A 48,035-nucleotide genomic window follows, 5' to 3' on the forward strand; every position below is an offset into this window, starting at 1 on the left:
ACCCTGGACCGCGCGACGCCCTTGCCCACAGAATCGACGATGCCGACGATCTCGTGACCCGGAATGAGCGGCAGTTTTGGATGATGCAAATCCCCATCAATGACGTGCAGATCGGTGCGGCAGACAGCGCATGCCTCGACCTTGAGCCTGATCTCGCCCGTCCCAGGCGTGGGATCGGGCCCGTCGACCAGCCTCAAGGGGGCGCCGACCCTTTCGAGCACCATCGCTTTCATGACGCGCTCCATACGCTGCGGGCAAAATGCCCGGACCACCCGATCCGCCTGTTTCGTCAAGCCAGTTCGGCCCGACCGTTGACCTTGCCTTCGGTCGTAACCTTGCCGTTGTGCGGCAGCCAGACCGACAGGACCGGCGATCCCGGCTAGCCTATGGATCGACAGTGAATTCGGCCCACATGCCGGCTCCATAGTGACCCGGTACGTTGCAGATAAGCAGGTATTTTCCAGCCTTCAGATCCACGGTCAATGTGCCTGATTTGCCAGGATCGAGCTCTGAAACCTCGCCCTTGTCGCCGGCTTTGTCTTCGTCGACCCGGTTCTCGGCATCAACATAGGGAAGCGGCTTGCTGGGATCGGCAAGGTACATCACGATCATTTCGTGGACGGTGTCCTTGGAGTCATTCTTCACACTGAATGTGACCTCCCCGGCCTTCGCCGTTCCGGGGGAAGCCTTGATACCCATGGTGGCCTTGGAGAGATCGATCCCGGGCGTCGCATAGGCGAGCCCCATGGGCATTTGCACGCTTGCCCCCTGGTCCCACAAAGAGACCTGGACAATCGAAGCCGCCCGGGTCGCGCCGGCGCTGCCGATCATAAGCGTTGCGGCGGCAAGCCCAAGCGTGGCTCTCCTCGATATGGTGTTCATGACTTTTCTCCTTGGGATAGCAGCAGAAGCGCTCCCTATCCGAGCCATCATCTTGCTCGCGGCGCCACCCGCGATCCTTGCGCCAGATCAAACCGATCGGCGCTGAGCCCGGTCGGCGGTCCCTATGTGGCTGTCAGCCAGTTGTCAGGTTGAATTGGCTATCCCGCACCAATGACGGTCCCATACCGCCGTCTGGCCGAACCGGTCGAATCCACCCCTCAAGGCGCAACATCCGCGCCCAACCCTCGAATGGAGCCATTATGTATCGCACACTCGTCCTCGCCGCTCTCGCCGGCATGATTGCAGGACCGGCGCTCGCGGCTGGCGGCAGCTGCAGCACCGCGCCGAAATCACAGTTCAAGCCCAAGGCAACGCTCGAGGCACAATTGACCGGCGAAGGTCTCACCGTCCGCCAGATCAAGGTCGAGAAGGGTTGCTACGAAGTCTACGCAGTCGACAAGGCCGGCAAGAAAGTGAATCTCGCCTACAATGCCGAGACCCTTGAAAAGCTCGACAATGCCGAAGCCGGCGAAAACTGATCGGAACCCTTCAATAGCGGCGGACGCGCAACCATCGCTGGAGATGGTGCGCGTCTGGGACCGAGTTGTGCGAGGCTTTCACTGGGCGCTGGTGCTCAGCTTCGTTACAGCCTGGCTCACCTCCCATTCTTCGGAGGAGGTCCACCATTGGGCTGGCTACACCGCTGGCGGGCTGGTCGTGACGCGGCTCGCGTGGGGTGTCCTTGGCACACCCTATGCGCGCTTCTCGCAATTCGTGCGTGACCCGGAAACGGTGCTGCGCTACCTCTGGGCGTTGCTGCACGGTCGCGAAGCCCGCTACATCGGCCACAACCCTGCCGGCGGCGCAATGATACTCATGCTGATCGCGGCGATGGGCTCAACCGCACTGACCGGTTGGATGATGACGACGGACGCCTATTTCGGCGTGTCGTGGGTCGAAACGACGCACAGCCTCAGCGCGCACGGCCTGCTTCTGCTGGTCCTTTTCCATATAGGCGGCGTCGTGCTGGCTAGCTTTCGCCATCGCGAAAACCTGGTACGGGCCATGATCACGGGGCGAAAACGCAAGGCCGAGCCGGCGGACATTGCCTGACGACCCATCGACCGACCAAATCCGATTTGCGCCCTGGACGATTTCGGGGCGCAAGTCGGTAGCTCCCTGTTCGACATGGTCCTCGACGCACGCGATGCGACAAGGGCGGCACGGACGAGACCAGGCATTGGTGCGGCGACCCAGAACCGGAACACCAACGGCACTCTTTCATCCAGAAGACGCTTATTGACCCGCATCAAAGCCGTTGGTGCTGGATTCCTGTCTATTGCCTCCCATCAGAGCCTTCAGCTTAGGGAGAGCGTCATGACTACGACTGATATCAACGTCCCGGTTCGGACAGTCGCCGCTGCGGCGCCGACGAAACTTCGTCTAGGCGCCCTCACCGCACTGGTGATCGGTTCTATGGTCGGCTCCGGCGTGTTCAGCCTTCCGCAGAATATGGCTGCAGGGGCCGGCCCCCTTGCCATACTGATCGGCTGGGCGATCACAGCCGTGGGCATGCTGGCACTGGTCTTCGTCTATCAATCGCTAGCCACCCGCAAGCCCGAGCTGGACTCGGGGCCCTACGCCTACGCCAAGGCCGGCTTCGGCCCCTTCATCGGCTTCAACAGCGCCTGGGGCTACTGGATCAGCGCTTGGGTCGGCAACGTCTCCTACGCGGTGATCGTGTTCAGCGCCTTGTCCTATTTCTTTCCCGCCTTCGGTGATGGAAACACATGGCAGGCGGTGCTTGGCGCATCGATCCTGCTTTGGCTGATCCACGTCCTGGTTCTCGCCGGTATCCGGCAGGCAGCGGTCGTGAACCTCATCGTCACGGTGGCAAAGATCGCTCCCATCGTCCTGTTCATCGGGGTTGTCGTGGCTGCCTTCAAACTGCAAGTCTGGTCGCTGGACTTCACCGGTCTGGGCAACGCCAGTCTCGGGTCGATCACCGCACAGGTGAGGAGCACGATGCTGGTGACCCTGTGGGTGTTCATCGGCATCGAAGGCGCCAGCGTCTTTTCCGGCCGTGCGGAACGTCGCAAGGACATCGCCACGGCAACTGTTCTCGGCTTCTTCACCTGCCTTGCGCTCTACGCCCTGGTGTCGTTGCTGTCGCTCGGCATCCTCAGCCAACCCGAACTCGCCGCGCTGAAGAATCCGTCTATGGCGGGCGTGCTGGAAGCGGTTGTCGGACCCTGGGGTGCCATCCTGATCAACCTCGCCCTTGTGGTATCGGTGATTGGCGCCTTCCTGAGCTGGACGCTGCTCGCGGCAGAAATTCCACATGTCGCCGCCAAGGACGGGACAATGCCGAAATTCTTCGGCCGTGAAAGCGACCGCGGTGTGCCGGCGACCTCGCTTCTGATCACCAACCTCCTTGTCCAGGCTTTCCTGGTGATCACGCTGTTCGCGCAAAGCACCTATCAGGCATTGTTCTATATCGCTTCGGCCGCAATCCTTGTTCCCTACATATTTTCCGGAGCTTACGCTGCCAAACTCGCGCTGACCGGCGAGAGCTACGAGGGCGGCGAGCAACGCACTGGCCCGCTTTTCGCGGGGTTGGTGGCAACGGTCTACGGCCTCTGGCTCGTCTATGCGGCAGGGCCGGCCTACCTGTTCATGTGCGCGATCCTCTATGCCCCAGGCATCATCTTCTACGTCTGGGCGCGCCGTGAAACCAATCAGCGCGTGTTTCATACCGCCGAGGCCGCCCTCGCCGGAACCCTCATCGCGGTCGCCATCCTCGCCGTCTACGAGATGTGGACCGGCGCTGTCAGTCCGCTGTGAGAGGCGCGCTGTGCGAGGATTGACGCGATGACAGGCCTGGGTGTCCATTCCGAAGTCGGCCGGCTGCGCGAGGTGATGGTCCACCGTCCGGACCTCAGCCTGCGCAGGCTGACGCCGGACAACTGCAAGGCGCTGCTCTTCGACGACGTGCTGTGGGTCAAGCGGGCGCGCCAGGAGCATGACGTCTTCGTCGATACCTTGCGAGAACGCGGTGTGCTGGCGCATTCCTTCGGGGAACTCCTGGCTGAGACAATGAGCCTGAGCAAGGCCCGGGACTGGCTCCTCGACCGCCGGATTCATCCCGGCGTCGTCGGGCTGGACATGGTCGGCGAACTGCGGGGATGGCTCAACGAGATGCCATCGGAGCAACTGTCGTCCTGCCTTGTCGGCGGCATTGCCAGGGCAGAGCTTCCTTTCCAACCCAAGGGCCTGACCGGAAGGACGCTCGCTCCTCAGGATTTCGTACTGCCGCCGCTGCCGAACCAGCTTTTCACGCGTGACAGCTCCTGCTGGATCTACGGGTCGGTCTCGGTCAATTCCATGTACTGGCCTGCAAGGCGCCCGGAGGCGGCCAATGTCGAAGCCGTGTACCGCTTCCATCCCCGCTTCCGCGACAGCGGGATACCCTTTGTTTCGCCGGATCTGGGAACAGGAACCAGCCTGGAAGGCGGCGACGTCATGCCGATCGGTGGTGGAGCGGTTCTCGTCGGCATGGGCGAGCGCACCACGCCGCAAGCCGTCAGCGATCTCGCGCGCAGCCTGTTTGCCGCCGGCGAGGCGACGCGTGTGATTGCCGCGCTTATGCCGAGGGACCGAAGTTTCATGCATCTCGACACCGTTTTCACCTTCTGCGATCGCGACCTTGTCACGTTGTATCCGCCGGTGGTCGACCGGTTGCGCACTTTCTCACTGCGGCCTGGCGATGGAGAGACGGCCGTCGAGGTCACCGATGAGGCAAAGCCGTTCACGACGGTGGTCGCGGAAGCCCTTGGTCTGAAGTCGCTGCGCATCATCGCCACCGGCGGCGACCGCTACGAGGCCGAACGCGAGCAATGGGATGATGGCAACAACGTCGTTGCGGTCGAGCCCGGCGTGGTCATCGGCTACGACCGCAACGTCTACACCAACACACTGCTGCGCCGGGCCGGGATTGAAGTGATCACGGTCGAAGGCGCCGAACTCAGCCGCGGCCGAGGCGGCGGGCACTGCATGACCTGCCCGATTGTGCGCGACCCGGCCTGAACCGAAAGGAATTCCCATGTCGATCAATCTTCATGGCCGCTCTGTCCTGACCTTGGACGATCTCACGGCCGATGAGATCCGTTTCCTGCTGAAGCTTGCAGCCGACCTGAAGGCAGCCAAGCTTGCCGGCCACGAAATCCCGCGTCTTGTCAGGAAGAACATCGCGTTGATCTTCGAGAAGGATTCGACGCGCACGCGGACCGGGTTCGAGGTGGCGGCCTATGACCAGGGCGCTCATGTTACCTATTTCGGCCCCACCGGCAGCCATATCGGCCACAAGGAATCGATGAAGGATACTGCTCGCGTGCTCGGCCGGATGTACGACGCGATCGAATACCGAGGCTTTGGCCAGCATCAGGCGGAACTGCTTGCCGCGCATGCCGGCGTGCCCGTCTACAACGGCCTCACCGATGAAGCGCATCCGACGCAGATTCTCGCGGACTTCATGACCATGCGCGAATTCACCCACAAGCATCTTTCTGACATGACCGTCGCCTTCGTTGGCGAAGGGCGCGACAATGTCGCGCTGTCGCTGGCGCTTGGCGCTGCCAAGGTCGGCATCGACATGCGCATAGCCTCGCCGAGGGAGTTATGGCCGGACGAGGCATTCTGCGCCCATGTCCGAGAGCTGGCGGCACAAAGCGGCGGCCGCTTCCGGCTCGACGAGGACGTGACGAGTTGCGCCCAGGATGCTGATTTCATCTACACCGATGTGTGGATGTCGATGGGCGAGGACAAATCGGGCTGGGCCGAGCGCATTCGTCTTCTGACACCATATCGGGTCACCGGCGAGGTGATGGCTGCCGCCGGCAATCCCCACGTCAAATTCATGCATTGCCTGCCGGCATTCCACGACACCGATACCGAGATCGGCGCGTTCATCGCAAAGGAGTACGGCATCAACTGCATGGAGGTCACCGACGACGTGTTCGAGTCGGGTGCATCGATTGTCTTCGACCAGGCCGAAAACCGGATGCACACGATCAAGGCGCTGCTCGTCGCCACGATCGGCAACTGAGATGCTTGTCGTTGTTGCGCTCGGCGGAAACGCATTGCTGCGTCGTGGAGAACCGATGACAGCCGACAACCAGCGCGCCAACATCGTGCGTGCCGCTTCGGTGCTCGCGGCACTCGTCGACGAAGGGCACTCGATTGTCGTCACGCACGGCAATGGGCCCCAGGTGGGACTTCTGGCCCTGCAGGCAGCGGCCACTTCGGACGGTGCCACATTTCCGCTCGACGTGCTTGGCGCCGAGAGTGCCGGCATGATCGGTTATGTGATCGAGCAGGAACTCGGCAACCTCCTCAAGGAGAGGCTTTTCGCCACCCTGCTGACGCAGGTGAAGGTGGATCCGCGGGATCAGGCTTTCGCTCACCCGACGAAGCCCATCGGCCCGGTCTACGACAAGGCAACCGCAAACAGGCTTGCCAGCGAGCGCGGCTGGCAGATCGGGCCCGATGGCGACAAATGGCGCCGTGTCGTGGCCTCGCCCAAGCCGCTGGAGATTCTGGAAGCGTCCGTGATTTCGTTCTTGGTCGAACGCGGTGTGATCGTCATCTGCACCGGCGGCGGCGGAGTTCCGGTGATAGCTAGGGATGACGGCAGTCTTTGCGGCGTGGAGGCCGTCATCGACAAGGATCTGGCAAGCTCGCTTCTCGCTCGCGCGTTGAAGGCCGACATGCTGCTCATGCTGACGGATGTCGACGCCGTCTATGTCGGCTATGGAACAGCATCCGCGCATGCGCTTCGGCGCGTGACCGCCAGGGAGATTTCGGGGCGGAATTTTCCAGCCGGCTCCATGGGACCGAAGGTCGGTGCAGCCATCGAATTCGCTGAAGAAACGGGCAAACCCGCGGCGATCGGCAAACTCGATGACGCCGTCGCAATCGTAAGAGGGGAACGCGGCACCTGGGTCGCGCCCGGCGCTTTAGCCACCGAAGCTGGACGATCCTAGGCGACCGCCGCGATGGCGACCACATAGTTCTTGCCGTAGGCCTTGGCGCATTTCGGGCATGTTGTGTAGAAGAAATAGACCTCGCGCCCCTCTGCGTTTCGATGACGCGCAATTTCCCGCATTTCTTCGTCCCACGTCCTCGCCTGGCTGTATGGCCCCTCGAACAATTTGGTCACATAGTCGCCGCTCAGCGTGGTCATCTCTTCGCCGGCGACAGGTTTCGAGACGGCAAACAGGTGCTCGCTGCTCCAGGGCGAGACATCCCTGCTGAGAACGATGAACTGATCGGGATCGGAAGCACCGGCGTCCTCGATGTGTCTGTTGACGCGCGCGAAGACGCTGCCCATGTTCACCGGGATATGCATGACGCTGCGCGTCGTGGCTTTGACAAACCGTTTGTCCCTGAAGTGCAGTTCCTGCCCCTCCCAGCCCTCCGGATTGAATCTGGCGCAGCAGCCAGTCGTGTTGACGCTGGCGTCGTATCGAGGCGTTGCATTCGTCTGCATGGCCGTTCTCCGTTTGAACAACCATCTGACGGGCAAGGACACCAGCCTTCCTTGATCGGAGTCAAACGCCCCTTGGTCCTGATCGAGACGCATCAAAGCGGCCGCGCTTGTTCCTCGACGACCTTCAACCGGACCACCGAGACCGAGCAAAGAGCCTGCGCGACCACTTTGGTCGAAACGCTGCCGAGGTGGCGGCGGATTGCCGAGGATGCCCGGGCGCCAACGACGATGTGGCCGACATCATTGTGCTCGGCATAGTCGAGGATCGCATCAGCGGGGCTCACCGCTTCGAGCACATGGTAACTGATGCGGTCTTCCGGCAGATGAAGTGGGTGAGCCCAATCCTTCAGCGCTACCAGCCGTTTCAAGTAGACCGGGCGCCCGGATTCGTCGGCCGCCCGCGTCTCGCCGATGATCTCGGTCCTCAGGACCGTTACGCAGGCCAGCCAGGAATCCTCGCGCGAGGCAAGCACTCGAGCGGTTTCATTGAGGACCTCGCCCGCCAGCGCATCGCTGCCATTGGCCAGATCGACCGCGGCGAGCACGATTGACGGTCCGGCCTGCTTCCTCGACAAGGTCGGTTTGCCGACAAGCGATCTTTCATCCGTCTTGCGAAACAGCTTGGCGATCGCGGCCCATACCCCCTTGTCCTGGGGTTTGCGCCTGGCGACCACCACCTGGTCGGGGTTCCTCAGGTCTGACAGAAGATGTGCCGCCTCGACATATCGTCGAGACCTGTCGACTTCCATGCATCTCAGGATGACGGCTTCCAGCCAGCGCGGAATGGCTTCGTCGATATCTCTCGGCGACCTTGGAGCGTGGTAGAGCCTGCGCTTCATCCCCGCCAGAGTCGCCGGCCGCCCGAACGGCTCCTCGCCCGTTGCCAGTTGATAGAGGATGCATCCCAGTGCGAACAAGTCGCTTGCAGGATCGGACCGCTCGCCGAGCACCTGTTCAGGTGAAATATAGGCGGCCGTGCCCATCGGCACCGAGCTTTCCGCACCGAGGAGATCGGGAAGCTCCGCGTGCCGAGCGAGCCCGAAGTCGAGAAGCACCGCCCCGCGCTCGGCGAGGATGACATTCTCGGGTTTGAGATCGAGATGGACGACCTTCTGCCGGTGCAGGGCAGCCAGTGCCGTCGCGATCTCCGTGCCGATCCTTGCTACCTCGTCCACGGGGAGCGGCGCGTCGCCGACGACATCAGCCAGGCCGGTGCCGGCCACGAACTCCATGGCAAGATAGGGCACCCGCGACAAGCTGCCGGCTGCCGCAAAACGCGGCACATGCGGGCCTGACAGGCGTTTGAGGATCAGTTCTTCCGCCTCGAAACCGAGGATGACTGAAACATCCCCGCCCGGGTCGAGAAACGGTATCTTCAGCACAAGCGGGAAATCGTATCGCGGGTTGGTCGCCCGCCAGAGCGATGCCATGCCGCCGGCAGGCAGCTTTTCCGCCAGCTCGAAACCATCGATGACTGCCCCTGCCTCAAACCGTTGCATGGGTATCCTCTCCTCAACGGCCGATCTTCAAACGCATGCCAAGCCAGCCGGGCAGACCGGCGGCCTGGATCTTGCGTGCCGTTTCTTCATGATCATAGGGGACACGAACCATCGTGACCTCGTGGCGTTGTGTGTCGACAAGAACAAAGCACGCCGCCGGGTTGCCATCGCGGGGTTGACCAACAGCGCCGGCAATTACCAGATGCCGCCCCAGCGCGGACAGGGGCGCCGCAACGTTGTCCAGCGGCTGAAAATGCATCGGTCGACGCCCCGGTAGAGCATAGTAGATGGCCGGCACGTGGGTGTGGCCGCAGAAAATGAACCGGGCATCCGTTGAAGCCAGGCAGCGTTCTGCCGCATCGACGTCGCGTATATACGACCATTTCGCTGGTCTGTCGGCACTGGCGTGCACATACAGCCGGTTCTCGGATTGCAGTGAAAGCGGCAATCGCGCCAGGAAATCGAGGTGCGTGGAGGCGAGGCGTTCGCGGGTCCACTGGGCTGCGAACCGCGCATTCTCAGTCATGTTGCCCAGGTTCCGCGCCACGGCCTCGTCATGGTTGCCCATGATGCAAAGCGCGCCGCGCGCCACCAGATCGACGGCCTTCTCGATCACATAGACGGGATCCGGCCCGTAGCCGACCAGATCGCCGAGCAACACCACCTCGTCCGGATCGCGCTTTTGGGCGGCCTCCAGGGCTGCGTCGAACGCCTCGCGATTGGCATGAATATCAGACAGGATCGCGATGCGCATTCAACCTATCCCGAGCGTAGGCAAACCATACGCAATCTGCGGCGTGAATGATTTGATCCGGCTCAACACCCATGCGCGAGATAATCCGGAGGAGCAATAACCAAGCTGCCAACCACGACAGTCACAACCGCGGATGTCGGCATATCGCGGATAGTACGGCACCATCGGCAAAGCCGAAGACGCCGGGTCGGCTGGCAGCGAGATCGCAGCCTACGCCAAGAGCGGCCGGGAGACGTTCAGACCCTCGCCTAGGTAGTTTCCCGTAGGGACATAACCGAATTTCGGCGCGCGTCGATTTGCGCGATTGCTGTGTCACGGATCAACCGGGAAGACAGCCATGCAAGTCTACACGTCCGCCACGATTTCATTGTCGTCGCATCTTGCTCAGCCAGGCCGGCCAGCGCCACTCGAGTCCGGGCCGCTGCAGCCAGTTATGTTCTTTCCAGCCAGTTCAGAGATCTATGCCCAGGGCGAGAAGGCGGGAGCTTTCTACCAGGTCGAGTTCGGCGCTGTTCGTATCTATCGCCTGCTTGCCGATGGCCGCCGGCAGATAAGTGCCTTCCACCTGGCTGGAGAGACATTCGGCTTCGAAGCCGGCACGACGCACCATTTCTTCGCCGAAGCGATCAATGCCACCGGGGTACGCGTCTTCCGCGTGACCGGTGGGGCGGACATGTCCCATCAGTTGCTGCCCCTGGCGCTCAAGGGTCTGACCAGAGCCCAGGAACACCTCCTCGTACTGGGTCGCCAGAACGCCATCGAACGCGTCGCCGCCTTCCTGGTCGATATGGTGGAGCGCCAAGGCGGTCTGCGGCAGGTGGAACTTCCGATGTCGCGCGTGGACATCGGCGACTATCTCGGACTGACCATCGAGACCGTGTCACGGGTTTTCACCCGACTGAAGGACAAGGGCGTGATCCGCCTGCTCAACCTGCGCAGTGTCGAAATCCTCAAGCAGGACGTGTTGCAGACCATGGGCGAATGAGCCCTCCCAAGCAGAGAGCGTAAAATCAGTTCAAATCAGGGACCTTGGCGTCATGAACGATACACTTACCACCCACACCGGATTTCGCTTCGAAGTGCGTCGCGCGCGCCCAGAAGACGAGCCGACGCTGGCGGAGTTCTTCACGCATGTGACCGCGGAAGACCTTCGCTTCCGCTTTCTTGGCGCTGTGAAGGAAGTTTCGCATGAACGGCTGGTGGCGATGACGCGTTCAGACGACGCCCATATCCACAATTTCGTGGCCTTCTCGACCGACGGGATGTTGATCGCCGTTGCGACCCTGGCAAGCGATCGCGCCGACCGGACCGGCGAGGTCGCGATCTGCATTCGCGCGGATCGCAAGCATCTGGGCGTTGGCTGGGACCTGCTCGCCTATATCTCGAAATATGCCGAAAGACTTGGCCTCGAAGCGATCGAAGCGATCGAGAGTCGTGAAAACCGTACTGCGATCGAGGTCGAGCGCGACATGGGTTTCACCGTGAAGACCGATCCCGACGATGCGACGCTTGTCCAGGTTCGAAGGGAACTGGGCGTGCCATCAGCCGGCTAGGGGCCCGACCCCTCCTGGCTTGCCGAAGACGCAAAGACCAACATCTCTGCCGCGACGGCACGTTCTTCATCTGCTGGAATGACAAGGACATCGACGCGGGAATTGGGATTGCTGACAACCTCCTCGCCTCTTCGGTTTCGCTGTTTATCGATGCCAACCCCGAGCCAGGCCGCGGCGGCGCCGATCCTTTCCCGGACCAACGGCGCGTTTTCGCCGATGCCGGCGGTGAACACCAGCGTGTCCAGTCCCCCCATGGCAGCGGCGAGCGATCCTATCTCGCGTCCGATCCGATAAACGAAGAGATCGACAGCCTGAGCGGCGGCTGGATCCTCCGAGCCGATCAGGGTCCGCATATCGCCAGATATGCCAGACACGCCGAGTAGGCCTGATTGCTCGTAGAGAAGCATGACCAGGTCTTCGCCGGACAGCCGCCGTTCCCGCAGCAAGTGGAGGATGACCCCCGGATCGAGCGCACCGCAACGCGTGCTCATGACAAGGCCGTCCAGGGTCGAAAACCCCATCGTCGTGGCGACGCTTCGTCCGGCGTCCATGGCGCACAGGCTGGCCCCGCTGCCGAGATGAGCGACGATCGTGCGGCCGCCGGCGCCGGCGCCGTACCGGTCATGCAGCTTCGCAGCGATGTGGCTGTAGGACAGCCCATGAAAGCCGTAGGAAACGATGCCTGCCTCGGTCATCGCGCGCGGCAGCCCGTAGGTTTTGGCAAGCTCCGGCCGAGTCGAATGAAACGCCGTGTCGAAGCATCCTATCTGGACGGCCTGCGGCAGGAGTGCGGTGGCCAGCGCGACAATCTCGAGATTGATCCGTTGGTGGATAGGCGCCATTGGTTCGAGCAAGCGCAGTGCCTTGAGCGTGCGTTCGTCGAGCTGCGTTGCTGCGGTGAAGTCGCGCCCGCCGTGAACGATCCTGTGCCCTACCCTGTCGATGCGGCGCAAGAGATCGCTTTCGGCGAGCACGGAGGCAACCGCCGCGAACGCCTTGCCCATATCGATCGGTTCTTTGCTCAGGCTCCTGTCGATTTTGGGCCTGCCGGCTGCGGCTTCGACACGCAGCCGCGGTTGTTGACCCAGAGACGAGACGTTTCCGCGCAAGAGCGGCGGTAGCTCGCCGCGTCTCTCGAAGACGGCGAACTTCAGGCTCGAAGAGCCACCGTTCAAGACGAGGATCGCATCGCTCATGAGGCCATCCGAAATGTTGCCGTTCCCATGCGCTCGCGAACGGGTGTCCGTTCAAACCGGACGCTTCGGCGCCGCATCGGGACCCTGTCCCCACTTCCAGTCAAGGATCTCCGGCATATCCTGCCCATGGGAGCGGATATAGGCTCGATGTTCAAGCAGCTTGCTGTCCATTTTCTGCTTCAGGCCGATGCGCACGCGCCCCAATCGCGGAACCCATTGCAGCACGCTCTCGACAATGTGGTAGCGGTCGAGGCCATTCATCACGGTCATGTCGAAAGGCGTCGTCGTTGTGCCTTCCTCGTTGTAGCCCCGCACATGGATGTTGTCGTGGTTGGTGCGCCGATACGTCAGGCGATGGATGGTCCAGGGATAGCCGTGATAGGCAAAGATGACCGGCTTGTCCGTGGTGAACAGCGCATCGAACTCGCGATCCGAAAGACCGTGCGGATGAAATTCCTTGGGCTGAAGGGTCATCAGGTCGACGACATTGACCACCCTGATCCTGAGGTCCGGAACCTCTTGCCTGAGGATCTGCACCGCGGCCAGCGTTTCGAGGGTCGGGACGTCGCCGGCGCAAGCCATCACGACGTCAGGCTCCGCCCCATCATCCGTCGACGCCCAGTCCCAGATGCCGATCCCTGCCCGGCAGTGAACGATCGCCTTGTCCATCGACAGCCACTGCCATGACGGCGGCTTGCCCGCGACGATGACGTTGATGCGGTTCCAGGTCTGCAGCACATGGTCGGTCACGCACAACAAGGTGTTGGCGTCCGGCGGCAGGTAGACCCGAACGATGTCGGCCTTCTTGTTGAGGGCGACGTCGATGAAACCAGGGTCCTGATGGCTGAAGCCGTTATGTTCCTGATGCCAGACATGGCTGGACAACAGATAGTTCAGCGATGAGATCGGCCGGCGCCACGGGATCTCGCGGCAGGCATCCAGCCATTTCGCATGCTGGTTGAACATAGAATCGACGATGTGGATAAACGCCTCGTAGCAGGAAAACAGGCCGTGGCGCCCGGTGAGCAGGTAGCCTTCCAGCCACCCCTGGCAAGTGTGCTCGGAGAGGATTTCGAGAACCCGGCCGTCGCGCCCGAGATGAACGTCTTCGGGCAGGATCTTTTCCATCCAGCCGCGCTCGGTGACTTCAAACACGTCCTGAAGGCGGTTCGAGGCAGTCTCGTCCGGGCCGACGATGCGGAAGTTCTTCGCGGCCTCGTTCAACCGCATGACGTCACGCAGGAAGCTGCCCATGACCCGAGTCGACTCGGCCTTGACCGCACCGGGGCGCTCAAGTGAAACGGCGTGGTCATGCAAGCCCGGCAGATCGACAGACCTGCGTAGCAGGCCGCCATTGGCATGCGGGTTTGCACTCATACGTCTCGTCGCCTGCGGTGCCGTGGCGCGGATCGCCGCCACAGGAGCACCGGCGGCGTCGAACAGTTCCTCCGGCCGGTAGCTTTTCAGCCATTCCTCGAGCAGCGCGAGATGGGCGGGATTTTCGGCGAGGCCTGACAAGGGAACCTGGTGCGAGCGCCAGAACCCCTCGGTCTTCAGACCGTCGACCTCTTTCGGTCCCGTCCACCCTTTCGGGCTCCGCAGCACGATCATTGGCCATTTTGGTCTTGGCGCGGTCGGCGCCAGTCCGTTGCGTGCGGCATGCTGGATAGTCTGGATCCTATCAAACGCATCGTCGAGCACGCTCGCCATCCGCTCATGCATAAAGGCCGGTTCGTGACCTTCCACGAACAGCGGCTCATAGCCGTAGCCGGTAAACAGCGCGCGCAATTCCTCTTCGGGAATGCGGGCAAGAATGGTCGGATTGGCGATCTTGTAGCCGTTCAGATGCAGGATCGGCAGAACCGCCCCGTCACGCGCGGGATTGAGGAATTTGTTGGAATGCCATGCGGCTGCCAGTGGCCCCGTTTCAGCCTCGCCGTCACCGACAACACAGGCGACCACAAGATCCGGATTGTCGAAGGCCGCGCCGTAGGCGTGCGAAAGCGAATAGCCCAGCTCGCCACCCTCATGGATCGAGCCGGGCACATCCGGTGCTGCATGGCTGGGTATGCCGCCGGGAAACGAGAACTGCCGAAAGAGCTTGCGCATCCCCTGCTCGTCCATCGCAATGTCCGGATTGAGCTCGCTGTAGGTGCCTTCCAGGTAGGTATTCGCCACCATTGCCGGGCCACCGTGGCCGGGACCGCAGATATAGATCACATTCGCGTCCCTGAGCCGGATGACGCGATTGAGGTGGGCATAGATGAAACTCAATCCGGGCGACGTTCCCCAGTGGCCGAGGAGACGCGGTTTGACGTGCTTCAGCCGCAATGGTTCGCGCAGCAGCGGATTGTCGAGCAGGTAGATCTGGCCGATCGTCAGATAGTTGGCCGCGCGCCAATAGGCATCGATATCATGCAGCTCGCGATCCGACAGAAGGCCACCGGAAGCTGGTATCGTCGTATGCTCGGTCATGTCTGGCTCCCATCCTGTTGGCGCCCGTCGCCGGAGCGCGACATGGGCTTGTGGTCGTCGATCTGCAGCGAATGGAGACCAACGCGTTGGCGTGCTTTCGGTTCATCGCTTCGCGACCCTACGCATCCGCGTCCTCCAGCGCCCTGCGCATGCGCCTGATGATCGCTGCGCGACCCCGTTCGTCGGCGGCGGCGCTCACCGCTTGGTTTACGTCCAGGAGAAGCCTTGAAAGGTCGTTGTGCCAGTCGAGGCGGGCAATCTTCTCCGATCTCAGACGGCGTGGCTCGTTCAACTCGACCACCAAACTGCCGCTGGGGGTCAATTGGAAGGCATCGTCCAGCCTTGGGATGATGACCTTGTCGTCGGGTATAAGTCCTGCAAGCCTTCCCCGCAGGCCGCCGAGACCGGCGTCCTCCCCATGCGTCAGGAACACCCGCTGCCTCACCGGTGTGCGGGCCTTGAGCCAGGCGACCAGCTCGCTGGCGTCGGCGTGGCCGGAATAGAGGTCGAACAGGCTGATATGTGCCTTGACCTCCACTTCCTCACCTTGGATGCGCACGCGCCGCGCGCCATCGAGCAGAATTCTGCCGAGCGATCCTTGGGCCTGATATCCGGCCATCATGACCGTGGCGTTCCTGCGCCAGAGATTGGCCTTGAGATGATGGCGAATGCGTCCCGCATCGCACATGCCGCTGGCGGCGATCACCACGAAGAAGCCGCTCAGGCGGTTGATCGCCTTGCTCTGCTCCACCGTCTCGGTGAAGCGCAATTCCTTCCAGTTGAGCGCTTGGCGCAGCACCTCACCCTGTTCGATCTCGTTGGCATGCCGCTCGAAAATCGCGCTGGCGCGTGTTGCCAGCGGCGAGTCAACGAAGACTGGGGCTGACGGCACCTCGCCCGCTTGCATAAGCAAAAACAGATCGACCAGCAGTTCTTGCGTCCTCTCGACAGCGAAGGACGGAATGATGAGGGGCCCGCCCGCTTCGGCGGCGGCGCGCACGATGTCGCCGAGCAGCGATCGCCGCCCTTCGGGCGAGACGTCCGTCCGGTCGCGGTCGCCATAGGTCGATTCACAGATCAAATAGTCGACGCCGGCAGGCCCCTCTGGATCGGCCTGAAGCAGCTTGTGGCCCGGGCCGATGTCACCCGAAAAGACTATGCGCAGTGGCGCATCATGTTGGTCGATCTCGATTTCCACCGATGCGGAACCAAGCAGGTGGCCCGCGTTCCAGAAGCGGGCGCGAAGGCCGTCGGCGACGGTGGTCCATGCGCCGTATTCCACGGCGCGAAACAAAGTCATGCACGCGGCCGCATCCTGCAGGCTATAGATCGCTTCAACCGGCGGCCGCCCGCGCTGCGCGTTGCGCCGATTCAGGTGCTCCACCTCCATCTCCTGGATATGCGCCGCATCCGGGAGCATGACCGAGCAAAGATCGATGGAGGCGCGGGTCGTATGGATGGGACCGGAAAACCCCTGCTTGACCAGTTTCGGCAAAAGGCCGCTGTGGTCGATATGCGCATGCGTAAGGATGACAGCGTCAATCACATCCGGGGGAAACGGGAACGCCGCGTAGTTCAATTCCCGTTCGGTCTTCGATCCCTGGAACAAGCCGCAGTCGATAAGGACGCGCGAATATGGCGTCTCGAGCTCATAGCATGAACCGGTGACGCCATGGGCCGCGCCGCGGAAACGCAGGACTGGATACGTGTCGCCTCTCATTGCGCCACCACCTAGTGCGAGAGCAGGACAGGCAGGCGCAGATCCGTGAGAATGCCTTCGGTGGCTCCGCCAAGCACGAAATCCCTGACGCGGGAATGACCGTAGCCACCCATGACCAGCAGCTTGCCGCCAAGCCCGAGAGCGTGTTCCTGGAGGGCAGTTCCGATCGAACGATCCCCTGCCTGGATGGAGGCGGCCCCGGCCATCAGACCACGCGCCCTCAAACCCAGCGCAAGGCGTTCGCCGATACCATGTCCGGGAAGCGTTTTTTCGTCCGTGACGGTCACGACCGTTACCGTCGAAGCACGCTCCAGGAACGGTCGTGCATCGGCAACGGCCCGTGCCGCCACCCGGCTGCCATCCCAGGCGATGACCACATGGTCCAGCACGCCAACCTCCGTGGAATCCGGAAAAATCAGCGTCGGTCGACCCGACCCGAACACAACCGCCTCAGCTGTCATTCGTGCCGTTTCGTTGTCCGGCGCCCAACCGATCAGGCAGATGTCGAAATATCGGCATTGCTCGGCCGCGGTATCTCCCATGAGGGCCGGGGGCGCGGTCAGTTCCTGCGTGGTGAGGGTCACGCCGGCCCGCATTGCTTCTTGCCCGATCGCCTCCAGCAAATCCTTGCCACGCTTGCGACTGGTGGCCTCGACCTCCCGTATCTTGTAGGGAAGATCCAGCAGATATTTTGAGAGTGCGTTCGAAACGTCGGGAATGTCGACACTAATGGCGACGGCATGAAGCGCCGCGTCGATCTGCTTGGCAAGCGCGACCGCATTCAATGCGATCTTGGCTGTGGTCGCCTCCGGGTACGTCGCCGTGCAGAGACATGCTGTTGGCTTCATGAGATTTCGCCTCCCCTTCGCAACAGGCCTAACCACTGGATGCCAGCGCTTGCGACATCTATGGAGGCCGCGGACAGCGCGCGCATTGATTCACCGCAAATGCAGCCATCGCTGCCGTCGAGAATGAAGGCTGGGCATGCTCGGCCGGGAACCCTCCTGACGCAGCGAATGCGGACATTCAGAGCTCCCGACAAGCTCGCGGGTTGTGGTGAAGCTGATAGTGTTCCGTTACCGGCGCCGAATAGATCGAGGACCGGCAGGTGGGGTCGAAGCGCCCGATTTGAGGAACCCTAACGTGTCGAAGGACTTGCACGACCATTGAAAGCCAATGGCAAGCCTATCGACCTCTCCTTACCGACACTACGCGCACACCAATGCGGCCCTATGGCAAAACAACCCATCAGCCTCGCGTAGTCTATTCACTTCATTGAAATTGTGGTGAGCGCGATGGGATTCGAACCCATGACCTACTGATTAAAAGTCAGTTGCTCTACCGGCTGAGCTACGCGCTCCCGCGGGCGCGAAAGGGCGACCCTCGAAATTGCGCGGAACATAGGGAGAGTGCCTCGACCGGTCAACCGGAAAAAGAGTATCCGCAAGCCATACCGCGCGCGCCTTTCCACTGTGGCCCTCTGCCGGCTTCGATCGACGGCGCAACGCGCCGGCGAAGCGCTGGCATCACCCCACGTCGGCGCTGGCGGGAGGCCGGAGAAACATTACAATTCAGCAACTTGGGATTTTAGCGAGGAACCTTCCCCAAAACCACCCGTTGTCTCGACACAAGGGACGTCAATCACCCTTTCAAAGGAGAAGACCATGAAAAAGATCGTATCGGGTATACTGGCGACCACCCTGTCGGCTTCGTTTGCCGCGACCGCTCTGCCTGCCAATGCCGCGCAGATGTTGGTGCCGCAAGCGGCATCGGCTTCGAGCGATGTGCAGACGGTCGATTACAAGCCGTGGATGAAGAACCGCCAGTTCAACCGCAATTTCAACGGCAATCGTAACTTTGCGCGTAATGGCGACGGCTATTGGAATGGCCATCGCGGCTATCGCGAATATCATCGCGGCTATCGCCGCCACGGCGACTACTGGTTCCCGCTGGCAGCTTTCGCGACTGGCGCGCTGATTACGGGTGCCATCGTCAACAGCGAGAACAACCGCGTCTACGAAGGCAACGCGCATGTCCAGTGGTGCTACGACCGCTATCGGAGCTACCGTGCATCGGACAACACATTCCAGCCGAACTACGGACCGCGTCAGCAGTGCCGCTCACCGTACTGACCCCAGGTATCGGTAGCTGAGTATCTAGGCCCGCGCTGGAAATGGCGCGGGCCTTTTCGTCGAAACTTTCATCCCCATCAGCGGAATGAAGTTTCCCTTCAACTGGCCCAGCTTGCGCTTTTGAGCGCCAGATAAAGGCCTCCACCTTCCCCGCGCGGAGAACGATAGGCGCCGAGCGCGTCGCAGACCCGCACCATTGCCGCGGTCAGTTCCCAGCCGAGTGCTTCCAGGTCATCTGTCGTGTCGGTCACATAAGCCTGCTGAAGTTCGGCAATATCATTCTCCTCGCCGAAGGAACGAACGCGTTTGGCGTCGGCAAGAAGTTCGTTGGGCAAGTTGGAATTCGACCAAGCCCAAAGCCAGTTACCGGCCTTGGCGCTTATCGAGCCAGCAATCTGAATCTCGGCAACGACCTTGACGGTAGCATTGTCCGAAAAAAGAAGCCTGCCGGTCGTCAGGTCATAGTCATGGCGCGGCCAGTGGCCGAGGCGAAACTCCTTCTCCAAAATGGCATTCTTCGCGGTCAGCTGTTCAAACGCCTCGTCGCGCCAAGCAGGATACCAGTCTGGCTGCATGTCCCCCACCCTCAGGTTCGTTCCGTGGTGACCGTTATGACACGCTTAGCGTCCTGCGCACAGCATCGCGCCAGCCTGCCAGCTTGGCGGATCGGGTGGCGATATCCATCTCCGGCTTGAACCGCCGCTCGAGCGCCCAGCTTTTGGCGAATTCCTTCGCCTTGGGCCAGACACCAGCCTTCGAGCCGGCAAGCCAGGCCGCACCCAGCGCTGTCGTCTCAAGGATGGTCGGGCGATCGACCGGAGCATCGAGGATATCGGCCAGCCGCTGCATGGTCCAATCCGAAGCCACCATGCCGCCATCGACCCTGAGCACCGTTTTGGCCGAAGTGCCCTTCCAGTCCTTGCGCATGGCGTCGAGCAGGTCGCGGGTCTGATAGGCGACGGCCTCCAGGGCGGCGCGGGCGAATTCCGCCGGACCGGAATTGCGGGTCAGCCCGAAGATCGCGCCCCGCGCCTCGGCGTCCCAATGGGGCGCGCCGAGACCGACAAAGGCCGGCACCAGATAGACGTTTTGCGTCGGATCGGCTTCATCGGCGAGTTTTCCGCTCTGCTCGGCCTTGCCGATCACCTTGATCCCGTCGCGCAGCCATTGCACGGCAGCGCCGGCGATGAAGATCGAGCCTTCCAGGGCATAGGTGGTCTTGCCGTTCAGCCGATAGGCGATGGTGGTCAGGAGCCGGTTCTTCGAACGCACCAGATCGGCGCCGGTGTTGAGCAGCGCAAAACAGCCTGTGCCATAGGTGGATTTCATCATGCCCGGCTCGAAGCAGGCCTGGCCTATGGTCGCGGCGTGCTGGTCGCCGGCAACGCCGAGGATCCTTATCTCCGCGCCAAACAGATTTTTCTCGGTCACTCCATAATCATCGGCGCAATCTTTGACCTCCGGCAGCATTTTTGCCGGAATGTTGAGAATGGCCAAGAGCTCGTCGTCCCAGGCGTTTTCCGCGATGTTGTAGACCAGCGTGCGAGAGGCGTTGGTGGCGTCGGTAGCGTGAACCTTGCCGCCGGTCAGCCGCCAGATCAGAAAACTGTCGATGGTACCGGCCAGCAACTCGCCTTTCTCGGCGCGCTTCCTGGCGCCCTTCACCTTGTCGAGTATCCAGGCGACCTTGGTGCCCGAGAAATAGGGATCGAGCAGCAGGCCGGTCTTACGCGTGAATTTCTTCTCCAGCCCTTGCTTCTTCAGCTTCTGGCAGAGCGGCGCGGTGCGGCGGTCCTGCCAGACGATGGCGTTGTGGATCGGCTTGCCGGTCACCTTGTCCCAGACGACGACGGTCTCGCGCTGGTTGGTGATGCCGACAGCGGCGATATCGGACGCTTCGCGGCCAGCATTCTTCAGCGCGGCCTTCACGGTCGTGACGACGCTTGCCCAGATCTCTTCCGGGTCGTGCTCGACCCAGCCGGAGGCCGGATAGTGCTGCGCGAATTCCTTCTGGCCGCTACCGGCGACTTTCATCTGGCCATCGAACACGATAGCCCGCGTCGATGTCGTACCCTGGTCGATTGCCAGCACAAAACCGCTCATTGCGTCCTCCGCCTTCACACAAACAGGGGAGACGGCAACATGCCGCCTCCCCCAATTTCACACGGACGCGAGCGTCCGCACAGGACAGTCCTATTTCTGCCAGCTCTTGACCAGTTCGTCGTAGTTGATGGTGATCGGCTTGTCCTTTTCCTTCTCGAGCTTCAGCTGAGGCGCCAGATTGCCGCCCTTGACCGCGTCGGCGTTCCAGTAGGCAAGGTCATGCTCTTCGGCCATCTTCGGTCCGATGTCGCCCTGGACACCGGATTTCTCGATACGTGCCATGACCTTTTCCTGATCGGCGCAGAGCGAATCCATGGCTTCCTGCGGTGTCTTGGCACCAGACGATGCGTCACCGATGTTCTGCCACCAGAGCTGCGCCAGCTTCGGATAGTCCGGCACGTTGGTCCCGGTCGGCGTCCACTGCACACGGGCCGGCGAGCGATAGAACTCGATCAGACCGCCGAGCTTCGGCGCACGTTCGGTGAAGCTCTTGTCATGGATCGTGGAGTCGCGAATGAAGGTCAGGCCAACCTGGCTCTTCTTCACATCGACGGTCTTCGAGGTGACGAACTGGGCATAAAGCCAGGCGGCCTTGGCGCGGTCGGTCGGCGTCGACTTCATCAGAGTCCAGGATCCGACGTCCTGATAGCCGAGCTTCATGCCGTCCTTCCAGTAGGAGCCGTGCGGAGACGGCGCCATGCGCCACTTCGGCGTGCCGTCGTCGTTCATCACCGGAAGGCCGGGCTTGACCATGTCGGCGGTGAACGCTGTGTACCAGAAGATCTGCTGGGCGACATTGCCTTGCGACGGCACGGGGCCGGATTCGGAGAAGGTCATGCCCTGGGCTTCCGGCGGCGCATAGGCTTTCAGCCAATCAAGATACTTCTGGATGGCATAGACCGATGCCGGTCCATTGGTGTCGCCGCCGCGCGCGGTGCACGAGCCGACAGGTCGCGAATTTGCATCGACCTTGATGCCCCATTCGTCGACCGGCACACCGTTCGGCAGGCCCTTGTCGCCATTGCCGGCCATCGACAGCCAGGCGTCCGTGAACCGCCAGCCGAGCGACGGATCCTTCTTGCCGTAGTCCATGTGGCCATAGACCTTCTTGCCGTTGACGTCGCGGCCCGTGAAGAATTCCGCGATGTCCTCATAGGCCGACCAGTTGACCGGCACGCCGAGCTCGTAGCCGTACTTGGCCTTGAAGTCGGCCTTGTTCTTCTCATCGTTGAACCAGTCGTAACGGAACCAGTAGAGGTTCGCGAACTGCTGGTCGGGAAGCTGGTAGAGCTTCTTGTCCGGCGCGGTGGTGAACTTGGTGCCGATGAAGTCGTTGACGTCGAGCATCGGATCGGTAACGTCCTTGCCTTCGCCCGCCATCCAGTCGGTCAGGTTGCGCACCTGCTGGTAACGCCAGTGCGTGCCGATCAGATCGGAATCGTTGACCCAGCCGTCATAGATGTTCTGGCCGGTCTGCATCTGGGTCTGGATCTTCTCGACGACGTCGCCTTCCTGGATGACGTCATGCGTGACCTTGATGCCGGTGATGGCGGTAAAGGCCGGTGCCAGCACCTGAGACTCGTACTGGTGGGTCGTCAAGGTTTCAGACACGACTTTGATTTCCATGCCCGCGAAGGGCTTGGCCGCGTCTATGAACCACTGCATTTGCTTTTCCTGGTCGGCGCGGGACAGCGTCGATACGTCGCCTATCTCTTTGTCCAGAAAGGCTTTTGCCTCATCCATCCCGGCATAGGCATTGCCTGCGCCGAGCAACAGGACAAGGGCCGTTGTTGATGTTAAAAATTGCCGTCGCATGTGTTTCCTCCACTGTTTCAGGTTTCAAGTGCGATCTGGAGCGGTCGCCGGCACGCGGCCGCTCCAACAGTTTCCCCCTCTATACGTAGCGGAACACGCCGACGGCGTAGACCACGGAGAGAGCGAGAGCCCACCAAAGGTTGGATCCAACGAGACCCAGCCAAGCGAGATGAATAAAGGCGCTGCCAAGCAACGACAGGAAAAGGCGATCGCCCCGCGTCGTCTCGAAGCGCAGGATGCCGACGCGCGGATTGCCGCCCGGCGAGGCGTATTCCCACGCCGCCATGCCGCACAGCAACAGCAGGACGGTCACGAAGAAGGCCGCCGTCGGCCACGTCCACGCCATCCAGGAGAGGTCTAGGTTCATGATCACACCCTCCCCAGGGCAAAGCCCTTGGCGATATAATTTCGCACGAACCAGATGACCAGCGCGCCCGGGATCAGCGTCAGCACGCCTGCGGCGGCGAGCAGGCCCCAATCCATGCCCGCGGCCGAAACGGTGCGCGTCATGGTGGCGGCGATCGGCTTGGCGTCGGTGGTGGTCAGGGTGCGTGCGATCAGCAATTCGACCCACGAGAACATGAAGCAGAAGAAGCAGGCGACACCGATGCCGCTCGCGATCAGCGGCATGAAGATTCTCACGAAGAAGCGTGGGAAGGAATAGCCGTCGATATAGGCCGTCTCGTCGATTTCCTTCGGCACGCCCGACATGAAGCCCTCGAGAATCCACACCGCCAGCGGAACGTTGAACAGGCAATGCGCCAGCGCCACCGCGATATGTGTGTCGATCAGGCCGAACGCCGAGTAGAGCTGGAAGAACGGCAGTGCGAACACCGCCGGCGGCGCCATGCGGTTGGTCAGCAGCCAGAAGAACAGATGCTTGTCGCCAAGGAAGCGGTAGCGCGAGAAGGCGTAGGCCGCCGGCAGCGCCACCGATACCGAAATCACCATGTTCATGACCACATAGGTGATCGAGTTGATGTAGCCGGAATACCAGGCCTTCTCGGTGAAGATGGTGACGTAGTTGGCGATTGTCGGCGTGTGCGGGTAGAGCGTCATCGAGTTGACGATCTCGGCATTGGTCTTGAAGCTCATGTTGATGAGCCAGTAGATCGGCAGCAAAAGCACGATGATGTAGAGCGTCGGCACGATCCACCACCAGCGCGATTCTTCGCCGCGCCGGCGCATGCGCCTGTCGAGATCGCTCTGCGACAGCGTACCGGCGAGACCTTCGGAGGCGGTCCCGTTCATCGCATTGCGCTCGGTTCGTTCATTGGCGCCAGCCATTTCAGCGCTCCGCGTCGTAATTGGTCATCACGGTGTAGAACACCCATGACAACAACAGGATGATGAGGAAGTAGACCAGCGACATGGCGGCGGCCGGGCCAAGGTCGAACTGGCCGAGCGCCGTCTTGACGAGGTCGATCGACAGGAAGGTCGTCGAGTTGCCCGGCCCGCCGCCGGTGACGACGAACGGTTCGGTGTAGATCATGAAACTGTCCATGAAGCGCAGCAGCACGGCGATCAAAAGCACGCGCTGCATCTTCGGCAGCTGGATGTAGCGAAACACCGCCCAGCGTGAGGCCCCGTCGATCTTGGCCGCCTGGTAGAAGGCATCGGGGATCGAGACCAGTCCGGCGTAGCAGAGCAGCACGACGAGGCTGGTCCAGTGCCAGACATCCATGACGATGATCGTCACCCAGGCGTCGAACGGATCCTGCACGTAATTGTAGTCGATGCCGATCGCGTTAAGGTAATAGCCCAGCAGCCCGATGTCGTTGCGTCCGAACACCTGCCAGATGGTGCCGACGACGTTCCACGGGATGAGCAGCGGCAGGGACATCAGCACCAGGCACATTGGCACGCCCCATCCCTTCTTCGGCATGTTGAGCGCGATGAAGATGCCGAGCGGCACCTCGATCGCCAGGATGATGAAGGAAAAGATCAGGTTGCGGACCATCGCTTCCCAGAAGCGGCTGGACGACAGCAGTTCCTCGAACCATTCGGTGCCGGCCCAGGTGAAGACATTGTTGCCGAACGTGTCCTGCACCGAATAGTTGACGACTGTCATCAGCGGTATGACGGCGGTGAAGGCTACCAGCACCAGCACCGGCAGCACGAGGAACCAGGCCTTGTTGTTCCACGTCTTGTCCATCTATGCCCCCATCTCGACACGCCAGGAATCGGCATAGATGTTGATGCCGGCCGGATCGAACCGCATCTTCGGTTCGGCTGGCACGGTCTCGTCCTCGCCGATGACGGCAGCGATGTCCCTGCCTTCCAGCTTGGCGCGAACCACCTTGTGGCGGCCGAGATCCTCGACCTTGCTGATCGAGACGGCCATGCCGTCACGGCCGAGCCGCACATATTCGGGGCGGATGCCGAGTTCGACGGCGCCGCCGGCGGCTTTGGGCGCGCCCGGCAGTTCGATCCGCTGCGAGCCGAGCGTCGCCGTCTTGCCGTCGATCGCCACCGGCATGACATTCATGCCCGGCGAACCGATGAAATAACCGACAAAAGTATGGCGCGGCCGCTCGAACAGTTCCGCCGGCGTGCCGATCTGCACGATGCCGCCATCATACATGACGACGACCTGGTCGGCGAAGGTCAGCGCCTCGGTCTGGTCGTGGGTGACGTACACCATGGTGTAGCCGAAGCGGCGATGCAGTTGCTTCAATTGCGAGCGCAGCACCCACTTCATGTGCGGGTCGATCACCGTCAACGGCTCATCGAACAGGATGGCGTTGACGTCGGAGCGCACCAGCCCGCGGCCGAGCGAGATCTTCTGCTTCTGGTCGGCGGTCAGGCCCCTCGCCTTCTTCTTGGCCCAGGACGCCAGATCGATCATCTCCAGCGTCTCGCGCACCTTGCGGTCGACATCGGCCTCCGGCACGCCGCGATTGCGTAGCGGGAAGGCCAGATTGTCGTAGACGGTCATGGTGTCGTAGATGACCGGAAACTGGAACACCTGCGCGATGTTGCGTTCCTGCGTCGACAGACCGGTCACGTCCCGGCCGTTGAACAGCAACTGGCCGTGCGAGGGATGCAGCAGGCCCGAAATGATGTTGAGCAGCGTGGTCTTGCCGCAGCCGGACGGCCCGAGCAGCGCATAGGCGCCGCCATCCTCGAATGTGTGGTGCACTTCCCTGAGCGCGAAATCTGCATCCTTCTGGGGGTTCGGCAGATAGGAATGCCTGATGTGGTTGACGTCGATGCGCGCCATATCGCCCTCCTCAAGCCGCCAGCTTCGGTGCGGTCACGGCACGGCCGTGCTCGTCGAAAACCATGATGTGACGCGGATCGATGAACACCTCGACCACTTCGTCGGTCTCGAAATCCCTGATGCCGTGGGTCAGCATGACCCAGCGCACGTCGGCAAAATCCAGATGGATGAAACTCTCCGACCCGGTGATCTCGGTGATCGTCACCTTTGCCCGCACTGGCACGGCGCTGGCGTTGGGCCGTTCAAGGGATAGGTGGTGCGGCTGAAAACCGATTGTGTAGTTGCCGTCGGCGATGCCGACGAGTTCGGGCGGCACCGGCAGCTTCACCCCGCCTTCGAGCAGGAAGTCGGCGCCCTTCTTGGCCAGCACGATGGTGTTGAGCGGCGGATCGGCGAAGGTCCTCGCTGTCACCAGGTCGACCGGCTTGCGGAAGACGTCGATGGTCGGTCCGAACTGCGTGATGCGGCCTTCCGACAGCGTTGCCGTGTTGCCGCCGAGCAGCAGCGCCTCGTGCGGTTCGGTCGTGGCGTAGACGAAGATGGTGCCGGCGGCGGCAAAGATCCTCGGCAGTTCGGCCCGCAACTCCTCGCGCAATTTGTAGTCGAGATTGGCGAGCGGCTCGTCGAGCAGCACCAGGCTGGCATTCTTGACGATGGCGCGAGCCAGTGCGGTGCGCTGCTGCTGGCCGCCCGACAGGCTGAGCGGCGTGCGGTCCAGATAGGGCGTCAGCTTCAGCAGCGCCGCGGCCTCGCGCACCTGGCTGTCGATCTTGCCTTGCTCTGCGCCGGCCACCCGGAGCGGCGAGGCGATGTTTTCATAGACGGTCATCGCCGGATAGTTGATGAACTGCTGGTAGACCATGGCGATCTTGCGCTTCTGCACCGTCGTGCCGGTGACATCATGGCCGTCGAACCACACCGAGCCCGTAGTCGGCACATCGAGACCGGCCATCAGCCGCATCAGGCTGGTCTTGCCGGACAGCGTCGGCCCGAGCAGAACGTTGAGCGAGCCATGCTCGAGCGTCAGCGACACATCGCGTATGTGCTCGACCGCACCAACCGTCTTGGTGACGTTCCTCAGTTCAAGCATGACGCCTCCTCCCGGGCTTCCCGCATCAGCTCAAGACCCTCTTCATTCGGCGGCCGCGACGTGCCGCCGGCTTATGCCGCGCATGAATTCATCGAGTGCCGCCACCTGCTCGCGGTTGAGATGCAGGCCGCGCTTGGTGCGACGCCACAGGACATCCTCTGATGTGACGGCCCATTCATTTTCAACGAGATAGCGCACTTCGGCCTCATAGAGATCACCGCCGAAACTGCGGCCGAGCTCGGCATTCGACTTGGCAAGCCCGAGCAGAAGCTGAGCCCGCGTTCCGTAAAGCCGCGTCAGCCGCCGGGCGAGGCGCGCATCGAGGAAAGGATAGGCTGTCTTCAGCTTCGCCACCTGTGCGTCGAACCCGGTCGCCGGGAAATCGCCGCCCGGCAGCGGCGCGTCCGATGTCCACGGCCTGCCGCGCTTGCCGAGAAAACCTTCGATCTTCTCCAGCATCGATTCCGACAGCCGGCGGTAGGTGGTGATCTTGCCGCCGAAGGCATTGACGATCGGAGCTGTCCCCTCACCGCCATCGGCCTTCAGCACATAATCACGCGTCGCCTCCTGCGCCTTGGAGGCGCCGTCGTCGTAGAGCGGGCGCACGGCCGAATAGGTCCAGACGATGTCGGAGCGCTTCACGGGTTGAGCGAAATACTCGCTGGCTGCGGCGCAGAGATAATCGATCTCGGTGTCGCTGATCTTCACATCGTGCGGATCGCCGGGATAGTCCCGGTCGGTGGTGCCGATCAGTGTGAACTCGTCCTCGTAGGGAATGGCGAAAATGATGCGGCCATCCTTGTTCTGGAAGAAATAGGCGCGCGGATCGTCGAACTTCTTGGCGATGACGATATGGCTGCCCTGCACCAGACGGACATTGTGCACATCGTTCAGGCCGACGACGCCGGAAAGCACATGATCGACCCACGGTCCGGCGGCATTGACCAGCAGCCGCGCCATGATCTCTTCCGTCTCGCCGCTCTGCAGGTTCTCGATCTTGATTGTCCAAAGGCCGTTTTCGCGGCGCGCGCCGACCACTTTCGTGCGGGTCCGGATCGTCGCACCACGATCGGCGGCATCACGTGCGTTGAGCGCCACCAAGCGCGCATCATTGACCCAGCCGTCGGAATATTCGAATGCCTTTTTGAACAACGGCTTCAAAGGCTTCCCCGCCGGATCCCTCGCCATGTCGAGCGTCCTGGTCGCCGGCAGCAATTTGCGCCCGCCAATGTGGTCGTATAGGAACAGGCCGAGCCGGATCAGCCAGGCCGGACGCAGCCCCTTGGCATAGGGCAACACGAAGCGCATCGGCCAGATGATGTGCGGCGCGTTCTTCCACAGAACCTCGCGCTCCATCAGCGCCTCGCGCACCAGGCGGAACTCGTAGAATTCGAGATAGCGCAGGCCGCCATGGATCAGCTTGGTCGAACCGGAGGAGGTTCCGCTGGCGAGGTCGTTCATCTCGGCGAGAAAAACCGAAAACCCGCGTCCAACGGCATCGCGGGCTATGCCGCAACCGTTGATACCGCCACCTATGACGAAAATATCCCGGACTGAAGACGTGTCCACTTAACTCCTCCACGATTTCGCATTGCACCATTTTTGGTCTTTTGCGAAACCGTGGCGGAATTATTTCGAACTCATAACGAATGTCAAACGAAATATCACAGACCCGTGAGGGGATCGGGTCAGGACGTCACCCGAGCGACGTCTCGATCAGCTGAACCTCGGCCTCCTGGCAGATCTTGCGCACCGATGGGATGTCGCAGCGGTCGGTGATGAAGGTGTTGACCTGCGACAGATGACCGATGCGCACCGGCGCCGTGCGCTCGAACTTCGTCTGGTCGGAGACCAGAATCACATGCCTGGCATTGGCAATGATCGCTTGCGCCACCTTCACCTCGCGAAAATCGAAGTCGAGCAACGCGCCGTCATGGTCGATAGCCGAGGCGCCGATAACGGCGTAGTCGACCTTGAACTGCCTGATGAAATCGACCGCCGCCTCGCCGACCACGCCGCCATCCGACCCCCGCACCACCCCGCCGGCAATCACCACCTCGATCGAAGGATATATACGCATCCTATTGGCAACATTGATATTATTGGTGATCACCATCAAGCCGTTATGGTCGAGCAACGCCTTGCTGACCGCTTCCGTCGTGGTGCCGATGTTGATGAACAGCGAGGCGTTGTCGGGGATCAGCCTTGCCGCCGCGCGGCCGATGGCTTCCTTCTCGTCCGCGGCGATCTTGCGCCGAGCCTCATACTCCATGTTCTCGATACCGGACGGGAACAATGCCCCGCCATGAATGCGGGAAAGCAGACGCTGGTCACAGAGATCATTGAGGTCCTTGCGAATGGTCTGCGGCGTCACATTGAAATGCGTGGCCAGGTCGTCGACCAGCACGCGGCCGTGGTCCTTGGCCATCTGGATGATCTCGGCATGGCGTGGCGACAGATACATTGGCGGCCTCCCGTTTTCGTTTTTCTTGTATATAGCCGAAAACGAAAGCAATGAAAAGGCGTAAGCCGGCTAAGGGAAATCGCCTGATTGCAAATGCAAACTCCGGCGCAATCCTGTACTCGCCTGTTAGGCCATGCCGCGCGCGATTTCGGTGATGACGGCAAAAGCCGCATCGACATCGCTGGCGGTCGCCTCGAACTGGCCGACCTGGAAGCGGATTGCCACCTGCCCGTCGACCCTCGTCTGCGTCAGGTAGATGCGGCCATCGTCGTTGATCGCATTGACCAGCCGCAGATTGTGCGCGTCGGCATCGGCGCTCGAGGCCGCCTTGTGCCGGAACGAAAACAGCGACAGCATCGGTTGGCTGACGATCTCGAAATCCGGCTCCTTTGCCAGCCGCGCCGCGAGACCCTCGCTCCACGCCACATGGTTGCGGATCATGGTGCGCAGGTTTTCCAGCCCGTGGGCACGCAGCAGGAACCACAATTTCAGGGCGCGAAACCGGCGGCCGAGCGGCACCGACCATTCGGAATAGTTGATGATGCCGTCACGTCCGTGCGTCTTGAGGAATTCGGGCTTGATCGCCAGCGTACGCACCAGGTCTTCCGGCTGTCGCAAGAACTGGATGGAGCAGTCAAACTGCGCGCCCAGCCATTTGTGCGGGTTGAAGACGACAGAATCAGCCTGTTCGGCGCCGGCCCAGAAATGACGATACTCCGGGCAGATCATTGCCGACCCGGCCCAAGCGGCATCGACATGAAAATAGAGCCCATGCCGGCGCGCGACGCCGGCGACCGCGGCGATGTCGTCCGTGCCACCGATGCTGGTTCCACCGACGCTGCCTATGATGCCGGCAGGCAGCATTCCAGCCGCGCGGTCAGCGACGATTGCCGCTTCCAGTGTTGCTGGATCCATGGAGCGGAACTGGCCGCTGACGGGAATGCGCACCAGATTGTCCTCGCCGATGCCCGACACCCAGATCGCGCGGTCGATCGACGTGTGCACCTGATCCGAGGAATAGATGCGCAACTGGCCCTGCCCGACCAACCCCTTTCTGTTGCCTTGCCAGTCCAGCGCGCGCTCGCGCATGGTCAGCACGGCGGCCAGTGTCGCCGACGAGGCCGAATCCTGGATGACGCCGGAAAATCCCTCGGGCAGGCCAAGTGCCTGGCGCATCCAGTCGACGACCCGCGTCTCGAGTTCGGTCGCAGCCGGCGACGTCTGCCAAAGCATGCATTGCGCAGCCACCGCGGAGACGAGATACTCCGCCACCACCGAAACCGGCGCCGCGTTGGCCGGGAAATAGGCGAAGAAGCGCGGGTGCTGCCAATGCGTCATGCCCGGCACGATCTTCTCTTCGAAGTCGGCGAAGATCCTGTCCATCGGTTCGGCGTCTTCCGGCGGCGAGGCCTCAACGCTCCTGAAAATGTCACCCGGTTCGACCAGCGGCCGCACCGGCCGCTCGCGCAATGAATTGCGATAGTCGGCGCCCCAGTCGGCGGCACGTCGCGACCACTGCCGGAACTCGTCATTGTTCATCCTGTCCTCCCGACACGATCGCAATGCCGGCACTCTTCGCCCGGCTCTCAATATATGCAAGCGCACATGGCTGCCGCGCGCCCTACCCCGGAAAATCCGGCAGGCTGGCAAAGGCGGTCTTCAGCGCATTCGACCAGCCATCGGAGATGGTACGGTAATACTGGTCGTCCTGAGCGATCCGCTTCTTCAGGCCAACCTTGAAGGCGTCCTTCTCCAGGAACAGCAGGTCGAGCGGCAGGCCGACCGACAGGTTCGACTTGAGTGTCGAATCGAACGACACCAGCAGCAGCTTCACCGTCTCGGCCAGGCTCATCGTCCGCTCATAAGCGCGGATGATGATTGGTTTGCCGTATTTGGTCTCGCCGATCTGGAAGAACGGCGTGTCGTCGGTCGATTCAATGAAGTTGCCCTCGGGATAGATCATGAACAGCCGCGGCGGACTGCCCATGATCTGCCCGCCGAGGATGAACGAGGCGTTGAAATAGGAATCTGCCTTCTCGCCGGCGGGAGACGATTGCGCGATCACCTCTTTCACCGTGTCCCCCACCAATCGCACCGTCTGGTACATGGACGGCGTCTCGAGCAGTTTCTCGTGACGGTCGGTCACCGCCTTGGTGCGTTCGTCGAGCAGGCTGACCACGGCCTGCGTCGTCGCCAGATTGCCGGCCGACATCAAGACGATGACACGCTCACCCGGCTGTTCCCATACATGCATCTTCTTGAAGGTCGAGATCGAATCCATGCCGGCATTGGTGCGCGTGTCCGACATGAACACGAGCCCGCGATCGATCTTCAGGCCGACGCAATAGGTCATGGAATCTCTTCTGGCACTAATCCTTGCGGGATTACTGCTCTACCGTGACGGCGACCGCAAGCCGTTCTTCCGCCTGTCCCAGTCGAATTCCCGACACCGGCGAGGCGTCGCGGTAGTCGCGACCGGTAGCCACCTTCACATAACGTTCGTCGGGAGAAATGCCGTTGGCGGGGTCGAAGGCAACCCAGCCGAGGCCCGCAACATGCGCTTCGGCCCAGGCATGGCTTGCCGCCTGCTCGACAGCATCCATCATCAGATAGCCGGAGACGTAGCGCGACGGAAATCCCATGGCGCGCGCGGCGGCGGCAAAGATATGGCTATGATCCTGGCAAACCCCGGCCTTCAGCGCCAGCGCCTCTTCGGCCGGTGTGGTCGCCTTGGTGCTGCCTGGCGTGTAGGCGACGCGCTCGCCGATCATGGCCATCAGCCGGTGCAGCCTTTCTATGTCGGTTCCCGTGCCGACCGCTTCGGCCAGCTTACGGATGCCGCCACCGATGGCGGTCAGGGGCGTTTCCTGCGCGAACAGCCACAACGGCGCAAACCCCTGATGCGACCCGCAAACGCCTGACGTGTCGCGCGTCACCACCTCGCCGGACGCCTCGACGGTGATGAAGTCGTGGCCGCCCTCGACACTCAGCAGTCTTGTGTCGTTGCCGTAGTGATCGGTAAACCGCACTTCCTCGCGCGCGCCTTCGACCTTCAGCGCCCAGGACAGCACCGTCTGCGTCTGCCCGCTGACCGGAAGCAAACGCAGCCGCTGCAACAGATATTGCACCGGCGCGTCGTAGCGATATTCGGTCCGGTGGGTGATCTTGAGTCGCATGGAGCCCTCAATAAAACCGGTAATCCTGCGCGATCTCGTCGCCGAGCCGGGTGTTGTCGCGAATGAACCCGGCGAGGAACTCGTGCAGACCCGCGTCGAATATATCCTTGATCGACCCGGCCCTCAGCATAGCTTGCGTTTTTTCCGCCGTCGCGTGGCAGGGGTGGCGTTCGCCGTAATCGTCGCTCAGGAATTTCAGATGTTCGGACAGGAAGCGGTAGCAGAAGGTCAATGAACGCGGCATGCGGACGTTGAGGATCAGGTAGTCGGCGATGTTGGTCGGCTTGTAGTCCGCATCATAGACCCAACGGTAGGAGCGGTGCGCTGACACCGAGCGCAGGATCGATTCCCATTGATAGTTGTCGAGCGTCGAACCAACCCATGAGATCGACGGCAGCAGCACGTAATATTTGACGTCAAGGATGCGCGCAGTGTTGTCAGCGCGCTCGACATAGGTGCCGAGCTGCGAGAAGTCGAAAATCTCGTTGCGCAGCATGGTGCCGTAGAACGAGCCGCGGATCAGCGCCGTTTCGCGCTTGATGGCATCGAGGACGCTTGGCAGGTCGCGCTCGTCGATCGGCCTCGCCAGCATCCGCTTCAGCGACATCCAGGCTTCGTTGATGCTTTCCCAGGTCTCGCGAGTCAGCGCGGTGCGCACCATGCGGGCATTGTTGCGGGCCGTCTCGATCGACGACATGGTGCTCGACGGGTTCGAGGTGTCGCGCAAAAGGAAATCAGCGACATCGGCGGCCGTATAGTCCGAATACTTCTGCTTGAAGGCGACGTCGGAGCCGGCGCTGAGCAGCACCGAGTTCCATTCCTCCGACGCGCTTTGCGTGCGGGTCAGCGCCATGCGCAGGCCGGCATCGACCAGCCGCGCCATGTTTTCGGCCCGCTCGATGTAGCGGTTCATCCAGTAGAGCCCGTTGGCGGTGCGGCCCAAAAGCATATCAGCTTGCTCCGGTGTCGGGCGAATAGCGAATAGCGCGTGGCGAATAGGGAAGAATACGTCTCATGATTGCTGCGTCCCCCTGCTCGTCTCAATCATCCAACACCCAGGTATCTTTCGTTCCCCCGCCCTGCGACGAGTTCACGACCAGAGAGCCCTCCTTCAACGCCACGCGCGTCAGTCCGCCGGGCACGATCTGGATCCGGTCGGAAACCAGCACGTAGGGCCTGAGGTCGACATGGCGCGGCGCCAGTCCCTTGTCGGTCAGGATCGGGCAAGTCGACAGCGCAAGTGTCGGTTGGGCGATATAGTTCGAAGGTTTCGCCGCCAGTTTCTTGGCGAAGGCCTCGCACTCCTTCTTGGTCGCCGCCGGTCCGACCAGCATGCCGTAGCCGCCGGAGCCGTGCACTTCCTTGATCACCAGTTCATGGATGTGCTCCAGCACATATTTCAGGCTGTCCGGCTCCGAACAGCGCCAGGTCGGGATATTGCCGAGGATCGCCTTGCGGCCGGTGTAGAATTCGACGATCTCGGGCATGTAGGAATAAATCGCCTTGTCGTCGGCGATGCCGGTTCCCGGTGCGTTGGCGATGGTGATGTTGCCGGCGCGATAGACATCCATGATGCCGGGTATGCCGAGGGCCGAATCCGGCCGGAAGGTCAGCGGGTCCAGGAAGGAATCGTCGACGCGGCGGTAGAGCACGTCGATTTGCTTGTAGCCTTCGGTCGTGCGCATCGCGACATGGCCGTCGACGACGCGCAGATCCTGGCCCTCGACCAGCTGCACGCCCATCTGGTCGGCAAGGAAGGCGTGTTCGAAATAGGCGGAATTGAAGCTGCCGGGCGTCAGCACAGCGATGGTCGGCGCGCCCTTGGTGCTTTGCGGGCGAACCGCCGCCAGCGACTGGCGCAGCAGCTGCGGGTAGTTCTCCACCGGCCGCACCTTGATCTTCTGGAACAGCTCGGGGAACAGCTGCATCATCGTCTCGCGGTTCTCCAGCATGTAGGAGACGCCGGACGGGGTGCGCGCATTGTCCTCCAGCACGTAGAACTCGTCCTCGCTGATGCGCACGATATCGACGCCGATGATGTGGGTATAGACGCCGGCCGGCGGCCGCACCCCGATCATCTCCGGCAGGAACGCCTCGTTCCTGGCGATCAGGTCCCTGGGAACGCGGCCGGCGCGTAGGATCTCCTGGCGATGGTAGATGTCGTCGAGGAAGGCGTTCAGCGCCTGCACGCGCTGCTCGATGCCTTGCGTCAGGCGCCGCCACTCATTGCCGGAAATGATGCGCGGGACGATGTCGAAGGGGATCAGCCGCTCGGAGGCTTCCTGCTCGCCATAGACGGCGAAAGTGATGCCGGTCTTGCGGAAGACGCGTTCGGCGTCCTTCATCTTCTCGGTAAGTCTGGCTGGATCCTGCTCCTTCAGCCAGCGATCATAAGCCGAATACGGTCGTCTCAATCCGGAAACTTCCGGAAGCATTTCATCGAACGCTGCCAATCGCATACTCCCCTGTGAAGCCATTTCACTGGCGTCGCCGAAGAAAATCAAGCGCAATCGGTGATTTGGGAGATGCGGAGGATCAGTATGTTGCTGCTGCCTAAAATTGAGGCAGTCGAAATACGACCTTGATCAGGCTTTGCCTCGTGCCCGGGCAAATGCCTTCCCGGCTAGAAGGCGCGGAAGGTGACGACCGTGAACGTGTCCTTGATGCCGGGGAGAATCTGCACCTTCTCGTTGACGAAATGGCCGACATCTTCCTCGTCATCGACATAGAATTTGGCGAGCAGGTCGTAATTGCCGGCGGTGGAATAGATTTCCGAAGCGATCTCGGCATCGGCAAGCGCGCTGGCGACCTCATAGGATTTGCCCAACTCGCATTTGATCTGCACGAAAAACGCCTTCATGGCTTCGTCCCGCTAAACGTCCAAGTCCAAGCGGCCCTTCTGGCAGACTGGAGGCGCCCTTTCAAGCACTGGAATCCGCACTGAGCCGGCGCTGCCCCTGGCCACGGCCTCGCGCAGCGCCGCGACAGGCATGACATTCTGGTGGCGAATATTCGCAATCGGTGAAACCGGGATGCACTGCGGAGCGTATGTTATCCTGCGTCTTCGGACGTCATTCTTGACGAACCTGTTCCGAGGGACAAAGGAGACAGGCCATGCGCGCCGCATTTTTCGCATTCGCAGTCATTCCATTCCTCTTCATGTCCCCGGCCCTTGCAGGCGATGCCGAAATCAAGGCTGGCCAGGCCGTCATCGACGGTCAGTTGAAGGCGCTGCTGGCCGACGACGGCGCCAAGGCCTACAGCTTCGCCGCCCCGAACGTGAAGCAGGTGTTCCCGACCGTCGACGCCTTCATGAACATGGTGACCAATGGCTACCCGCCGGTGCGCAAGCCACAGTCCTATGCCTTCGGCAAGGTCGAGCAGACGGGTCCGGGCTCGATTATCCAGCAGGTGCTGATCGTCGGACCCGACGGCAAGGATTACGAGGCGGTCTATACACTGCAGCAGCAGCCAGACGGCACGTTTCAGATCACCGGCTGCAGCCTGCGCGCATCCAACTCGCTGAGCACCTGAGGGTCTAAAGGACCGGCATATCACCCCTCGCCCAGCCCTCGGTGATCTCGGCTCCACGCGCTTCGAAGCTGCCGGTCTCGATCGCGGCGCGAATGTCCTGCATCAGCTTCTGATAGTAGGACAGGTTGTTCCAGGTCAGCAGCATAGCGCCCAGTGCCTCCTGCGAGCGCACCAGATGATGCAGATAGGCGCGCGAATAATCCCGCGCCGCGGGACAATCGCTTTCCTCGTCGAGCGGGCGCGGATCGTCGGCATGGCGGGCATTGCGCAGATTGACCTTGCCGCGCCTGGTGTAGGCCAGGCCGTGCCGGCCGGCCCGCGTCGGCATCACGCAGTCGAACATATCGATGCCGCGCGCCACCGATTTCAGGATATCGTCGGGCGTGCCGACGCCCATGAGATACCGTGGCTTGTCCGCTGGCAGTTCGGGACAGGTGATGTCGAGCATTTCCAGCATCACCGCTTGCGGCTCGCCGACCGCCAAGCCGCCAACCGCATAGCCCTTCAGCTCCATCGCGCTCAGCACCTGCGCGGAGCGCACCCGAAGTGCTGCATTGTCACCGCCTTGCACGATGCCGAACATCGCCTTGCCCGGTTGGTCGCCAAACGCCGTCTTGCAGCGCTCGGCCCAGCGCAGCGACAGTTCCATGGCGCGCTCGATCTCCTTGAGTTCGGCCGGCAGCGCCGTGCATTCGTCGAGCTGCATCTGGATGTCGGAATCGAGCAGGCCCTGGATCTCGATCGAACGCTCCGGCGACATTTCATGGGCAGCCCCATCGATATGCGAGCGGAACGTGACGCCCTTTTCGGTCAGTTTCCTGAGCTTCGACAGCGACATCACCTGGAACCCGCCGCTGTCGGTCAGGATTGGATGCGGCCAGCGGGCAAACTCATGCAATCCGCCAAGCCGCGCGACACGCTCGGCGCCGGGCCGCAGCATCAGGTGATAGGTGTTGCCTAGGATGATGTCGGCGCCGAGGCCGCGCACCTGGTCCATGTACATGGTCTTGACGGTGCCGCCGGTGCCGACCGGCATGAAGGCAGGCGTACGGATTTCGCCGCGCGGCATGTCTATGACACCGCGCCGCGCCTTGCCATCGGTGGCAAGGACCTTGAAGCTGAACGGCTTAGCCATTGAATTCCTTGTCGTGGATGGGCGCGCCAGGGGCCTGTCTGTCGAGCGACTGCCGATATTGGATGCATCCGCGCATGAATTTGGGCCAGGGCGGCACGGCGATCGACGGCTCGGTCTTTTCAGGCAGCAGATCCCACAGATCGGGATGATGCCAGCAGAGATCATGGCCTGACGTGTCGCGATGCGCGCGAATGCCTGCGCGCAGTTTCTTCACCTCGGCGATCAGGGCCTCGCGATCGAGGGTTTGCAGGTCATCATCCATCGCTCGTCTCCGCTCGATACAGCAGGCTTGCATCTCCATAGGAGTAGAACCTGTAGTGGTTCGCAATCGCATGCGCATAGGCCGCGCGCATCGTGTCGAGACCGCTGAAGGCCGAAACCAGCATGAACAGCGTCGAACGCGGCAGATGGAAATTGGTTATCAGCATGTCGGCGGTGCGAAAGCGGTAGCCGGGCGTGATGAAGATGTCCGTGGGGCCAGACCACGCAGGCACTGTACCGTCCTCACGCGCCGCGCTCTCCAGCAGCCGCAGCGAGGTCGTACCGACGGCGATGAGGCGCCCGCCTCTCGCCTTGGCCGCGTTCAGCGCATCGGCGGTTGCCGCGCTGACCGAGCCGATCTCGGCATGCATCTTGTGGCCGGCGGTGTCGTCCGCCTTGACCGGCAGGAACGTGCCGGCGCCGACATGCAAGGTCACGAAGTGGCGCTCGACCCCTTTGGCGTCGAGAGCCGCAAAAAGGTTTGGTGTGAAATGCAGGCCCGCCGTGGGCGCCGCAACAGCACCTTCCTCCCGAGCATAGATTGTCTGGTAGTCGGCTCGGTCGCGCTCGTCGTCGTCGCGCTTGGAAGCGATGTAGGGCGGCAGCGGAATGTGGCCGACGGCGTGCAACGCCTCGTCGAGGAACGGCCCCGACAGGTCGAAGCCAAGCAAAGCCTCGCCGCTCTCGCCCTTCTCTATCACCGTGGCATCGAGTTGGCCGAGGAAGCAGGAATTGCCGTCATGGCCGAAATGAATGCGGTCGCCAGCGGCGATGCGTTTGCCTGGCCGCATAAAGGCGAGCCAGCGATCCGGCGCCACGCGCATATGCAGCGTGGCCTCGACCTGCGCCTGTGCTACGCCGCGGCGCCTTATGCCTTTGAGCTGTGCCGGAATGACCTTGGTATCGTTGAACACCAGCACGTCGCCGGCTCTGAGCAGGGATGGGAGGTCCCCGACTGTGCGGTCACCGAGCGCCTCGCCCGGTTTGACCATCAGCATCTTGGCGCTGTCGCGCGGCTCAGCCGGGCGAAGCGCGATCCGCTCCTCGGGCAGGTCGAAATCGAAGAGATCGACGCGCATCAGTAGAGCCGGACGAGGAGCGCTCCGACCAGCAGCAGCACCGCGCCGGCGACGCGGCCGAGCGAGATTTCACGCACCGCGACACCGAGAAAGCCGATGCGGTCGATGAGCATGCCGGCGAGCAGCTGGCCGGCCACCAGGAACGCCATCAGGGCGGCGGCGCCGATGCGCGGCGTCAGGATTGTGGAGAGCGTGACATAGAAGCCGCCGAGCATGCCGCCGGCGACGAAAAGCCAGGGTGCCGGCGCCTTCCATTCGAGTGAAATGCCTTGCAGCTTCACCACCGTGACCGAGATGATGCCGAGCACGATGGCGCCCGACAGGAACGAAAACGCAGCCGCCGCGACCGGGAGACCCAGGCCGCGCGCCAGCTGCGAATTGATCGGTGCCTGAATGGCAATGAACGCGCCGGACAGGATGCCGAGAAGCGACCAGACGACGCCCATCATTGTCGTTTCGCCTTACTTGACGTCGGCCGCGACCTTCAGCGACACGATCTTGTCGGGATCGACGACCGGTTCGCCGCGCTTGATCTTGTCGACATTGTCCATGCCTTCGATGACCTGACCCCAGACGGTGTACTGGCGGTTGAGGAAGGCGGCATCGTCGAAGCAGATGAAGAACTGCGAATTGGCCGAGTTCGGATTTTGTGAACGGGCCATCGAGCAGGTGCCGCGGCCGTGGTTGGCATTGGAGAACTCAGCCTTCAGGTCCGGCTTGTCCGAGCCGCCCATGCCCGCGCGCGACGGCGCGAAGGTGGGTTTCGAGGAATTGCCGAACTTCACGTCGCCGGTCTGCGCCATGAAGCCGTCGATGACGCGGTGGAAGACCACGCCATCATAGGCGCCTTCCCTGGCCAGTTCCTTGATGCGGGCGACATGGCCGGGGGCCAGATCGGGCAAAAGTTCGATGACGACCTTACCCTTGGTCGTTTCCATGATGAGCGCGTTCTCGCGGTCCTTGATTTCGGCCATGTCAGATATCCTTTTGAAAAACAGAGATTACTTGTCGGCGGCGATGCGCACCTTGATCATCCGGTCAGGGTCGGAGACCGTACCATTGTCCGCCTCGTCACCCTTCTTGATGTGGTCCACCAGTTCCATGCCGCTGACGACATTGCCGACGATGGTGTACTGGCCGTCGAGCGGCGGTGCCGGCGCGAACATGATGAAGAATTGCGAATTGGCGGAGTTCGGATCTTGCGAGCGGGCCATGCCGACCACGCCGCGCTTGTAGTGCTCGGTCTGCGAAAACTCGGCCGGCAGGTCAGGCAGGTCCGAACCGCCGGTACCGACGGCCTGGGCGTTGAACCCCTTCTTCATGTTGCCGAACTTGACGTCGCCGGTCTGCGCCATGAAACCGTCGATGACGCGGTGGAAAGCGACATTGTCATAGGCATGGTCACGCACGAGCTTCTTGATCTGTGCGACATGCTTGGGCGCCAGATCGGGCCGCAACGCGATGGTCACGTCGCCGTCCTTCAGCGTGATGATCATGGTGTTTTCGGGATCGGCGGCGTAGGCCGAGACCGAGGCGGTCACAAGACCGGCAAGCACGAAGAGGAACGAGGCGAGCCTTTTGAGCTGCATGAGGGTTTTCTCCGGGCTTATTTCGCGAATTTTGCGGTGAGCGCGCCAGCAACAGCCGCCGGCACGAAGGGGCGGATGTCGCCGCCCATCGAGGCTATTTGGCGGACAAGTGTGGCGGTAATGGTGCGCACGGACGGGCTGGCGGGCAGAAAGACCGTCTGCAGCTCAGGCGCCATGGTTTCGTTCATGCCGGCCATCTGCATTTCGTAATCGAGATCAGTGCCGTCACGCAGGCCGCGGATCATGATCGAGGCGCCCTGCTTCCTGGCGGCGTCGATCACCAGCCCGTCGAAGGCAACGACCTTGATGCGAGCGCCATCGCGGCCGAATTCGGCCTTCGTGGCGGCTTCGATGAGTTGCACCCGCTCCTCGAAGGAGAACAACGGCTTCTTGCCCGGATGAATGCCGATCGCCGCATAGACGATGTCGGCCACGGCCAGCGAAGCCTTCAGCACATCGAGATGGCCGTTGGTCAGCGGGTCGAAGGAGCCGGCATAAAGGGCGGTGCGTTCAGTCATGGCAGGTGCTTCTAGCGAGCCTCTCTCGCAAAGGCAAATCCGATCGGTACGGAGGTCGTGAACCTTTTCCCGCACATGAACGACAGATGAACACGCTGATCACGATGCCTTCACGCAGCGTTCACTAGGTTGCACCTTAATAAGATGAAACCAAAATCCCATCTATCCGTTGTAAGGCGCAGGAGAACACACAAATGCTGATCTACATGCTCGCCACCGCAATGACAGTCGCCATGCTGATCGCCACCGTATTCGGGCTGCATCAGGAGGCACAACGCATCCGCGTCAAGGCAACCACCAAGCGCTTCGAAGGCTTCGGCCCCCACAAGCCGTATCGTCACTACTAAGTCAGTTCTGCACTTGCTGCCGCGCCGGCCAAAGGGTCGGCGTTGCTATGTCAAGACCAGGCCCAGGACTTACTCGGCGTTGTCCGAACCAGCGTCGGTCTCCGGAGCAGACTCAGCGCCGCCCTCGATGATCTCTTCGCTTTCCTCGTCCGATTGCGGCTCGGAAATCCGCTCGACCGAAACTACCTTCTCACCCTCGGCGGTATTGAAGATAGTCACGCCCTTGGTGGCGCGGCTGGCGAAACGGATGCCGTTGACCGGCACCCGGATGACGGTGCCGCCATCCGACACCAGCATGATCTGATCATCGTTTCCGACCGGGAAGGTCGCCACCAGGCGACCGATTTCAGCCGTTTTCGACACGTCGGTGGCGCGGATGCCCTTGCCGCCGCGGCCGGTCAGGCGGAAATCGTAGGACGACGAACGCTTGCCGTAGCCATATTCGGTGACCGTCAGCACATACTGCTCATGCGCCTTGAGGAACTCATAACGTTCGTCTGAAAGCTCGGCCTCCTCGCCGATCTCCTCATTGGTCAGCGCAATCTCTTCCTCCTCGCCGCTGGCGCCGGCAGCGAGGCGACGCTCGGCGGCTGCCCGCTTGAGGTAAGCGGCACGCTCTGCGGGCGAGGCGTCCACATTCTCGATCACCGACATCGAAATGATGCGGTCGGTCTCGGCCATGGTGATGCCGCGCACGCCGACCGAGTTGCGGCTCTGGAAGACGCGCACGTCGCCGACGGAGAAGCGGATGCACTGGCCGGAACTGGCGGTCAAAAGCACGTCGTCATTGTCGGTGCAGGTTTCGACGCCGAGGATCTCGTCGCCTTCTTCCTCCAGCTTCATGGCGATCTTGCCGTTGCGGTTCACCTGGACGAAATCGGACAGCTTGTTGCGGCGCACGGTGCCGCGCGTGGTGGCGAACATCACGTCGAGTTCGCCCCAGCTGGTCTCGTCCTCCGGCAGCGGCATGATCGTGGTGATGCGTTCGCCCTGCTCGAGCGGCAGCATGTTGATCAGCGCCTTGCCGCGCGACTGCGGGTTGCCGATCGGCAGCCGCCAGACCTTTTCCTTGTAGACTATGCCGCGTGAGGAGAAGAACAGCACCGGCGTATGCGTGTTGGCTACGAATAGCCGGGTCACGAAATCCTCTTCCTTGGTCGACATGCCGGAGCGGCCCTTGCCGCCGCGGCGCTGTGCCCGGTAGAGCGAAAGCGGCACGCGCTTGATATAGCCGGAATGGCTCACCGTCACGACCATGTCCTCGCGCTGGATCAGGTCCTCGTCTTCCATGTCCGCGCCGCCGTCGGTGAGTTCGGTGCGGCGTGGCGTGCCGAACTCGTCGCGCACTGCGGCAAGCTCGTCCTTGACGATCTGCTGGACACGAGCCCGGGACGACAAAATGTCCAGATAATCAACGATTTCGGCACCGATCGTGTTCAACTCGTCGGCGATCTCGTCGCGGCCGAGCGCGGTGAGGCGCTGCAGGCGCAGTTCGAGGATGGCGCGGGCCTGTTCCTCGGACAGATTGTAGGTGCCGTCCTCGTTGATGCGATGGCGCGGATCGTCGATCAAAAGGATCAGCGACTCGACGTCACCCGCGGGCCAGCGCCGCTCCATCAACTGCTCGCGCGCCGTCTGCGGATCCGGCGCGGTGCGGATCAGCTTGATGACCTCGTCGATATTGGCAACAGCGATGGCAAGACCCACCAACACATGGGCGCGGTCACGCGCCTTGCGCAGCAGGAATTTCGTCCGCCTCGTGATGACCTCTTCGCGGAAGGAGACGAACGCCTTCAGCATATCGGTCAGGGTCAGCAGTTCCGGCTTGCCGCCATTCAGCGCCACCATATTGGCGCCGAACGAGGTCTGCAGCGGCGTGAAGCGGTAAAGCTGGTTGAGGATGACGTCGGCGACGGCGTCGCGCTTCAGCTCGACGACGACGCGATAACCCTGGCGGTCGCTTTCGTCGCGGATGTCGGAAATGCCTTCGATGCGCTTGTCGCGCACCAGCTCGGCCATCTTCTCGATCATCGAGGCTTTGTTCACCTGGTAAGGCACCTCGGTGATGATGATCGATTCACGGTCATTGCCGCGCTGTTCGATGTTCACCTTGCCGCGCATGACGATCGAGCCACGGCCTGTCGAATAGGCGCTGTAGATGCCGGAGCGGCCAAGCACGATGCCGCCGGTCGGAAAATCGGGGCCAGGAATGATTTCCATCAACGCCGGCAAGTCGATCGCCGGATTGTCGATGATGGCGATGGCGCCGTTGCAGACTTCACCCAGATTGTGCGGCGGGATGTTGGTGGCCATGCCGACGGCGATGCCGCCCGAACCGTTGACCAGCAGATTGGGAAAGCGCGCCGGCAGAACCTTCGGCTCGGTGTCCGAGGCATCATAAGTCTCCTGGAAATCGACCGTGTCCTTGTCGATGTCCTCCAGAAGCTCGTGCGCGACCTTGGTCAGCCGCGATTCGGTGTAGCGCATCGCCGCCGGCGGGTCGCCGTCGATCGAGCCGAAATTGCCCTGCCCGTCGATCAGCGGTACGCGCAGCGACCAGTCCTGCGCCATGCGCACCAAGGCGTCATAGATCGAGGCGTCGCCATGCGGATGGTACTTACCCATCACGTCGGCGACCGGGCGGGCCGACTTCACATATTTGCGGTTCCAGTGGTAGCCGCTCTCATGCGCCGCATAGAGGATGCGGCGATGCACGGGCTTCAGGCCGTCGCGCACATCAGGCAGCGCGCGGCTGACGATCACGCTCATGGCGTAAGAAAGATACGAGCTCTGCATCTCCTCGATGATGGAGATCGGCTCGATGCCGGTGGGGCCGCCGTCGGCGCCGCGCGGTGTCTTTTGGTCGGTCAAATCGGATCACAATCTAATCAGGAATCACTGACCGCTTATATAGGAAGCACGGCCGAAACTCCAATGTTCGCGGCACTTTTCCAGTGTCATTTTTGATGGTAATTTCAAAAGGATACCGCTGATTGCGACGATATGGCCATGACGCTTTTCGCCGCCACAAGGCAAAAGCCCGCAATGGACCAACTTTCCCAAGCGAAAGCCGCAAGCGCCATGAATTGGCGCCGGTGGCTGCCTTTGCAGGCGCTGAGCGGCTGGCAGTTCCGCGATCTCAATGGTGATCTGGTCGCCGGCCTGACATTGGCCGCGATCGCCATTCCCGAGCAGATGGCAACGGCCCGGCTCGGAGGTTTTGCTCCCGAGGTTGGTTTTTTCGCTTTTGTCGCCGGTTCGGTGGCGTTTGCGCTGTTCGGCGCCAATCGTCACCTGTCGGTTGGCGCGGATTCGACCATCACGCCGCTGTTCGCGGGCAGCCTGGCGCTACTGGCCGCATCCGGCTCCCCGCATTATCTGGCACTGGCGGTCATGCTGGCGTTGATGGTCGGGCTGATCGTGACCTTGAGCGGCGTCTTTCGCCTCGGCTGGATCGCCGATCTCCTGTCGGTGCCGGTCACCACGGGGTTTCTGGCGGGCATCGCCGTCCATATCATCGTCTCGCAGATGCCCGGGATGCTTGGCCTGCCAGCCGAGAATGGAGAAACCTTGCGACGTGTCGGCGAGATCGCCGGCAATCTCCATCTCACCAATCCCTGGAGCCTGGGACTCGGCCTCGGCGTGTTCGCGATCGTGTTTTGTTCGGAACGGATCAGCGCCCGCATCCCTGGCGCCCTGATCGGCATGGTACTTGCCACGATTGCGGTTGTCGTCTTCGGCCTCAGGGATCACGGCGTCGAGGTGCTTGGCGCTCTGCCAAACGGCCTGCCGGGCGCCCATCTGCCGGAGGCCGGCCTCCATGACATGCAGGCGCTCGTTCCGCTGGCGCTGCTGATCGCCATTGTCGTCATGGTGCAGACGGCCGCCACCTCGCGGTCCTTCGCCTCGCAGCAGGACGACGGACCCGATGTAAACCACGATTTCATCGGCGTCGGCGCCGGCGGCATTTTGTCGGGCCTCTTCGGCGCCTTTGCCGTCAATGCCAGCCCGCCGCGGACAGCCATCGTCTCCCAGTCGGGTGGCCGCTCGCAACTGTCCGGCCTCATTGCCGCGGCCATCGTGCTGGCGCTCGGTGCCTTTGGCGGCGCCCTGCTCGCCAATGTTCCGCAGGCCGCCCTTGCCGGCGTCCTGATGTTCGTTGCCCAGCACATATTGCGCTGGAAGGTGTTCGCCAGCGTCTATCGGCAGGCCCCGGTCGAATTCGTGTTGATCCTGGTCACCATGGCGGCAATCGTGGTGCTGCCGATCGCAACCGGCGTAGCAGTGGGCATCGGCCTGTCGCTGCTGCATGGCATATGGAGCGCGACACGCACGGAGCCGATCGAGCTCGAACAGGTGCCGGGCACGTCCGTCTGGTGGCCTCCAGCCAATCCCAGCGCTGGCGTAGAACTCCCGGGCGTGCTGGTCGCGGCCTTCCAGGCGCCACTTTCCTTCGTCAATGCCGATCGCTTCAAGCGCGGCGTTTGCGACCTTGTCGATGCCAGGGACGAAACCGTGAAACTGGTCGTGCTGGAGGCCAGCAACATCGTCGAAATCGACTACACCGCCGCGCAGGCCCTGATCGACACCATCCTTCATTGCCGCAAGGCGGGCGCGGTCTTTGCCATAGCGCGGCTGGAATCACTGCGCGCCCAGGCTGCGCTGGCGCGGTTTGGCATTGCTGAAATGGTCGGCCAGCAGCGCATATTCCACAGCGTCGACGCGGCGATCAAATCACTTGGTCAGGGAAAGCAGCAAGGACAGGATGGAGTGTCATGATCGACCCGCGAGAACCCATTGTTACGCCGGTTCCCGTCGAGGAACTGAGGCCGACGCAAATAACGGTCGGCATGAGGGAAGTTGCGTTGAAGCGCCAGATGATCCGGGAGCAGGACGCCAAGAAGAAGACCGGCGCGTTTCTCGGCAAACACGTGGTGCCGGTCGTATTGGGTCCCAAGAATCGCAACTACGTCACCGATCACCATCACCTCGCCCGCGCCCTGCTCGAGGAAGGCGTCAAGGACGTGCTTGTGACAGTGATCAGCGATCTGTCCGCGCTCGACAAGGATACTTTTCTTTTCGTGCTCGATAACCGAGGCTGGATGCACCCGTTCGACGAGAGCGGCCGGCGCCGCGATTACTCGGCAATTCCCAAGACAATCGGCGAGCTGATCGACGATCCTTACCGGAGCATCGCGGGCGAACTGCGCCGGATGGGTGGTTTTGCCAAGGACACGACGCCGTTCAGCGAATTCATCTGGGCGGATTTCCTGCGTCGGCGCATCGATCGCAACGCGGTTGCGAAGAACTTCGACAAGGCGATGAAACAGGCATTCAGCCTGGCCAAGGGCAAGGACGCGGACTACCTGCCGGGCTGGTGCGGCCCGACCTTGGATTGAGCCTGCTTCGGCCGAGGCGCGATGCGCCTTGACTGGCGGGCGCGATAATCGCTTGGCGTCTCGCCCATGATGCGTCGAAACCGACGATTGAACATCGACAGGTCGTTGAAGCCGGCGTCGAAGGCGATCGCCGAGATCGCATCGTCGGACAGGCGCAGTTGCACCGCTGCCCGGTGCAGGCGGGTCTTGAGCAGGAACTGGTAGGGCGTCATGCCGGCAACCTGCCGGAAAATACGCAGGAAGTGATAGGGACTGGTCGCCGTCTCATCCGCCAGTGCCGACAGCGAAATGGGGCGGTCGGCATCCCGTTCGATCCGCCGCACCGCTTCCGCCACGCGTTTCTGGTCGCGGCGGCTTGGTCCGCGCCTGGCGGATGTGGCGCCGGAAATCGTGGCGACAGCCGCGGCTGCAATGCGCATACCGAGTTCCTCGAAGGCCTCGCTGTCGCCCGTCTCCCGCGCCGCTTCCGCCTCGGCCAGTAAAGGCGCCAAGGCCGGCAAGGGCCGCAGACGCGGCGCCTCGAAGGTGAGCGTCCTGGCCTCCGGCACGCCGGCGACGATCCGTTCCATGTAGGCAGGCTTGAAATGGAACGAGAGACAGCGGTCGCCGCTGCCATGTTCGTGGCCGCATTCGTAGCAGGTGCCGGAATTGCCGAGCAGCAGCGCGCCTGGCGCCAGCATGGCGGTGCCTTGCTGCGCGCGGTAGCGGAACGTGCCGCCGGTCACGGCCGCAACGCAGAAATCCTTATGGGATTCCTCGAACGGCCGGTCGCCCGCGCCAGCCGTGCACATCACATCCGCCACATACCAGCCGGGTCCGGATGCGAGAGTGCGGGTCGTCGCTGTCATGGCCGAAATATAGCAATTTTTCCCAAGCCCAGAACCCCGCCAGCGCCTACTTCTCGCGGTCTCCTGACAGAAAGAGACCGCAGCCATGTTCGACCCTTTTGCCGAAGCCCTGCACAGTCCCGGACCGATCGGCGGGCTTGCCGAAAAACTCTCCCTTTACGGCCGCTTTGTCGGGGCCTGGACATTTGAGGCCACGCGTCATCTCGAGGATGGCACCGTGCTGACCGGACGTGGCGAGGTGCATTTCGGCTGGGTGCTGGAAGGTCGCGCCATCCAGGACGTCTGGATCCTGCCCGCGCGGAATATCGGCTCCCAGCCTTCCCTGGGCAAGTGGACGTTCTACGGCACGACGCTGCGCGTCTATGATCCCGGCGCGGACGCCTGGCACATTTTCTGGAGCGATCCGCGCAATCAGTATTTCAGCCGCCAGCTCGGCCAGGCCGAGGGCGACACCATCGTGCAGGTCGGCGCCGACGGCACCGGTTCCTCGGTGCGCTGGAGCTTTTCGCGGATCACCGAAAGTTCCTTTTGCTGGCTCGGCGAGCGCTCGCACGACAATGGCGCGACATGGCGGCTGGAGGTCGAGTTCCTGGCGCGGCGCGTTGCAACAGCGTGAACCAGCAACCTCTTGTAACAATACAGAAAATCCCGTTCGGCCATATCTCGATCGGCGCCCGCGACACCATTTCCTGGTAA

48 protein-coding genes and 1 tRNA gene are annotated in these 48,035 nt (G+C 62.1%); 14 read left to right on the forward strand and 35 right to left on the reverse strand.

The window, feature by feature from the left end; genetic code table 11:
• Both C1D09_RS04440 and C1D09_RS04445 read right to left on the reverse strand, forming a co-directional pair.
• On the reverse strand, positions 1-233 hold a 233-nt coding region (locus tag C1D09_RS04440; protein ID WP_167514488.1), incomplete at its 3' end, for an alcohol dehydrogenase catalytic domain-containing protein.
• Positions 234-384: 151 nt separating this feature from the next.
• Positions 385-882: a cupredoxin domain-containing protein gene (locus C1D09_RS04445; protein WP_143973174.1), complete on the reverse strand. Its 498-nt coding sequence runs from the start codon at positions 880-882 to the stop codon at positions 385-387.
• A gap of 260 nt (positions 883-1,142) precedes the next feature.
• Here C1D09_RS04445 and C1D09_RS04450 point away from each other — a divergent pair, with 260 nt between their 5' ends.
• From C1D09_RS04450 to arcC, 6 genes are all read left to right on the forward strand, one after another.
• Positions 1,143-1,421 (forward strand): PepSY domain-containing protein, encoded by a 279-nt coding sequence (locus C1D09_RS04450; RefSeq protein ID WP_056587822.1) that lies wholly within the window; start codon positions 1,143-1,145, stop codon positions 1,419-1,421.
• Between the two features lie 43 nt (positions 1,422-1,464).
• On the forward strand, positions 1,465-1,995 hold the full coding sequence (locus tag C1D09_RS04455) for a cytochrome b/b6 domain-containing protein (protein ID WP_143973216.1): 531 nt from the start codon (positions 1,465-1,467) through the stop codon (positions 1,993-1,995).
• A 264-nt stretch (positions 1,996-2,259) separates the two neighbouring features.
• A complete protein-coding gene (gene arcD, locus C1D09_RS04460; protein WP_143973175.1) occupies positions 2,260-3,726 on the forward strand; it encodes an arginine-ornithine antiporter in 1,467 nt (488 codons plus the stop codon).
• Between the two features lie 27 nt (positions 3,727-3,753).
• A complete protein-coding gene (locus C1D09_RS04465) occupies positions 3,754-4,968 on the forward strand; it encodes an arginine deiminase (protein ID WP_143973176.1) in 1,215 nt (404 codons plus the stop codon).
• Positions 4,969-4,984: 16 nt separating this feature from the next.
• Entirely contained in the window at positions 4,985-5,986 is a 1,002-nt protein-coding gene (argF, locus tag C1D09_RS04470) for an ornithine carbamoyltransferase (protein ID WP_143973177.1), read from the forward strand.
• Between the two features lies 1 nt (position 5,987).
• Complete coding sequence (arcC, locus tag C1D09_RS04475) at positions 5,988-6,923, forward strand: carbamate kinase (protein ID WP_143973178.1); 936 nt, start codon at positions 5,988-5,990, stop codon at positions 6,921-6,923.
• Here the strand turns inward: arcC and C1D09_RS04480 are convergent.
• From C1D09_RS04480 to C1D09_RS04490, 3 genes are all read right to left on the reverse strand, one after another.
• Entirely contained in the window at positions 6,920-7,429 is a 510-nt protein-coding gene (locus C1D09_RS04480) for a hydrolase (protein ID WP_143973179.1), read from the reverse strand. The two genes, arcC and C1D09_RS04480, sit on opposite strands and share 4 nt — an antisense overlap.
• A gap of 92 nt (positions 7,430-7,521) precedes the next feature.
• Entirely contained in the window at positions 7,522-8,928 is a 1,407-nt protein-coding gene (locus C1D09_RS04485; RefSeq protein WP_143973180.1) for a bifunctional serine/threonine-protein kinase/universal stress protein, read from the reverse strand.
• 13 nt (positions 8,929-8,941) lie between these two features.
• A complete protein-coding gene (locus C1D09_RS04490) occupies positions 8,942-9,682 on the reverse strand; it encodes a metallophosphoesterase family protein (RefSeq protein WP_143973181.1) in 741 nt (246 codons plus the stop codon).
• Between the two features lie 337 nt (positions 9,683-10,019).
• Between C1D09_RS04490 and C1D09_RS04495 the strand changes: the two genes are divergently transcribed.
• A complete protein-coding gene (locus C1D09_RS04495) occupies positions 10,020-10,667 on the forward strand; it encodes a helix-turn-helix domain-containing protein (RefSeq protein WP_143973182.1) in 648 nt (215 codons plus the stop codon).
• A 52-nt stretch (positions 10,668-10,719) separates the two neighbouring features.
• Entirely contained in the window at positions 10,720-11,235 is a 516-nt protein-coding gene (locus C1D09_RS04500; RefSeq protein WP_143973183.1) for a GNAT family N-acetyltransferase, read from the forward strand.
• Here the strand turns inward: C1D09_RS04500 and C1D09_RS04505 are convergent.
• From C1D09_RS04505 to C1D09_RS04525, 5 genes are all read right to left on the reverse strand, one after another.
• Entirely contained in the window at positions 11,232-12,431 is a 1,200-nt protein-coding gene (locus C1D09_RS04505; protein ID WP_143973184.1) for an acetate/propionate family kinase, read from the reverse strand. The genes C1D09_RS04500 and C1D09_RS04505 overlap by 4 nt on opposite strands.
• Before the next feature lie 51 nt (positions 12,432-12,482).
• Positions 12,483-14,906, reverse strand: coding sequence for a phosphoketolase family protein (locus C1D09_RS04510; RefSeq protein WP_143973185.1), 2,424 nt, complete (start codon positions 14,904-14,906; stop codon positions 12,483-12,485).
• A gap of 118 nt (positions 14,907-15,024) precedes the next feature.
• Positions 15,025-16,626, reverse strand: a complete 1,602-nt coding sequence (locus tag C1D09_RS04515) for an MBL fold metallo-hydrolase (protein WP_143973186.1) — start codon at positions 16,624-16,626, stop codon at positions 15,025-15,027.
• 11 nt (positions 16,627-16,637) lie between these two features.
• Complete coding sequence (locus C1D09_RS04520; protein WP_143973187.1) at positions 16,638-17,474, reverse strand: universal stress protein; 837 nt, start codon at positions 17,472-17,474, stop codon at positions 16,638-16,640.
• Between the two features lie 436 nt (positions 17,475-17,910).
• Positions 17,911-17,986, reverse strand: a tRNA-Lys gene (locus tag C1D09_RS04525).
• Between the two features lie 304 nt (positions 17,987-18,290).
• On the opposite strand from C1D09_RS04525, the gene C1D09_RS04530 reads away from it, so the two are divergent.
• Positions 18,291-18,758: a BA14K family protein gene (locus tag C1D09_RS04530; protein ID WP_143973188.1), complete on the forward strand. Its 468-nt coding sequence runs from the start codon at positions 18,291-18,293 to the stop codon at positions 18,756-18,758.
• 98 nt (positions 18,759-18,856) lie between these two features.
• Here C1D09_RS04530 and C1D09_RS04535 read toward each other — a convergent pair whose 3' ends face one another.
• The 16 genes from C1D09_RS04535 to C1D09_RS04610 all read right to left on the reverse strand — a co-directional run bounded on the left by C1D09_RS04535 (position 18,857) and on the right by C1D09_RS04610 (position 35,489).
• Positions 18,857-19,333 carry a DUF6882 domain-containing protein gene (locus tag C1D09_RS04535; protein WP_143973189.1) on the reverse strand — a complete coding sequence of 159 codons (477 nt, stop codon included), beginning with the start codon at positions 19,331-19,333 and terminating at the stop codon, positions 18,857-18,859.
• Between the two features lie 34 nt (positions 19,334-19,367).
• Entirely contained in the window at positions 19,368-20,861 is a 1,494-nt protein-coding gene (glpK, locus tag C1D09_RS04540; RefSeq protein WP_143973190.1) for a glycerol kinase GlpK, read from the reverse strand.
• 90 nt (positions 20,862-20,951) lie between these two features.
• Positions 20,952-22,676 (reverse strand): ABC transporter substrate-binding protein, encoded by a 1,725-nt coding sequence (locus tag C1D09_RS04545; protein WP_143973191.1) that lies wholly within the window; start codon positions 22,674-22,676, stop codon positions 20,952-20,954.
• Positions 22,677-22,755: 79 nt separating this feature from the next.
• A complete protein-coding gene (locus C1D09_RS04550; protein WP_143973192.1) occupies positions 22,756-23,043 on the reverse strand; it encodes a DUF2160 domain-containing protein in 288 nt (95 codons plus the stop codon).
• Between the two features lie 2 nt (positions 23,044-23,045).
• Positions 23,046-23,927, reverse strand: a complete 882-nt coding sequence (locus tag C1D09_RS04555) for a carbohydrate ABC transporter permease (RefSeq protein ID WP_425463401.1) — start codon at positions 23,925-23,927, stop codon at positions 23,046-23,048.
• A 37-nt stretch (positions 23,928-23,964) separates the two neighbouring features.
• The gene (locus tag C1D09_RS04560; protein ID WP_143973194.1) at positions 23,965-24,831 is read right to left on the reverse strand and encodes a carbohydrate ABC transporter permease; all 867 of its coding nucleotides are present in this window, start codon (positions 24,829-24,831) and stop codon (positions 23,965-23,967) included.
• Positions 24,832-25,899 (reverse strand): ABC transporter ATP-binding protein, encoded by a 1,068-nt coding sequence (locus C1D09_RS04565; protein ID WP_143973195.1) that lies wholly within the window; start codon positions 25,897-25,899, stop codon positions 24,832-24,834.
• Positions 25,900-25,909: 10 nt separating this feature from the next.
• A complete protein-coding gene (locus tag C1D09_RS04570) occupies positions 25,910-26,989 on the reverse strand; it encodes an ABC transporter ATP-binding protein (protein WP_143973196.1) in 1,080 nt (359 codons plus the stop codon).
• 42 nt (positions 26,990-27,031) lie between these two features.
• Positions 27,032-28,558, reverse strand: coding sequence for a glycerol-3-phosphate dehydrogenase (gene glpD / locus C1D09_RS04575; protein WP_143973197.1), 1,527 nt, complete (start codon positions 28,556-28,558; stop codon positions 27,032-27,034).
• A 127-nt stretch (positions 28,559-28,685) separates the two neighbouring features.
• Complete coding sequence (locus tag C1D09_RS04580; RefSeq protein ID WP_010909603.1) at positions 28,686-29,453, reverse strand: DeoR/GlpR family DNA-binding transcription regulator; 768 nt, start codon at positions 29,451-29,453, stop codon at positions 28,686-28,688.
• A gap of 126 nt (positions 29,454-29,579) precedes the next feature.
• Positions 29,580-30,992 carry a pyridoxal phosphate-dependent decarboxylase family protein gene (locus C1D09_RS04585; RefSeq protein ID WP_143973198.1) on the reverse strand — a complete coding sequence of 471 codons (1,413 nt, stop codon included), beginning with the start codon at positions 30,990-30,992 and terminating at the stop codon, positions 29,580-29,582.
• An 82-nt stretch (positions 30,993-31,074) separates the two neighbouring features.
• A complete protein-coding gene (locus C1D09_RS04590) occupies positions 31,075-31,806 on the reverse strand; it encodes a proteasome-type protease (RefSeq protein WP_143973199.1) in 732 nt (243 codons plus the stop codon).
• A 31-nt stretch (positions 31,807-31,837) separates the two neighbouring features.
• Positions 31,838-32,629, reverse strand: a complete 792-nt coding sequence (locus C1D09_RS04595) for a transglutaminase family protein (protein WP_143973200.1) — start codon at positions 32,627-32,629, stop codon at positions 31,838-31,840.
• A 7-nt stretch (positions 32,630-32,636) separates the two neighbouring features.
• On the reverse strand, positions 32,637-33,578 hold the full coding sequence (locus tag C1D09_RS04600) for an alpha-E domain-containing protein (RefSeq protein ID WP_143973201.1): 942 nt from the start codon (positions 33,576-33,578) through the stop codon (positions 32,637-32,639).
• Between the two features lie 91 nt (positions 33,579-33,669).
• Positions 33,670-35,082 (reverse strand): circularly permuted type 2 ATP-grasp protein, encoded by a 1,413-nt coding sequence (locus C1D09_RS04605; RefSeq protein WP_167514489.1) that lies wholly within the window; start codon positions 35,080-35,082, stop codon positions 33,670-33,672.
• Positions 35,083-35,252: 170 nt separating this feature from the next.
• Complete coding sequence (locus C1D09_RS04610; protein WP_010909609.1) at positions 35,253-35,489, reverse strand: Lrp/AsnC family transcriptional regulator; 237 nt, start codon at positions 35,487-35,489, stop codon at positions 35,253-35,255.
• Between the two features lie 254 nt (positions 35,490-35,743).
• On the opposite strand from C1D09_RS04610, the gene C1D09_RS04615 reads away from it, so the two are divergent.
• A complete protein-coding gene (locus C1D09_RS04615; RefSeq protein ID WP_143973203.1) occupies positions 35,744-36,163 on the forward strand; it encodes a DUF4864 domain-containing protein in 420 nt (139 codons plus the stop codon).
• Positions 36,164-36,167: 4 nt separating this feature from the next.
• On the opposite strand, the gene tgt is transcribed toward C1D09_RS04615, so the two are convergent.
• From tgt to coaD, 7 genes are read right to left on the reverse strand one after another with little or no spacing between them, the layout of a single operon-like run.
• Entirely contained in the window at positions 36,168-37,298 is a 1,131-nt protein-coding gene (gene tgt, locus C1D09_RS04620; protein WP_143973204.1) for a tRNA guanosine(34) transglycosylase Tgt, read from the reverse strand.
• The gene (locus C1D09_RS04625; protein WP_143973205.1) at positions 37,291-37,560 is read right to left on the reverse strand and encodes a hypothetical protein; all 270 of its coding nucleotides are present in this window, start codon (positions 37,558-37,560) and stop codon (positions 37,291-37,293) included. The genes tgt and C1D09_RS04625 overlap by 8 nt, the downstream gene beginning before the upstream one ends.
• Positions 37,553-38,638, reverse strand: a complete 1,086-nt coding sequence (gene queA, locus C1D09_RS04630) for a tRNA preQ1(34) S-adenosylmethionine ribosyltransferase-isomerase QueA (RefSeq protein ID WP_143973206.1) — start codon at positions 38,636-38,638, stop codon at positions 37,553-37,555. Before queA ends, C1D09_RS04625 begins: the two co-directional genes overlap by 8 nt.
• On the reverse strand, positions 38,638-39,087 hold the full coding sequence (locus C1D09_RS04635) for a DMT family transporter (RefSeq protein WP_143973207.1): 450 nt from the start codon (positions 39,085-39,087) through the stop codon (positions 38,638-38,640). The genes queA and C1D09_RS04635 overlap by 1 nt, the downstream gene beginning before the upstream one ends.
• A gap of 12 nt (positions 39,088-39,099) precedes the next feature.
• Complete coding sequence (locus C1D09_RS04640) at positions 39,100-39,612, reverse strand: peptidylprolyl isomerase (protein WP_143973208.1); 513 nt, start codon at positions 39,610-39,612, stop codon at positions 39,100-39,102.
• A 27-nt stretch (positions 39,613-39,639) separates the two neighbouring features.
• The gene (locus C1D09_RS04645; protein WP_143973209.1) at positions 39,640-40,227 is read right to left on the reverse strand and encodes a peptidylprolyl isomerase; all 588 of its coding nucleotides are present in this window, start codon (positions 40,225-40,227) and stop codon (positions 39,640-39,642) included.
• A 17-nt stretch (positions 40,228-40,244) separates the two neighbouring features.
• Positions 40,245-40,745, reverse strand: coding sequence for a pantetheine-phosphate adenylyltransferase (coaD, locus tag C1D09_RS04650; RefSeq protein WP_027044617.1), 501 nt, complete (start codon positions 40,743-40,745; stop codon positions 40,245-40,247).
• Between the two features lie 194 nt (positions 40,746-40,939).
• On the opposite strand from coaD, the gene C1D09_RS04655 reads away from it, so the two are divergent.
• Complete coding sequence (locus tag C1D09_RS04655; RefSeq protein ID WP_143973210.1) at positions 40,940-41,092, forward strand: hypothetical protein; 153 nt, start codon at positions 40,940-40,942, stop codon at positions 41,090-41,092.
• 69 nt (positions 41,093-41,161) lie between these two features.
• Here the strand turns inward: C1D09_RS04655 and gyrA are convergent, their stop codons facing one another.
• Positions 41,162-43,963: a DNA gyrase subunit A gene (gene gyrA, locus C1D09_RS04660; RefSeq protein ID WP_143973211.1), complete on the reverse strand. Its 2,802-nt coding sequence runs from the start codon at positions 43,961-43,963 to the stop codon at positions 41,162-41,164.
• 210 nt (positions 43,964-44,173) lie between these two features.
• Here gyrA and C1D09_RS04665 point away from each other — a divergent pair, with 210 nt between their 5' ends.
• A complete protein-coding gene (locus C1D09_RS04665; RefSeq protein ID WP_143973212.1) occupies positions 44,174-45,871 on the forward strand; it encodes a SulP family inorganic anion transporter in 1,698 nt (565 codons plus the stop codon).
• On the forward strand, positions 45,868-46,491 hold the full coding sequence (locus C1D09_RS04670; protein ID WP_143973213.1) for a ParB-like protein: 624 nt from the start codon (positions 45,868-45,870) through the stop codon (positions 46,489-46,491). The genes C1D09_RS04665 and C1D09_RS04670 overlap by 4 nt, the downstream gene beginning before the upstream one ends.
• Here C1D09_RS04670 and C1D09_RS04675 read toward each other — a convergent pair.
• Complete coding sequence (locus C1D09_RS04675) at positions 46,455-47,339, reverse strand: helix-turn-helix transcriptional regulator (protein ID WP_143973214.1); 885 nt, start codon at positions 47,337-47,339, stop codon at positions 46,455-46,457. The two genes, C1D09_RS04670 and C1D09_RS04675, sit on opposite strands and share 37 nt — an antisense overlap.
• An 85-nt stretch (positions 47,340-47,424) precedes the next feature.
• Here C1D09_RS04675 and C1D09_RS04680 point away from each other — a divergent pair, with 85 nt between their 5' ends.
• Entirely contained in the window at positions 47,425-47,955 is a 531-nt protein-coding gene (locus C1D09_RS04680; RefSeq protein WP_143973215.1) for a hypothetical protein, read from the forward strand.
• The last annotated feature ends 80 nt before the right edge of the window (positions 47,956-48,035 follow it).

Origin of the sequence: Mesorhizobium intechi, assembly GCF_002879535.1 — a bacterium.
Lineage (GTDB): Bacteria > Pseudomonadota > Alphaproteobacteria > Rhizobiales > Rhizobiaceae > Mesorhizobium > Mesorhizobium intechi.

Excerpts from the sequence above, each read along its gene's own strand:
- C1D09_RS04445 (WP_143973174.1), bottom strand. The coding sequence starts at position 882 with ATGAACACCATATCGAGGAGAGCCACGCTTGGGCTTGCCGCCGCAACG.
- C1D09_RS04450 (WP_056587822.1), top strand. The coding sequence starts at position 1,143 with ATGTATCGCACACTCGTCCTCGCCGCTCTCGCCGGCATGATTGCAGGA.
- C1D09_RS04455 (WP_143973216.1), top strand. The coding sequence starts at position 1,465 with ATGGTGCGCGTCTGGGACCGAGTTGTGCGAGGCTTTCACTGGGCGCTG.
- arcD (WP_143973175.1), top strand. The coding sequence starts at position 2,260 with ATGACTACGACTGATATCAACGTCCCGGTTCGGACAGTCGCCGCTGCG.
- C1D09_RS04465 (WP_143973176.1), top strand. The coding sequence starts at position 3,754 with ATGACAGGCCTGGGTGTCCATTCCGAAGTCGGCCGGCTGCGCGAGGTG.
- argF (WP_143973177.1), top strand. The coding sequence starts at position 4,985 with ATGTCGATCAATCTTCATGGCCGCTCTGTCCTGACCTTGGACGATCTC.
- arcC (WP_143973178.1), top strand. The coding sequence starts at position 5,988 with ATGCTTGTCGTTGTTGCGCTCGGCGGAAACGCATTGCTGCGTCGTGGA.
- C1D09_RS04480 (WP_143973179.1), bottom strand. The coding sequence starts at position 7,429 with ATGCAGACGAATGCAACGCCTCGATACGACGCCAGCGTCAACACGACT.
- C1D09_RS04485 (WP_143973180.1), bottom strand. The coding sequence starts at position 8,928 with ATGCAACGGTTTGAGGCAGGGGCAGTCATCGATGGTTTCGAGCTGGCG.
- C1D09_RS04490 (WP_143973181.1), bottom strand. The coding sequence starts at position 9,682 with ATGCGCATCGCGATCCTGTCTGATATTCATGCCAATCGCGAGGCGTTC.
- C1D09_RS04495 (WP_143973182.1), top strand. The coding sequence starts at position 10,020 with ATGCAAGTCTACACGTCCGCCACGATTTCATTGTCGTCGCATCTTGCT.
- C1D09_RS04500 (WP_143973183.1), top strand. The coding sequence starts at position 10,720 with ATGAACGATACACTTACCACCCACACCGGATTTCGCTTCGAAGTGCGT.
- C1D09_RS04505 (WP_143973184.1), bottom strand. The coding sequence starts at position 12,431 with ATGAGCGATGCGATCCTCGTCTTGAACGGTGGCTCTTCGAGCCTGAAG.
- C1D09_RS04510 (WP_143973185.1), bottom strand. The coding sequence starts at position 14,906 with ATGACCGAGCATACGACGATACCAGCTTCCGGTGGCCTTCTGTCGGAT.
- C1D09_RS04515 (WP_143973186.1), bottom strand. The coding sequence starts at position 16,626 with ATGAGAGGCGACACGTATCCAGTCCTGCGTTTCCGCGGCGCGGCCCAT.
- C1D09_RS04520 (WP_143973187.1), bottom strand. The coding sequence starts at position 17,474 with ATGAAGCCAACAGCATGTCTCTGCACGGCGACGTACCCGGAGGCGACC.
- C1D09_RS04530 (WP_143973188.1), top strand. The coding sequence starts at position 18,291 with ATGAAAAAGATCGTATCGGGTATACTGGCGACCACCCTGTCGGCTTCG.
- C1D09_RS04535 (WP_143973189.1), bottom strand. The coding sequence starts at position 19,333 with ATGCAGCCAGACTGGTATCCTGCTTGGCGCGACGAGGCGTTTGAACAG.
- glpK (WP_143973190.1), bottom strand. The coding sequence starts at position 20,861 with ATGAGCGGTTTTGTGCTGGCAATCGACCAGGGTACGACATCGACGCGG.
- C1D09_RS04545 (WP_143973191.1), bottom strand. The coding sequence starts at position 22,676 with ATGCGACGGCAATTTTTAACATCAACAACGGCCCTTGTCCTGTTGCTC.
- C1D09_RS04550 (WP_143973192.1), bottom strand. The coding sequence starts at position 23,043 with ATGAACCTAGACCTCTCCTGGATGGCGTGGACGTGGCCGACGGCGGCC.
- C1D09_RS04555 (WP_425463401.1), bottom strand. The coding sequence starts at position 23,927 with ATGAACGGGACCGCCTCCGAAGGTCTCGCCGGTACGCTGTCGCAGAGC.
- C1D09_RS04560 (WP_143973194.1), bottom strand. The coding sequence starts at position 24,831 with ATGGACAAGACGTGGAACAACAAGGCCTGGTTCCTCGTGCTGCCGGTG.
- C1D09_RS04565 (WP_143973195.1), bottom strand. The coding sequence starts at position 25,899 with ATGGCGCGCATCGACGTCAACCACATCAGGCATTCCTATCTGCCGAAC.
- C1D09_RS04570 (WP_143973196.1), bottom strand. The coding sequence starts at position 26,989 with ATGCTTGAACTGAGGAACGTCACCAAGACGGTTGGTGCGGTCGAGCAC.
- C1D09_RS04580 (WP_010909603.1), bottom strand. The coding sequence starts at position 29,453 with ATGTATCTGTCGCCACGCCATGCCGAGATCATCCAGATGGCCAAGGAC.
- C1D09_RS04585 (WP_143973198.1), bottom strand. The coding sequence starts at position 30,992 with ATGAACAATGACGAGTTCCGGCAGTGGTCGCGACGTGCCGCCGACTGG.
- C1D09_RS04590 (WP_143973199.1), bottom strand. The coding sequence starts at position 31,806 with ATGACCTATTGCGTCGGCCTGAAGATCGATCGCGGGCTCGTGTTCATG.
- C1D09_RS04595 (WP_143973200.1), bottom strand. The coding sequence starts at position 32,629 with ATGCGACTCAAGATCACCCACCGGACCGAATATCGCTACGACGCGCCG.
- C1D09_RS04600 (WP_143973201.1), bottom strand. The coding sequence starts at position 33,578 with ATGCTTTTGGGCCGCACCGCCAACGGGCTCTACTGGATGAACCGCTAC.
- C1D09_RS04610 (WP_010909609.1), bottom strand. The coding sequence starts at position 35,489 with ATGAAGGCGTTTTTCGTGCAGATCAAATGCGAGTTGGGCAAATCCTAT.
- C1D09_RS04615 (WP_143973203.1), top strand. The coding sequence starts at position 35,744 with ATGCGCGCCGCATTTTTCGCATTCGCAGTCATTCCATTCCTCTTCATG.
- tgt (WP_143973204.1), bottom strand. The coding sequence starts at position 37,298 with ATGGCTAAGCCGTTCAGCTTCAAGGTCCTTGCCACCGATGGCAAGGCG.
- C1D09_RS04625 (WP_143973205.1), bottom strand. The coding sequence starts at position 37,560 with ATGGATGATGACCTGCAAACCCTCGATCGCGAGGCCCTGATCGCCGAG.
- queA (WP_143973206.1), bottom strand. The coding sequence starts at position 38,638 with ATGCGCGTCGATCTCTTCGATTTCGACCTGCCCGAGGAGCGGATCGCG.
- C1D09_RS04635 (WP_143973207.1), bottom strand. The coding sequence starts at position 39,087 with ATGATGGGCGTCGTCTGGTCGCTTCTCGGCATCCTGTCCGGCGCGTTC.
- C1D09_RS04640 (WP_143973208.1), bottom strand. The coding sequence starts at position 39,612 with ATGGCCGAAATCAAGGACCGCGAGAACGCGCTCATCATGGAAACGACC.
- C1D09_RS04645 (WP_143973209.1), bottom strand. The coding sequence starts at position 40,227 with ATGCAGCTCAAAAGGCTCGCCTCGTTCCTCTTCGTGCTTGCCGGTCTT.
- coaD (WP_027044617.1), bottom strand. The coding sequence starts at position 40,745 with ATGACTGAACGCACCGCCCTTTATGCCGGCTCCTTCGACCCGCTGACC.
- C1D09_RS04655 (WP_143973210.1), top strand. The coding sequence starts at position 40,940 with ATGCTGATCTACATGCTCGCCACCGCAATGACAGTCGCCATGCTGATC.
- C1D09_RS04665 (WP_143973212.1), top strand. The coding sequence starts at position 44,174 with ATGAATTGGCGCCGGTGGCTGCCTTTGCAGGCGCTGAGCGGCTGGCAG.
- C1D09_RS04670 (WP_143973213.1), top strand. The coding sequence starts at position 45,868 with ATGATCGACCCGCGAGAACCCATTGTTACGCCGGTTCCCGTCGAGGAA.
- C1D09_RS04675 (WP_143973214.1), bottom strand. The coding sequence starts at position 47,339 with ATGACAGCGACGACCCGCACTCTCGCATCCGGACCCGGCTGGTATGTG.
- C1D09_RS04680 (WP_143973215.1), top strand. The coding sequence starts at position 47,425 with ATGTTCGACCCTTTTGCCGAAGCCCTGCACAGTCCCGGACCGATCGGC.